At 36.7% G+C, this 57,249-nt stretch carries 52 protein-coding genes and 2 pseudogenes; 27 read left to right on the forward strand and 27 right to left on the reverse strand.

From position 1 onward, the window contains the following. Nucleotides 1–511: 511 nt before the first annotated feature. Both CY0110_RS17040 and CY0110_RS17045 read left to right on the forward strand, forming a co-directional pair. Nucleotides 512–1,120: an IS607 family transposase gene (locus CY0110_RS17040; RefSeq protein ID WP_008276745.1), complete on the forward strand. Its 609-nt coding sequence runs from the start codon at nucleotides 512–514 to the stop codon at nucleotides 1,118–1,120. Nucleotides 1,121–1,202: 82 nt separating this feature from the next. Further along, complete coding sequence (locus tag CY0110_RS17045) at nucleotides 1,203–2,012, forward strand: prepilin peptidase (protein ID WP_008276746.1); 810 nt, start codon at nucleotides 1,203–1,205, stop codon at nucleotides 2,010–2,012. Here CY0110_RS17045 and CY0110_RS17050 read toward each other — a convergent pair. Next, nucleotides 2,009–3,787 (reverse strand): M61 family metallopeptidase, encoded by a 1,779-nt coding sequence (locus CY0110_RS17050; protein WP_008276747.1) that lies wholly within the window; start codon nucleotides 3,785–3,787, stop codon nucleotides 2,009–2,011. The genes CY0110_RS17045 and CY0110_RS17050 overlap by 4 nt on opposite strands. Before the next feature lie 2 nt (nucleotides 3,788–3,789). Further along, nucleotides 3,790–4,473, reverse strand: coding sequence for a Crp/Fnr family transcriptional regulator (locus CY0110_RS17055; RefSeq protein WP_008276748.1), 684 nt, complete (start codon nucleotides 4,471–4,473; stop codon nucleotides 3,790–3,792). A 282-nt stretch (nucleotides 4,474–4,755) separates the two neighbouring features. Here CY0110_RS17055 and CY0110_RS17060 point away from each other — a divergent pair, with 282 nt between their 5' ends. Both CY0110_RS17060 and CY0110_RS17065 read left to right on the forward strand, forming a co-directional pair. Beyond that, entirely contained in the window at nucleotides 4,756–6,564 is a 1,809-nt protein-coding gene (locus CY0110_RS17060) for an efflux RND transporter periplasmic adaptor subunit (protein ID WP_008276749.1), read from the forward strand. 130 nt (nucleotides 6,565–6,694) lie between these two features. Beyond that, entirely contained in the window at nucleotides 6,695–7,174 is a 480-nt protein-coding gene (locus tag CY0110_RS17065; RefSeq protein ID WP_008276750.1) for a FixH family protein, read from the forward strand. Between the two features lie 139 nt (nucleotides 7,175–7,313). On the opposite strand, the gene CY0110_RS17070 is transcribed toward CY0110_RS17065, so the two are convergent. Beyond that, the gene (locus CY0110_RS17070) at nucleotides 7,314–7,889 is read right to left on the reverse strand and encodes an REP-associated tyrosine transposase (protein ID WP_008276751.1); all 576 of its coding nucleotides are present in this window, start codon (nucleotides 7,887–7,889) and stop codon (nucleotides 7,314–7,316) included. 307 nt (nucleotides 7,890–8,196) lie between these two features. Between CY0110_RS17070 and CY0110_RS17075 the strand changes: the two genes are divergently transcribed. After that, the gene (locus tag CY0110_RS17075; RefSeq protein WP_008276752.1) at nucleotides 8,197–11,361 is read left to right on the forward strand and encodes an efflux RND transporter permease subunit; all 3,165 of its coding nucleotides are present in this window, start codon (nucleotides 8,197–8,199) and stop codon (nucleotides 11,359–11,361) included. Nucleotides 11,362–11,473: 112 nt separating this feature from the next. After that, a pseudogene (locus CY0110_RS17080) lies at nucleotides 11,474–11,632 on the forward strand (IS630 transposase-related protein); the annotation flags it as partial. Between the two features lie 56 nt (nucleotides 11,633–11,688). On the opposite strand, the gene CY0110_RS17085 reads toward CY0110_RS17080, so the two are convergent. From CY0110_RS17085 to rsmG, 8 genes are all read right to left on the reverse strand, one after another. Continuing rightward, complete coding sequence (locus CY0110_RS17085; protein ID WP_008276754.1) at nucleotides 11,689–12,555, reverse strand: fructosamine kinase family protein; 867 nt, start codon at nucleotides 12,553–12,555, stop codon at nucleotides 11,689–11,691. A gap of 46 nt (nucleotides 12,556–12,601) precedes the next feature. Beyond that, on the reverse strand, nucleotides 12,602–13,891 hold the full coding sequence (locus tag CY0110_RS17090) for a M16 family metallopeptidase (protein WP_008276755.1): 1,290 nt from the start codon (nucleotides 13,889–13,891) through the stop codon (nucleotides 12,602–12,604). Nucleotides 13,892–14,342: 451 nt separating this feature from the next. Continuing rightward, on the reverse strand, nucleotides 14,343–15,617 hold the full coding sequence (gene rodA / locus CY0110_RS17095) for a rod shape-determining protein RodA (RefSeq protein ID WP_008276756.1): 1,275 nt from the start codon (nucleotides 15,615–15,617) through the stop codon (nucleotides 14,343–14,345). 199 nt (nucleotides 15,618–15,816) lie between these two features. After that, nucleotides 15,817–16,878: an Mrp/NBP35 family ATP-binding protein gene (locus tag CY0110_RS17100; RefSeq protein ID WP_008276757.1), complete on the reverse strand. Its 1,062-nt coding sequence runs from the start codon at nucleotides 16,876–16,878 to the stop codon at nucleotides 15,817–15,819. Nucleotides 16,879–17,057: 179 nt separating this feature from the next. Continuing rightward, the gene (locus CY0110_RS17105) at nucleotides 17,058–17,498 is read right to left on the reverse strand and encodes a response regulator (RefSeq protein ID WP_008276758.1); all 441 of its coding nucleotides are present in this window, start codon (nucleotides 17,496–17,498) and stop codon (nucleotides 17,058–17,060) included. 219 nt (nucleotides 17,499–17,717) lie between these two features. Beyond that, entirely contained in the window at nucleotides 17,718–20,297 is a 2,580-nt protein-coding gene (locus CY0110_RS17110; RefSeq protein WP_071943860.1) for a PAS domain S-box protein, read from the reverse strand. A gap of 41 nt (nucleotides 20,298–20,338) precedes the next feature. Beyond that, nucleotides 20,339–22,288 carry a hybrid sensor histidine kinase/response regulator gene (locus CY0110_RS17115; RefSeq protein ID WP_008276760.1) on the reverse strand — a complete coding sequence of 650 codons (1,950 nt, stop codon included), beginning with the start codon at nucleotides 22,286–22,288 and terminating at the stop codon, nucleotides 20,339–20,341. Nucleotides 22,289–22,519: 231 nt separating this feature from the next. Beyond that, entirely contained in the window at nucleotides 22,520–23,245 is a 726-nt protein-coding gene (rsmG, locus tag CY0110_RS17120) for a 16S rRNA (guanine(527)-N(7))-methyltransferase RsmG (RefSeq protein WP_008276761.1), read from the reverse strand. A gap of 776 nt (nucleotides 23,246–24,021) precedes the next feature. On the opposite strand from rsmG, the gene CY0110_RS17125 reads away from it, so the two are divergent. Next, the gene (locus CY0110_RS17125) at nucleotides 24,022–25,032 is read left to right on the forward strand and encodes a 30S ribosomal protein S1 (protein WP_035799785.1); all 1,011 of its coding nucleotides are present in this window, start codon (nucleotides 24,022–24,024) and stop codon (nucleotides 25,030–25,032) included. Between the two features lie 445 nt (nucleotides 25,033–25,477). Beyond that, the gene (locus CY0110_RS17130; protein ID WP_008276763.1) at nucleotides 25,478–27,985 is read left to right on the forward strand and encodes an ATP-binding response regulator; all 2,508 of its coding nucleotides are present in this window, start codon (nucleotides 25,478–25,480) and stop codon (nucleotides 27,983–27,985) included. A 46-nt stretch (nucleotides 27,986–28,031) separates the two neighbouring features. Here CY0110_RS17130 and CY0110_RS17135 read toward each other — a convergent pair whose 3' ends face one another. Then, entirely contained in the window at nucleotides 28,032–29,099 is a 1,068-nt protein-coding gene (locus CY0110_RS17135) for a potassium channel family protein (protein WP_008276764.1), read from the reverse strand. A 415-nt stretch (nucleotides 29,100–29,514) separates the two neighbouring features. On the opposite strand from CY0110_RS17135, the gene CY0110_RS17140 reads away from it, so the two are divergent. Further along, entirely contained in the window at nucleotides 29,515–29,952 is a 438-nt protein-coding gene (locus CY0110_RS17140) for a hypothetical protein (protein ID WP_008276765.1), read from the forward strand. 70 nt (nucleotides 29,953–30,022) lie between these two features. Here the strand turns inward: CY0110_RS17140 and CY0110_RS17145 are convergent, their stop codons facing one another. Then, nucleotides 30,023–30,184, reverse strand: a complete 162-nt coding sequence (locus CY0110_RS17145) for a hypothetical protein (RefSeq protein WP_008276766.1) — start codon at nucleotides 30,182–30,184, stop codon at nucleotides 30,023–30,025. Nucleotides 30,185–30,272: 88 nt separating this feature from the next. Further along, nucleotides 30,273–32,207 (reverse strand): DNA primase, encoded by a 1,935-nt coding sequence (dnaG, locus tag CY0110_RS17150; RefSeq protein ID WP_008276767.1) that lies wholly within the window; start codon nucleotides 32,205–32,207, stop codon nucleotides 30,273–30,275. A gap of 178 nt (nucleotides 32,208–32,385) precedes the next feature. On the opposite strand from dnaG, the gene CY0110_RS17155 reads away from it, so the two are divergent. Genes CY0110_RS17155 through CY0110_RS17175 form a run of 5 tightly spaced genes read left to right on the forward strand, consistent with a single transcriptional unit; the run spans nucleotide 32,386 to nucleotide 36,565 of the window. After that, nucleotides 32,386–33,789 carry a serine/threonine protein kinase gene (locus CY0110_RS17155; RefSeq protein WP_008276768.1) on the forward strand — a complete coding sequence of 468 codons (1,404 nt, stop codon included), beginning with the start codon at nucleotides 32,386–32,388 and terminating at the stop codon, nucleotides 33,787–33,789. A 19-nt stretch (nucleotides 33,790–33,808) separates the two neighbouring features. After that, nucleotides 33,809–34,072, forward strand: a complete 264-nt coding sequence (locus CY0110_RS17160; protein ID WP_008276769.1) for a hypothetical protein — start codon at nucleotides 33,809–33,811, stop codon at nucleotides 34,070–34,072. Between the two features lie 32 nt (nucleotides 34,073–34,104). Then, nucleotides 34,105–35,223: a class I SAM-dependent methyltransferase gene (locus CY0110_RS17165; protein ID WP_008276770.1), complete on the forward strand. Its 1,119-nt coding sequence runs from the start codon at nucleotides 34,105–34,107 to the stop codon at nucleotides 35,221–35,223. 28 nt (nucleotides 35,224–35,251) lie between these two features. Further along, entirely contained in the window at nucleotides 35,252–35,605 is a 354-nt protein-coding gene (locus CY0110_RS17170; protein WP_008276771.1) for a nucleotidyltransferase family protein, read from the forward strand. Nucleotides 35,606–35,653: 48 nt separating this feature from the next. Then, a complete protein-coding gene (locus CY0110_RS17175) occupies nucleotides 35,654–36,565 on the forward strand; it encodes a PhzF family phenazine biosynthesis protein (protein ID WP_008276772.1) in 912 nt (303 codons plus the stop codon). Here CY0110_RS17175 and CY0110_RS17180 read toward each other — a convergent pair. After that, nucleotides 36,562–37,113 (reverse strand): pentapeptide repeat-containing protein, encoded by a 552-nt coding sequence (locus tag CY0110_RS17180; protein WP_008276773.1) that lies wholly within the window; start codon nucleotides 37,111–37,113, stop codon nucleotides 36,562–36,564. The two genes, CY0110_RS17175 and CY0110_RS17180, sit on opposite strands and share 4 nt — an antisense overlap. A gap of 57 nt (nucleotides 37,114–37,170) precedes the next feature. Then, complete coding sequence (locus CY0110_RS17185; RefSeq protein ID WP_008276774.1) at nucleotides 37,171–38,553, reverse strand: HD domain-containing phosphohydrolase; 1,383 nt, start codon at nucleotides 38,551–38,553, stop codon at nucleotides 37,171–37,173. A gap of 202 nt (nucleotides 38,554–38,755) precedes the next feature. On the opposite strand from CY0110_RS17185, the gene CY0110_RS17190 reads away from it, so the two are divergent. Further along, the gene (locus CY0110_RS17190) at nucleotides 38,756–39,472 is read left to right on the forward strand and encodes a GAF domain-containing protein (RefSeq protein WP_008276775.1); all 717 of its coding nucleotides are present in this window, start codon (nucleotides 38,756–38,758) and stop codon (nucleotides 39,470–39,472) included. 1 nt (nucleotide 39,473) lies between these two features. On the opposite strand, the gene CY0110_RS17195 is transcribed toward CY0110_RS17190, so the two are convergent. From CY0110_RS17195 to CY0110_RS17220, 6 genes and pseudogenes are all read right to left on the reverse strand, one after another. Next, nucleotides 39,474–39,731, reverse strand: coding sequence for a HepT-like ribonuclease domain-containing protein (locus tag CY0110_RS17195; protein WP_008276776.1), 258 nt, complete (start codon nucleotides 39,729–39,731; stop codon nucleotides 39,474–39,476). A gap of 65 nt (nucleotides 39,732–39,796) precedes the next feature. Further along, nucleotides 39,797–40,087 (reverse strand): nucleotidyltransferase family protein, encoded by a 291-nt coding sequence (locus CY0110_RS17200; protein ID WP_008276777.1) that lies wholly within the window; start codon nucleotides 40,085–40,087, stop codon nucleotides 39,797–39,799. A 150-nt stretch (nucleotides 40,088–40,237) separates the two neighbouring features. Next, nucleotides 40,238–40,543, reverse strand: a complete 306-nt coding sequence (locus CY0110_RS17205; protein WP_008276778.1) for a hypothetical protein — start codon at nucleotides 40,541–40,543, stop codon at nucleotides 40,238–40,240. Between the two features lie 4 nt (nucleotides 40,544–40,547). Continuing rightward, nucleotides 40,548–40,886 (reverse strand): type II toxin-antitoxin system RelE/ParE family toxin, encoded by a 339-nt coding sequence (locus CY0110_RS17210; protein WP_008276779.1) that lies wholly within the window; start codon nucleotides 40,884–40,886, stop codon nucleotides 40,548–40,550. A 2-nt stretch (nucleotides 40,887–40,888) separates the two neighbouring features. Next, nucleotides 40,889–41,170: pseudogene (locus CY0110_RS17215) on the reverse strand (type ISP restriction/modification enzyme); the annotation flags it as partial. A gap of 368 nt (nucleotides 41,171–41,538) precedes the next feature. Further along, a complete protein-coding gene (locus tag CY0110_RS17220; RefSeq protein ID WP_008276783.1) occupies nucleotides 41,539–42,762 on the reverse strand; it encodes a PQQ-dependent sugar dehydrogenase in 1,224 nt (407 codons plus the stop codon). Between the two features lie 393 nt (nucleotides 42,763–43,155). Here CY0110_RS17220 and CY0110_RS29375 point away from each other — a divergent pair, with 393 nt between their 5' ends. Beyond that, nucleotides 43,156–43,845, forward strand: coding sequence for a PEP-CTERM sorting domain-containing protein (locus CY0110_RS29375; RefSeq protein ID WP_008276784.1), 690 nt, complete (start codon nucleotides 43,156–43,158; stop codon nucleotides 43,843–43,845). 346 nt (nucleotides 43,846–44,191) lie between these two features. Here CY0110_RS29375 and CY0110_RS17230 read toward each other — a convergent pair whose 3' ends face one another. Continuing rightward, a complete protein-coding gene (locus tag CY0110_RS17230) occupies nucleotides 44,192–44,401 on the reverse strand; it encodes a type II toxin-antitoxin system VapC family toxin (protein ID WP_157464597.1) in 210 nt (69 codons plus the stop codon). 66 nt (nucleotides 44,402–44,467) lie between these two features. Here CY0110_RS17230 and CY0110_RS30985 point away from each other — a divergent pair, with 66 nt between their 5' ends. Together CY0110_RS30985 and CY0110_RS30990 are read left to right on the forward strand one after the other, a co-directional pair. Next, nucleotides 44,468–44,935: a helix-turn-helix domain-containing protein gene (locus CY0110_RS30985; protein WP_008276786.1), complete on the forward strand. Its 468-nt coding sequence runs from the start codon at nucleotides 44,468–44,470 to the stop codon at nucleotides 44,933–44,935. 51 nt (nucleotides 44,936–44,986) lie between these two features. Further along, complete coding sequence (locus tag CY0110_RS30990; protein WP_071943863.1) at nucleotides 44,987–45,460, forward strand: transposase family protein; 474 nt, start codon at nucleotides 44,987–44,989, stop codon at nucleotides 45,458–45,460. 58 nt (nucleotides 45,461–45,518) lie between these two features. On the opposite strand, the gene CY0110_RS17240 is transcribed toward CY0110_RS30990, so the two are convergent. Together CY0110_RS17240 and CY0110_RS17245 are read right to left on the reverse strand one after the other, a co-directional pair. After that, nucleotides 45,519–45,722 (reverse strand): type II toxin-antitoxin system VapC family toxin, encoded by a 204-nt coding sequence (locus CY0110_RS17240; RefSeq protein WP_008276788.1) that lies wholly within the window; start codon nucleotides 45,720–45,722, stop codon nucleotides 45,519–45,521. After that, complete coding sequence (locus tag CY0110_RS17245; RefSeq protein ID WP_008276789.1) at nucleotides 45,719–45,970, reverse strand: hypothetical protein; 252 nt, start codon at nucleotides 45,968–45,970, stop codon at nucleotides 45,719–45,721. The genes CY0110_RS17240 and CY0110_RS17245 overlap by 4 nt, the downstream gene beginning before the upstream one ends. A 502-nt stretch (nucleotides 45,971–46,472) precedes the next feature. Between CY0110_RS17245 and CY0110_RS17250 the strand changes: the two genes are divergently transcribed. The 3 genes from CY0110_RS17250 (at nucleotide 46,473) to CY0110_RS17260 (ending at nucleotide 49,649) form a co-directional block, all read left to right on the forward strand. Beyond that, the gene (locus CY0110_RS17250; RefSeq protein ID WP_008276790.1) at nucleotides 46,473–47,792 is read left to right on the forward strand and encodes a cytosine deaminase; all 1,320 of its coding nucleotides are present in this window, start codon (nucleotides 46,473–46,475) and stop codon (nucleotides 47,790–47,792) included. A 387-nt stretch (nucleotides 47,793–48,179) separates the two neighbouring features. Continuing rightward, nucleotides 48,180–49,136, forward strand: coding sequence for an RNA polymerase sigma factor, RpoD/SigA family (locus tag CY0110_RS17255; RefSeq protein ID WP_008276791.1), 957 nt, complete (start codon nucleotides 48,180–48,182; stop codon nucleotides 49,134–49,136). Nucleotides 49,137–49,304: 168 nt separating this feature from the next. Beyond that, entirely contained in the window at nucleotides 49,305–49,649 is a 345-nt protein-coding gene (locus CY0110_RS17260; protein ID WP_008276792.1) for a DUF760 domain-containing protein, read from the forward strand. Between the two features lie 107 nt (nucleotides 49,650–49,756). On the opposite strand, the gene CY0110_RS17265 is transcribed toward CY0110_RS17260, so the two are convergent. Then, entirely contained in the window at nucleotides 49,757–50,992 is a 1,236-nt protein-coding gene (locus CY0110_RS17265; protein ID WP_008276793.1) for a cation:proton antiporter, read from the reverse strand. Nucleotides 50,993–51,184: 192 nt separating this feature from the next. Here CY0110_RS17265 and mutY point away from each other — a divergent pair, with 192 nt between their 5' ends. Beyond that, a complete protein-coding gene (gene mutY / locus CY0110_RS17270) occupies nucleotides 51,185–52,369 on the forward strand; it encodes an A/G-specific adenine glycosylase (protein WP_408605579.1) in 1,185 nt (394 codons plus the stop codon). Here mutY and CY0110_RS17275 read toward each other — a convergent pair. Then, entirely contained in the window at nucleotides 52,351–53,589 is a 1,239-nt protein-coding gene (locus CY0110_RS17275) for a cation:proton antiporter domain-containing protein (RefSeq protein WP_008276795.1), read from the reverse strand. The genes mutY and CY0110_RS17275 overlap by 19 nt on opposite strands. A 141-nt stretch (nucleotides 53,590–53,730) precedes the next feature. Between CY0110_RS17275 and CY0110_RS17280 the strand changes: the two genes are divergently transcribed. From CY0110_RS17280 to CY0110_RS17300, 5 genes are all read left to right on the forward strand, one after another. Then, entirely contained in the window at nucleotides 53,731–54,759 is a 1,029-nt protein-coding gene (locus CY0110_RS17280) for a potassium channel family protein (protein ID WP_008276796.1), read from the forward strand. 51 nt (nucleotides 54,760–54,810) lie between these two features. After that, nucleotides 54,811–55,335: a DUF421 domain-containing protein gene (locus tag CY0110_RS17285; RefSeq protein ID WP_008276797.1), complete on the forward strand. Its 525-nt coding sequence runs from the start codon at nucleotides 54,811–54,813 to the stop codon at nucleotides 55,333–55,335. Nucleotides 55,336–55,450: 115 nt separating this feature from the next. Continuing rightward, a complete protein-coding gene (locus CY0110_RS17290) occupies nucleotides 55,451–55,642 on the forward strand; it encodes a hypothetical protein (protein WP_008276798.1) in 192 nt (63 codons plus the stop codon). A 35-nt stretch (nucleotides 55,643–55,677) separates the two neighbouring features. After that, entirely contained in the window at nucleotides 55,678–56,538 is an 861-nt protein-coding gene (locus tag CY0110_RS17295; RefSeq protein WP_008276799.1) for an SDR family oxidoreductase, read from the forward strand. A gap of 150 nt (nucleotides 56,539–56,688) precedes the next feature. Next, nucleotides 56,689–57,249 (forward strand): S66 peptidase family protein (locus CY0110_RS17300; protein ID WP_008276800.1); only part of this gene is annotated, 561 nt, incomplete at its 3' end.

Consider the following 57,249-nt stretch of genomic DNA (forward strand, 5'->3'; position numbering starts at 1 on the left):
TTGATTCATTCTTGCACTCCTAAAGAGAATTTTATTGTGCCGTTTCCCCATCACATTCAATGGGTTTTCACTGGGAAATATAGCTAAAGAATTTTGTAAAGTCAAGTATTTTTATTGAGATTTTTTTAAATTGAATTAAAATCTTAATATTTCTTAAATTAGTATATTTTTCTAACAAAATGTAACATATGATAAAGAAATATTATTGAGTCAAACTATCATTAAAAACTTAAACAATCTTGGACAAAATTAGACAAAAAAGCCATTAAGACTCAAATAGCAACGATAGTTGTTAAGAAAACATTGGATTTAATCTATAGCGTTTTTTAAAACTAAGAAAACAAACTAAAAAAAATTAAAAATAAGTCATTAATGTTATAGTTTTGAAAACTAGGTGAGTTAGTAAGAACTAGGCATTTTATAATAGAGTTATAACATCCCTAACCTGTTCATATCAATTATTTTATTTTCATAGCTTAACGTAATATAAATTTATTTCGAGAAAAGAGTCATGACATATCTTTTAACCATTAAAGAAGCTGCTAAATTTTTAGGAGTCAGTCCTAAAACTCTTCGTCGTTGGGAAAATGCAGGGAAAATTAAAGCCTATCGAACTCAAGGGGGACATCGAAGGTTCAAAGTTGAGGAATTATACCAAACAGTGAACACAAATTTATTAACAGTTTGCTATTGTCGAATTAGTAATGACCAATCGCTGGATGATTTAGAAAAACAAGTCAATTGTTTAGAGAGTTATTGTCAGTATCATGGGTGGAGTTACGAAATAATTAAAGATATTGGTAGTGGGGTTAATTATAAAAATCAAGGGTTAATACGGCTACTTAAATTGATTTGCAATCAAGAAGTAGAAAGATTGATCTTAACCCAAAAAGATAAATTGCTTAGGTTAGGGGATGATTTATTTTTTACAGTTTGTGAATTTTTTGAAATAGAAGTTATTATTATTAACTGTTCAAAAACTGAAAGCATGGAAGATGATTTAACCGAAGATTTCCAAGAAATTGTCAACCAACTTAAAGATCGTTTGTATGGTCTTAATAATCCAACTAATGCTAAGCTTTTAGAAGAGGTAGAAAAAATCACGCTAAAGTATAAATAAAACAGTAAACAGTGAGTGAGTCACTGATACTTCGACATAGTTCAGTACAAGTAACGGATAACTAATAACTGGCAACTGAATAATGGATTTATTAACTGCACTTATTACCCTTCCTTTCGTATTTGCATTCGGCGCTTGTATTGGTAGCTTCCTCAATGTTGTTATTTATCGCTTACCCGAAGGACTCTCTTTAATTCATCCTCCTTCCCGTTGTCCTCATTGTGAACACCGATTAGGAAAAACCGAGAATGTGCCAGTATTAGGATGGTTATGGTTAAGAGGCCGGTGTCGTTGGTGCCGTGCGCCGATTTCTGTACGTTATCCTTTAATAGAAGCGGTTACAGGGTTATTATTTTGTTTTGTTTTTTGGCAATATCAATTTACCCTTGTAACCCTTGGTTATTGGGTGCTAATTAGTTGGTTAGTCACCCTTTCGATGATTGATTTTGATACTATGACCTTACCAGGAGTCCTAACTAAGTCAGGATTAGTATTAGGATTAATTTTTCAAGGGATAATAGGTTGGCAAGTGTCTGAACTTCCTGAATACTTAATGACAAGCGTGGTTAGTGCTGTTTCAGGAATATGGTTATTTGATCTTATTGGCTTGGGAGGTACATTTGTATTGGGGCAACAAGCGTTAGGGGGAGGAGACTCTAAGTTAGCTGCTATGTTGGGAGCATGGTTAGGATGGAAATACCTCTTAGTGACCAGTTTTTTAGCTTGTTTAGTGGGTTCTGTCTTTGGTATGGGAGGAATGATACTCGGATTTATTGATCGTCGTCATCCCTTTCCCTTCGGTCCGTTTTTAGCTTTGGGTGCAATGTTAAGTTTATTTTGGGGAGAAACTATTGTCTCGACTTACATTCGCCTATTTTTTCCCTTGAGTTAAATGTTTCCTAACCAACCGCTTAAATTTTCTTGTTGCAGGGGTGAGGGATTTTCAAGTTTAACTACTTCATACCGACTCGGTTGGGGTTTCCCTAGAGTAACAGAGAAGGTTCTTAATTCATCTTGATGAAAGACGGTTATAGAGACAATTTCATTGGGTTGATGGTCTTTTAAACGTTGATTTAATTCATCAGTTGTGACACGAATGCCATTAATTGCTAATAATTCGTCTTCGGGATCAATTCCTTCTAAAGAAGCAGGTGACCCTTTTTCGACGAATTTAATGATTTCTTTGTTATTTTCCGATTGAACTTTAATCCCTAAGTAGGGAACACCATCATCCTCCATGATGGGTTTAACTTGTAAACCGAAGGGGTTTAAATACTTGTTAAAGGGTAATTCTTCGATACTATCGACATACAAGTTGAAAAAGCTTTGTAAATCCATATCGGCTACGGATTCGATCACTCTTTGAAGCTGATGAGGAGTAAACCCAGTTTCGGATTTTCCGAATTGTTCCCACATCTGAACCATAACGTTATCTAAAGATCGTTGATTTTGATGTTTAGCGCGAATCAGTAAATCTAAAAGAAGAGAAACTAATTCACCTTTTAAATAATAGGAAATTTGACAATTATCACTGTTATTATCTCGTCGATAGAGTTTAATCCAAGCGTCAAAACTTGATTCACTGAGAGGTTGAACTTTGCGACCTGGGGTACTTAGAAAACGAGTGATTTCTTTACCTAAAATTTCTAAGAACTTATGAGCATCATATATTCCTGCTCTTAGAGGAATTACCATATCATAATAACTGGTTGTTCCTTCAGAAAACCATAAGGAAGGGGTATAATTTTCTTGATCGTAATCAAAAGTTTCTAATGCTTGTGGACGAATACGTTTGATATTCCATAAATGGAAAAATTCATGAGCAACTAATTGGAGAAACCGATTATATTTATCTGTATCTTTAAAATGAAAGCGAGAATAGATTAAAGAACAAGAATTTTTATGTTCTAAACCACCGAAACTATTTTGGGTAAGATGGAGGATGAATAAATAATTATCATAGGGCAACCCATTAAATAATTTTGCTTCTGTTTCAATAATTTTTTTAGTATCTTCTATGACTTGATTGGGTTGAATATTACCCGTTCCCCAAATAGCATATTGATGGGGTTTTCCTAAAACTTCAAAGGAATAAATAGCATGGCTACCAATTTCAAAAGGACTGTCTATCAATGTGTCGAAATCTTTCGCATAAAATTGATTGACTTTTTCAGGAATTGCTGGCAACCCTGTGCTAACTTTCCAAGTAGAATTAGGGGGTACAATTTCAAGGGTAATGGGAGTCGCTTCTAATCCTGGAATAAAATAAAATAAAGCTGCGCCATTGAAATAACCATGAGTATTATCTAGATGGTTGGTTCTTACGGTTAATTCATTAGCATAAACTCGATAAGTAATCAGAATATTTTCAACTTCTTTTGTTTCTACTTGCCAATGATTTTTACTAATTTTTTGGCTAAGGAGCTTTTTTTGTTTATCTTTAGAGACTGCTTTAAAATCTTGAATATGTCTAGCATATTCTCTCACTAAATAAGAACCCGGTGTCCAGACTGGCATTTTTAAATTAAGCAGAGAATTTGACCAGTGTTCAATTTGTAAACCCACCTCAAATAAATGGGAAGTAGGATGGGGCATTTTAACAAAATAAGTTAAACTGGGTAGAGGATAATTGAGTGTTTTAGTCTCAGTAATAGTTGATTTGATCATTATTAAATTTGTTTAGCAAAATGGTTTAACTGTTTAAGATTTGTTAATAACAAGACTTCACGAGAAGGATCACTTTCTATACAACCTTGATGTTGTAACTGAGTAATAATCTGTTGACAGTCATCAACAGAAATATCAGCAATATCGGCCAAATCTTGAGCAGAAAGTTGTAAAATTTCCGCCCCTTCTTCCATCAATTTACCATAAGCTTCTGCTAACTTAATTAAAGTTTTAATCAGCTTGATTTTCGGGGTTTGTTGATGTAATTGAAAACGACGATATAAGTGACGAAATCGCCTGACACTGAGTTGCAACATTTTATGATGAACTTGAGGGTCTTTAAACAGCATCTGTAAAAAACGTTGGGCTGAAATACTGAGTAATTGGACATCGGAAAGGGCAATTACGTCTATATACTTGAGAGATTCGTCTAACACCTCCATTTCTCCAAATAAATCCCCTTTACCCATAATTTCTAATACTGTTTCTTTATTGTTATAGCGGGAACGGACTTTGACCCAACCCGACATGATAAAGTAAACCGCCTTTCCCCAATCATTTTCCTTTATGATTTCTTCATGTTGACCATAATTTTCTTCATCGACCACAGACAGTATCCATTCTAAGGTTTCGGGATTAGCTGCACTAAACAGGGGAAATAGCTCGACAATTGCTTGAGTTTCCATTAAAGGGGTTTTCGGACGGCACTGAATAAGAGGGTAAGGAATATCAATTGATTGACTTTTCCTTATGGTTCAACCATTTCTTTTAATGATAAACCCCACAGACACAATAAGTCTAGGTTTGTAGATAGTTAACAATTAGAAGTTTCGCATTGACAAAAAAGACAAAATCGCTCACCTTTGCTTATTTTATGGGATATAAAATTGATATTTCATCCTAATTTCATATTTCTATGTCATGGTGGGAAAAAGAAATATCTAATTTCCAAAGTCTTTTATTTAAGCATGAAAGAAGCGAACAAGCCGGAAAATATGGTTTCTGAAGGGGTCGAGCATATTCGGGGGTTCTCCGAAAATCTATCGTCGTTAAATCCTTTATCATCAAGTGGAATGCTAACCATAGGAACGGCTGTTTTTGTCGGGGTTCTGGTTATCCGTAATACCCCGTTAAAGCGTTTATTTTCAGGAAAGATATTAGGGAGTCTGGTGAGTAAGAAAACCCTGGGATTAGGGGTTTTTATGGCGTTGACAGGGGGTATTCTTGTCGTCACCAATCAATTAAAACCAGCATCGTCTACCATGGATCATAGTGGTCATGGTGAAATGTCCCACGATGAAATGATGGCCGTGGATGGTTCGTTTAACCCCACCCCCGTCACCGTAGAAGTGGTTAAACCTCAATTATTAGAAGCTAAAGTACAGTACACAGGAACTATTGAACCCTATCAAGTGGTCACAGTTTATCCGAGAGTGGCCGGACAATTAACGAATTATTCGGTTTATCCTGGCGATCGCATTACCACGGGTCAAACCTTAGCCCAAATTAGTGCAAGTGAACTGTTTACAGAAGTAGCAGAAGCACAAGCCGAAACGGATACGATGAGAACAGCTTTAGAAGTGAGTAAAATTGAAATATTAGAGCAAAAAAATAACATTAAACAAATAGAAGCCGATCTAGGTTACTTAAACAAGAAATTAGAACGATTTTCTATGTTAGTGTCTCAAGGAGCGATCGCTCAAGATGATTATGACGTGGTAGAAAGTGAAGTGCAAGCTAAACAGGCGATGTTATCGGAAGCTAGGGTTAAAATAGCCCGTTTAGAAGCAAAAGTTATCAATGATCAGGCTAAAGTCCAACAAGCTAAAGCTAAAGTGGCGACAGCTTCGGTTATATCCAGTTATACCCAAATAGAAGCCCCAGTTACTGGTATTGTTCAAGAAAGAATAGTCGATCCAGGGATGGTGGTACAACCAGGAATGGGGATCTTGAAAATAGGAGATTATAGCCAAATTCGTTTACAAGCCAATGTAGCACAACACGATGCCACTAAAATCCGTATAGGAACTCCCATTGTTGCCAAAATTCCTGGGACAAGCCTTACTATTAATGGTCAAGTGAGTAGTATTTTCCCTCAAAGCAACAGTCAAACCCGTACCGTTACCGTCGAAGCAGTGGTTAACAACCCTGGAGGTGAGTTGCGATCGGGCCAATTTGTGGAAATGGAGTTAATTACTCAACGTCAAACCAATGCGTTAACCGTCCCCTCCTCTGCTGTTGTCACCTTTGAGGATAACCCTGCTGTTTGGGTGGTTAATGGAGAGACAGCGACTCGCAAATTAGTTACATTAGGTATGATTAGTGGTGATAATATTCAGATTCTACGAGGACTACAACCAGGGGATGCCGTTATTACCACAGGACATTATAAACTAATCGAAAATGCTGCGGTAACAGTGATCAATCAAAATCAGAATAGCCTGATTTCAAGTAATATTAGAAATGATCAAAATAACGTTAGTATTAATTTAGTCAGTTTTCCAGAAGTGAAGATCGGGGATGCTGAATTTATTTTTGAGATTATTGATAGTACAACAAAGAAACCTTTACAAGTCAAAGAGTTAGATATTAAAGCGACAATGCCGATGAAAAATATGCCTCCCATGACAGCAAAAGTTGAGGTTAAACTTGAGTCACAAACAGGAAAATTTAAAGCAGAAACTTTTTTAGGAATGAAAGGAGAATGGAAAATTTCTGTTGATGTTAAAGATGAAAATTATCAAGGTAAAAAAGAATTTAATATCTTAGTTAAATAAGTTTATCTTAATTGTCATCAACAATTAATTCTTAAGAAAAAATAAAAGTATTGAATTATTATTTTATTTGTGCTAAAAATATGGACGACATAAATTAATTGTCTTTTGTACCCAATAAAAAGAAAAAAACATGAAAAAAATCATTACTTTGATTTTACCGATTAGCATATTAATGATTGCTTGTAGTTCCCCTTCTACGGATACTCAAACTCAGGTAGAAACTACCCCTGAAACTGAAACAACTGCAACAGAAGAAAGCACAGAAACTGCCACTGAAACTGAGACAACGGCAACAGAAGAAAATACTGTTATGGTTGCTTTAGCTAGTCCAGAAGAAGAGATTCCGATGGGAGATGCAGAACTAATTTTAGAAGTTAAAGATAACACGTCTGGGGAAAGTGTACCGGTTGAAAACATCGAAGTCAGTTCAACAATGCCAATGGAAGGGGAAGATCCGATGATTTCCAAAGTAGAAATTGAACCAACAGAAACCCCTGGACAATTTAAAGTTAAAACTAACTTTGGTATGGCTGGAACTTGGAACTTAGCAGCGACAGTTAAAGACGCAAAATATCAAGGAGAAAATGAGATTGTTATAGAAGTTAAATAAAAGTAGGGTGGGCAAAGCCAGAGTTTAGATGAATTAATTTAGAATATTGATATCTTGCCCACCTAATAATACTTATAAGAATGGTGGGCAATGATGGTAAGTTAATATTAAATCACATAAGTTTTCCTATTTGCCCACCCTACTCGCCGACTTGATTGATAATATTAGAAAAATCTGGTGTTTTAGTCGACTTACCGTGACAACAACATCCCCATTCTAAAGGATAAAAACCTCTTTTTACCCATTGATGAAAACTGGAATATTCCCAATGATGGGGACAAGAAACTAATCTATGTTTAACAGGATTATAATGAATGTAATCTAAATGAGTTTTTAAATCTTGTTCATTTCTAATTGTATGTTCCCAAAACCGTCTTTGCCATACATTACTTTCTCTATGTTTGCGTCGTGACTCAGGAATATTATTGACTGATCTTAGCTGTCTGCCAATAGAACGAGTAAATAAGACTTTCATTCGTGAAATTAGTTGAGAATAGTTACTATCATGTTTGGGTAATGACCAAATAAAATGTAAATGATCGGGTAAAATGACTGCACCTAAAATATCAAACGGCTTTTCTTTTTTGACTTGAGAAACAGCAATCCGTAATTTAGTAATATAGTCAGAATTCTTAAATAAAGGAACTCGTTGATAAGTAACAATTGTTAAAAATATAGTGCTTCCTTTAAAATATAAACGACGGTAATTTGACATCTTAAATCCATTGAATTCAATGGAAAATGATTTTAGAGTCACTAAACTTCTTCAGTCAAGGTCATTGATAAAATGATCTTACCCGTAGGGTGGGCAAAGTTAACTGATAAATGAATCAATATAAAATATTGATATCATTGCCTACCAAACATAAGCGATCGCATTTTTTCAACCTGCCATTTCATCTCTATTTCATAATTATCTGTCACCTTATTAATAATGGTTTATTGATGGGCAAGCATCTTAACTTACTCATTAATATAAACAGTTACAGTATTTGCCCACCCTACGTTTTGTAATGGTATTGATGAAAACCTTTCTCACTCGGTGGTCCATTCGTAACCCTGTTATTACGCTTGCGCTATATATTGGGGTGATCATTTTATCTATTCTTACCCTTATTATTATCCCTGTGCGGATGATGCCTTATGTACAAAGTCCTTTGGTGGCCATCATCACCATGGCCGAGGGACAAACCCCTACAGAAGTCGAAACCTACATCAGTAAACCCATTGAACAGCGTCTGACGGTATTGGATGGGGTGAGGTTTGTGCGATCAAGTTCTCAACAGGATATGTCTTTAGTGACCATTCAGTTTGCTTGGGGTGGAGATATTGATACAGCAGTACAAGAAGTACAAAGCGTGATGAAGGCAGCCGAAGGGGATTTACCTTTAGATGGTATAAATACCCGTTCTTATTGGGTTTTACCTATCGATCCCCTAAATCGTCCTGTTTTGACCTTGGCACTGAAAGGGGAAGGATGGGACTCCGTACAGTTACGGGAGTTTGCGGATAATACTTTAGTTGATCGCCTGACGCAAGTGATGGATGTGCAAGCAGTTTCTATTTTTGGGGGATATCGACGACAGTTGCAAGTGATCGTTGATCGCCAAAAGTTAGCAGCTTATGGGTTATCTATACTCGATGTTCGGGATGCCATCGATAAAAACAACGTTAGCGAGGGTGCAGGGGTCTTAACGAGAGGGGATACAGAAATCTTAGTTAGGGCAGATGATCGGGCGTTAAATGCTCAAATGGTGAGAGATTATCCCCTCTATGAGATGGGGGGAAGAATTGTTTATATTCGGGATGTGGCAGAGGTCAAAGATACTTATGAAGAGAAACGCAGTGGTTATCGTTACAATGGTCAGTCAGCATTAGCGGTGAATGTGATTCAAAAGCCAGACTCTAGTTCCCCAAAGGTGATAGAAAGAGTACGGAAAGAATTAGAAAAAATCGAAGCACAATATCCAGGGATTGAATTTCAAGAGGCGTATGATAATTCGTTTTTAGTGGAGTTAATTAAAGATAGCACTACAGGGGAACTGTTAATTAGTGTTTTGTTGGCAGGGATTGTTATTTTAGTCTTTTTAGAAGATTTTCGGGCGACGGCTATTGTTATGATTTCTATCCCGATGTCTTTGGCTTTATCCATGCTTCCTTTTATCCCGATTTCTATGTCTTTAAATTCTTCTACTTTGGTAGGGATGATGATGGCGATAGGAAAATTAGTGGATGATTCTATTATTGTAATTGATTCTATTGATCGTCATCTAAAGTTAGGAAAAAGCCCCAGAAAAGCAGCTATTGAAGGGACAGGAGAGGTATTTTTAGCAAGTGCAGCAGCTAGTTGTACTATGATTGCTGCTTTGTTACCGACAGTGTTAGCCGGTGGTTTGACGGGGTTAATGTTTGTGGGTTTAGTGTATCCGATGGTGTTTGCTTTTATTTCCTCTTTGTTAGTTTCTATCACATTAATTCCCCTCTTGGCTGCATTCTTCTTAAAACCTCTGGGCAAAACTAAAAATCAAAAAAGAACCTGGTTACAATGGTTAGTGAGTCCCTTTCATTATGGCTTTATTGCTTTAGAAAAGAGTTACGGCTGGTTATTAAATCTTAGTTTAAAAAATCGAGAAATCACTTTAGCTATAGCAGGAGCATTTATTGTTTTAGCCTTTGCTTTATATCCCTTTATCCCTCAAGAAATGATGCCATTAGGGGACTCAGGACAGTTTATGGCAACCATAGAATTAGAACCTGGGGTGTCTTTTCAAAAAACCGATCAAACAGCAAAACAATTTGAAACTATTATCTTAGAACAGCCAGAAATTGAAAAAGTTTCCTCAGAAATAGGCTTTGAATTTACCCGCAATAGTACCTATTTTAGTGCTTATAGTATGGGTGGGGTTAACGCTGCATCGATGATAGTCACCCTCAAACCCTTGGGGGAAAGACAACGAGATATTTGGCAAGTCATGGATGCAATAGAAACAGAAGCTAATGCAACCATACCAGGAATACGACGCATTGCTATGAAAGAGATGGGTGTGGATGTGATGGCCACCTCTGCTGCACCCATACAAATCGCTGTTTATGGAGAAGATTTGAATATTTTACACAGTTTAGCCCAAGAAGTCTTAAATATCGCTGAAAATAATCCCGATATCGTCATGACGCACACCAGTTCTAGTCTAAACCAACCGGAATATCAACTAAAAATTGATCGCCGTCGGGCCCAAGAGTTGGGGTTAAGTTTAGCAATGGTCACAGAACAAGCAAAATACGCTTTAAATGGAGGATATACCCGTAGTTTTTATAATCGTCCTAATTTACGGCAAAATACCATCTTAGTGCGCTACAATCAGCAAGATAGGGGCAATTTTCAAGATTTAGCTTCCACTTACATCACTACTCCCAACGGGGAACAAATACCCTTATCAATGGTAGCAAGGTTAGAACCTTCTCAAGGGCCGACATTAGTGGAAAGGGTTAATGGCCGTCGGGTTGTCTATGTCAATGGCTTCTATCGTAAGCGTAATCCTGCCTCGATGAATTTGTCAATGGCGGTTGCAATGCAAGCAGCAGAAGAGATTACGTTTCCCCCTGGTTATGGGTTAGACTCGATGGGGGATATGACGGATATGATGATTGAATTTGATCGTTTATTAAAAGGTTTAGTGGTTTCTTTAGTATTAATTTACCTTATTTTAGTAATTCAATTTGGTTCATTTATTCAACCTTTGGTAATGATGTTGTCTATTCCTTTAGAATTAGTTGGAGTATTTGGGGCGTTATTATTAGCCAAACAAACCTTATCTACGGTATCAATTTTAGGCATTATTATTTTATCAGGAATTGCCGTATCTTCTGCTATTTTATTATTAGAATTAATTTTAACCAAGCGACAGGAAGGGGTTCCCAGAATGCAGGCCATTCGAGAGTCGGGACCCGTGAGATTAAAAGCCATTTTTATGACCACATTAACCACAATGATTGTAGTCGTAAGATTAGCCTTTTATCCTGAGACAGGAATGGATGCTTATTCCCCCATTGCTACAGTTATTTTAGGGGGGTTAACGGTGTCCACTTTATTAACTTTAATTGTCATTCCTGTGGTTTATACCTTCGTTGATGACTTTATTATGGGAGTGAAAAAATTAACGAGAAAAATGAAGAAAATTAGAGCCTAATCTGTAGAGTGGGCAAATTTTAACAAAAAAGACCTATAGCACTACGCATTTTGGTTAGGATATTTTTATAATAGAAAAGAAGTTATCAACTAATCAAGTGATCTCCAAGACTATACCAGCACCTTATAGCTATGATGTACGCAAAAAAGCCATTGAAGCAGTCAAAAGAGGACATAAAAAAGTCAATGTCTACCGTTTATTCAAAGTTAGTCGTAACACTTTGGATTTATGGTTAAAAAGAGAAAAAGAAACAGGAGATTTTCAGGCGATCGCCTTAACCTTCTTGTGTCCTAATTTTTGCCGTTTGCCTATTCCCTTCAAAAATATCTAACTTTTTAATACTTCTTGAATCATATAATTAGCCTGAGAACCATAACCACCCCCAAACAAATTATAATGATTTAAAATATGATAAAGATTATACAAAGTCTTGCGTTTTTTATACCCTTCATCTAACGGAAATACCTCATTATATCCCCGATAAAATGGAGCCGGGAAACCCCCAAAAAGTTCAGTCATGGCGATATCAACCTCGCGATCGCCATAATAGGTAGCAGGATCTAATATAACCGGTTCTTCTGCTTCTGTCACGGCTGCATTCCCTGACCACAAATCTCCGTGAACTAAAGAAGGTTGAGGATTAATTGTTGATAAAATATCTCTCACTTTTTCTACAATTTGACTATAATTGCCGAAATTCCCTCCCTTTCTTGAGGCTGATTTTAATTGATAACCAATGCGATAATCTGCAAAAAAGTCAGACCACTTTTCTGTCCAATTATTAACTTGTGGAGTTGAACCAATAGTGTTATTTTGACTCCAACCAAATTTAGTTTCCCCTTGATATTGGTGCATTTTTGCCAAATTCTTGCCCATTAACTCCCACGACTCTTTAGACGAATGACCAAATTCTAACCATTCTAAAATAATATAACTCGAACGTTCTGCCATTCCCCAACATATCGGTTTAGGAACTCTAATAGTTTCGGTTTTTGCCATTTCTTTGAGTCCTAATGCTTCTGCTGTAAACATTTCCACTTGAGAAGCATGGTTGATCTTTACGAAGTATTTAATGTCTTTCCCAATGAGACAGTAACCTTGGTTAATACAGCCACCACTGACTGATTTTCGGTTTTCTATTGCAAAAGATTTGCCTGTTGTTTGACTAATATGTTCAGCGATTTGTGTCCACATTATTTTTAACCTTCATTATTAATATATTTACAGTTTACAATCACTTTTAATTTTTCACTATTGTTACCCCGTAAGCATTTAAGTTAAGATACTTTTGCGCTGCTTTTTGAATATCATCTAAAGTTAAAGATTGGATAATCTGAGGATAAGATAAAGCAGGGTTTAAATCGTGCATTTGAGAATAATAATAGCCATACAGATTCGTGCGATCGCTTGGTCTTTCATTACTAAAAATAAAACGATTAATCGCTTGTCTTTTAATACGTTTTAACTCTTCTTCTTTAACAGATTCTTGTTGAATTTTACGTAAATGCTGAATAATTATTTTTTCGACTTCTGTGATTTTATCCGTTGACAACTTAGCAGCCAGATAAAACATTCCTTGAACTTTTTGAGTCATATTACTTACACTAATTTGAGACACTAAACCTTTTTCTTCTCGTAAATCTCGAAATAAACGAGAGGTTTTACCCTTCCCTAAAATAGAAGCTAAAACATCTAACGCATAAGTCTCATTCAACTCAAGAAAACCGGGGACTTTCCACATCATAATTAACCGCGCTTGTTGCAGTTTATCATCTTCGTATTCTTGACGTACAATATCTTTAAATGGTGACTCAGGCGCATCAGGAAACCTTAAAGACTGATAACTATCAGAAATTGTTTTTTGAGTATAATAAGTTTCTTCAAAACCATTAGCAACAGTATCTATTAATTCTTCAACAGGAAGATTCCCCACCGCTACGGCTGTGACTGAGGTAGGATGATAACAACTACCATGAAACTCACGCATTTGTTGAGAGGTTAACCCTTCAATAACTGATGCTGGACCTAACACCGGACGACGATAAGGTAAACTTTCAAAACAAGTTTCCATTGCTCGATAAAAGGTGCGACGATTAGGATTATCATGAGAGCGTCTAATTTCTTCAAGAACCACTAATCTTTCTCGTTCAAATGCTTCATTTTCGATCATTGGATTGAAAACAACATCTAACTGCAAAGGAACCAAATCTGCAAAATCTTTTGGTGCGCTGGTAATATAAAAATGGGTATATTCTTGGGATGTGGCCGCATTGGTAACTGCGCCTCTTTGTTCAATTAGCTGTTCAAACTCACCACTTTTCAACTTAGGTGTGCCTTTAAAAACCATATGTTCGAGAAAATGAGCCATTCCGTTGATCTCATTTGACTCCAAGGCTGAACCCACCCTAAGCCATACATTAAGGTTAACCGCTTCTACAGGCATTTGTTCGGCAATGATTGTTAACCCATTGTTTAAATTAACAATAGTAGGTACATGAGTCTTTGATGAGTCAAGGACGGAAGTGAGCATAAAATAGTATTGATTAAGTCTGCTAATTCTATCTTAATTGTATTCGGAGCCATCGCTTCTTAAAAACAAGGAAAAAATGATTGTTAATGTTCAAAAAGCTTTTGCCAATCTTGACTTGACATGATGTTATGTCTACTCATATCTTGCACCTTCGATTACATGAGCTAGTTTAGGGAGCCAAAAGGCAATCCGCAATAGTATTTCATTTTGACGCTAAATTATTCATAATTGATTACTTTCTGATAATTATTAAGTTTTCTTGTACTGATGCAAGATGTCAGTCTATTTCTTTTTATGATGCTTCTCTGTTTCAAGATCAAATTAAAGAGATTTTGCAAAAGAAAATTCAAGGCAAAATTAAATAATCTAACATGGAACAGCTTATGAGGTTGAATTTAGCGAGCGCGCAATGGACGGACTTACGAATCTCTTGAACTCACTGCTGACCAATTTAAAACCGCTTTTTCGGTCGATAATTAGCCACTGATTCCACTAACCCTAAGGCAATAAAATTCGTTAATAAAGCCGATCGCCCGTAACTTAACCAAGGTAAAGGAATCCCTGTAATGGGTGCTAATCCTACAGTCATACAGATATTAACAATCACCTGAAACGAAATCATCGATAACATTCCGATCGCGAGTAATGAGCCAAAATTATCATTTGCTTGACAAGCAATAACCACTAAGCGAAAACAAATTAACCAAAACGCCACCAAAACAGCGATCGCACCGATAAAACCAAACTCTTCACCAACCGCCGAAAAAATAAAATCCGTATGTTGTTCAGGGATAAAATTTAACTGAGTTTGTGTCCCTTCAAATAGTCCCCGTCCCCATAATTCACCCGAACCAATAGCAATACGAGATTGAATTAATTGATAACCCCCACCCAAGGGATTTTTTTCAGGTTCTAAAAATAGGGTTAAACGGTCTTTTTGATAATCTTTGAGGAGTCCCCAAAAAATGCCACTCAGTTTCCCTGAGCCAAAATTCATACCCATAACAAAGATAGTGGACACAAACCTTAAGGGCAGTGTAAACCAAGCCACTAATCCCATTAAAATAGCCCAAATAATCCATCCAGGAAACAAGACATTGAATAAAATGGCTGAAATAATGGGAGAGATCATTAAAATTAACCATCCAGGGGACATATTCGCCCAATAGAGCATCCCCAACGTAATCGCCCCAAACACTAACCCAGTTCCTAAATCGGGTTGTAACATAATTAACACCCAAGGAACTGCCGTTACTCCTAAAATACGTAAAACTGATGGGATTGTCTTAGCATCTTTTTGATGAAGTAAAGCAGCTAAAGTGATAATTAACCCTACTTTGGCAAACTCCGACGGTTGGATATTAAATCCAGCAATTTCGATCCAACTTTGCGCCCCATTGGCTGCTACCCCGATCGCAATAACTGCAATCAGAGAAATATTGGTGATAGCATAAGTGAGCCAGTGCCACTGCATTAAATGTTCGTAACGACAACGAGCTATAAATAAAGCGATCGCCACGCCTAAACCCCCAAAGAGCCAATGTTGCCACCAAGTGACAGAAGTTTCATGGAGTTCCGTGCTGCGAATCATTAGCCCTCCAATACTGGTTAAACCCACCACCAAGATCAGTAACAACCAATCAACTTGGGGCAAAGACGATAACCATAAAGGGACTGTTCGTTTGCGACTGCCTCGATAAGCGTATTTTGTAGTTCGTAACATCATAATAGAGAGAACTCCTCACAGAACTATCTAAACACAATAAACTCTATGGGTTGAATAGAGCAGGGGAGCAGCCAAACTGGATCAGGAACAAAAGTGACTCATTGACTCCTTTCTATTGAGCTAATTTCCTCTACTAGACATCTTAAAAGTTAAGTCAAGCAAAAGACAAGAATCTTAATGTTTAGATCACTTATTCCCCTTAAGCTAAAGCAGCCACAGACACTTTGGCAGCAATATTTTGAGCGATCGCCGTTAATGCCTGAGCGGAGGCCGACTCAGGAGCCGACATAACAATAGGAATCCCTTTGTCACCTCCTTCTCTAAGGGCAATTTCTAGGGGGATACAGCCCAGTAGAGGCACTTGTAACTCTTTTGAGGCTTTTTCCCCACCACCGGAGCCAAATAGGTCATATTGACGTTCTGGTGCATCTGGGGGGATAAAATAACTCATATTTTCCACCAAACCCAATACTTTAACTCCCAACTGTTCAAACATTTTTAAGCCCCGACGAGCATCTAAAAGAGAGACAGTTTGAGGAGTAGTAACAATCACAGCGCCGGCCATAGGAACTGCTTGGGCCATGGTTAACTGAGCATCTCCGGTACCTGGAGGCATATCCACCACTAAATAGTCTAAGGCTCCCCAGTTGACTTGATAAAGGAATTGACGAATAATGCCATTAAGCATGGGACCCCGCCAAATCACCGGTTGATCAGGATCGATTAAAAAGCCCATCGATACCATTTTCACCCCATAGTTAAAGGCGGGTTGAAGAATATCTCCTGCTTCATTTTTTTCGACTTGCACCTCCGTATTTTCCAGTCCTAACATGGTAGGGGCGTTGGGTCCGTAAATATCAGCATCAAGTAAACCGACTTTTGCTCCAGTTTGAGCCAAAGCAACGGCAATATTCACCGCTACGGTACTTTTTCCTACTCCCCCTTTACCACTAGAAACCGCAATGATGTTTTTTGTTCCTGCCACAGACTGCTGGTGAGGGAGGGATTTTTGTTGAGGGGTTTCTGCGGTGACTTCTACGTTTACGGTTTCTACTCCTGGCAAGGTTTGAACCGCTTTTTTACAGTCGTCTACGATAAATTCGCGTAACGGACAAGCAGGAGTGGTTAAAACCAGGGTAAAGCTAACGTTACCGTCATCTACAGCAACGTTACGAATCATATTGAGGTCGACTAAACTTTTTTGTAGTTCTGGATCTTGAACCGGTCTTAATACGTTTAAAATTGATTGAGTATCGAGCATTTTAATTGATGGTTCTCCTATCAAGCAGCCCTATGGCTTGCTCAAATTGCTTATATCATCAATCTTAACGGTTTTTGGCTCACTTCCTTTAATTAAAAAAGCTAAAATCTTTACCTGTTGCCTATTATAGAGTTCCCTGTTCCCTTTCTTCACAGGTGACTTGAAACTTGTTTAACTCCTTAATTGTTGCAGCTAATTTTAGGAGGCTCATTCCGTTGTAGCCAATAAGCTTCAACTAATTGGATCAATTTGACAAAATCTTGAAAGTTAACGGGTTTAACTAGATAGGAATTGATTCCAAGATCATAAGCATGATTAAGGTCAGAATTTTCTTTAGAAGAACTCAGAACCACGACTAATAAGCGTTTTAATCTAGGGTGCTGACGTATCCAAGCTAATACTTCTAACCCTGAACGTCGGGGTAATTTTAAGTCTAGTAATACTAATAGAGGCGTAGGATAAATATTTTTATCAGCGTATTTTCCTTCTCGACTCAAATAGGCGATCGCTTCTTCTCCGTCTGACACTTGCATCATAGGCTGTCTAATCTCAGCTTTACGAAAAGCTCTCTGAATCAACAGGATATCATTGTAATCATCTTCGACTAATAAGATACACATTTCTAAGAAGCCGTTGCTCCAATTTAAACTAAAGTGTGATTATACTTCGCAAGCAACAACAAATTTTTGACCAATTCATTTTAAACCTTGAAAATTTTAAAGGAAAGAGGTGATTTTTTGTTATTACTTAAACGAACTCAAGCAGAATAGATAATAAGTTCCTATAAAAGTGATTAATAAACAAAGGAAATATGATTATTACCTCCGTCTAGTTACATTCTACCCTTCAACCCCAGGCAATTCAACCCAAAAACGACTACCACGGTTAACTTCTGATTTAACACCCAGTCTCCCCCCTAATCTTTCAACACCTTTTTTGACAATAGCTAAACCAATACCTGTCCCAGGATATGCTTCATTGCCATGCAATCGTTCAAACACTTCAAAAATACGTTCTTGATGTTGCGCTTCGATGCCGATACCCTTATCTTCTATCCACAAACGGACAAAATTTTCAGGATATTCTTCAGTCCAGATATGTATTTGGGGTTTGACCTTAGCAGAGGTAAATTTGAGAGCATTAGACAGCAAATTGTTAACGATTTGCTGCAAAATTGTGCGATTACCTAAAACGTTTAATAATGGCTTTTCTATAGTTATTTCTGGCTGAACGTCTGTCATTGCTATCTCCAAATCTTCTAAAGCTTTATTCACCACTGAGGTTAAATTTACCGGCTTTTTATGAATTTCAGTCCGTGACAAGCGACTATAAGCCAGTAAATCTTGAATTAATTTTTCCATTTGCTCTGCTGAAGCAACCAACCTTGAAGCATATTCTTGTCCCAAGTCGTCTAAATTTTCGGCATAATCTTCTTGTAGAGCGACCGCAAAACCTTGAATGGCTCGTAAGGGAGCTTTGAGATCATGGGAAATGCTGTAACTGAAGGCTTTGAGTTCTTTGTTGATTTCTTCGATTTGAGCAGTCCGTTCTTGCACTTTCTTTTCTAGATTTAGTGCATAATTTTGATCCGCTTGAATTAGATTAGCTTGTTGAATAGCGATCGCCACTTGAACGCTGATTTCTTCGATTATGGCCAACTGTTCTGGCGTAACCACTTCGACATCTTCTACCCATAACTTAAAAATACCGAGTAATTTATTTTGTGCTTTTAAAGAAAAACAAATGAAACAGTCTAACCCTGAAGTCGCTAGACTAGGAATAGCTGCTGATAGCTTAGGTAATTGACTTAAATAAGCAACTACATAATTTTGTTCTGATTCTTGTAACCTGTTAATTAAATCCTGCCAAATGTCGAGAGTGGTTTCTAATTTTTTTGGTGTTTTTTGTTCTGCTCTACCCTGAGTTCCTAAAATTGTGGCAGCACGGTGTTCTGAATTAAAAGTAACAATCGAAGCACGCTGACAAGCCGGCAAAAAATATTGAATGTTATTAATAGCTATCTTAGCGATCGCTTGGGGTTTTTGTGCTTCAATAATTGCTTTATCGATTTGATGTAGATTGGCTAGGCGTTTTAAAGCTTGTTGTTGAGATAATTCTATATTTTTGCGCTCATTAATATCTTCTATGACACAAATAAAATATTCTGGTTCTCCTGTTTTGCTTTTGAACAAAGAAACTGTCAGAGTAACCCAAACTGGGGACTTATCTTTGCGGATATAGCGTTTCTCCATTGAATAACTGGTGATTTCCCCTGCTAAGATTTGACGGACGTATTCTAAATCCGGTTCTACATCATCAGGATGAGTCATTTCTTGAAAGGTTTTTTCTCGTAACTCTTCTTGGCTATAACCGACAATTTGACAAAGTTTTTGATTCACCAATAACCATTTACCATTGGGAGCAACATGAGCCATTCCTACAGCAGCCTGTTCAAAGGTTTTGCGAAAATGGATTTCACTTTCTTGTAAGGCCATTTTCGCTTGTTTAATTTCTGTAACATCTTTAGCGCAGGAAATGACTAAACGTCTACCATCTAATAATTTACCCAAAGGGGCAGAACTAAAATTCCAGATACGAACTTGTCCATCGGCGGTTCTAATTTTAAATTCTCCTTCATCCACTCGCTGATTTAATTCGTAAAGGCGATCTATCCAAGATTTAACCGTTCCTTGTTTATTTCCATAAGCTTTTTGTGTCCACTCAGCAGTGGTGGGAATGTCCTCAATTGTGTAGCCAGATAACTCTGTCCAAGTTTGATTAACGTGCAGAATTTCTCCATCTTCAGCGTGAACTAAGACAGGGATGGGGGCATTAAATACAGCACAATGTAGCTTTTCCTCATTGTTACGAAGTAAACAGTCAGCATTTTCACCGCAATTCATCTGATCTTTTAGCAATCGATTCACTTCTAAAAGTTGCTCATTTTGACATTGAATTGTTTGGGTAAACTTCTGTTTTTCTTCTTGACGGATTAACTCTTTATAGACCGAAAAGTTTAATCGATCCGAGGTAATTTGATCCTTAATTAAATAATCAGCAGCACCCAGTTTAATAAACTGTTCGGCTATATTGTCGTTTCCTTGTCCCGTTAGGATAATCACAGGGCAAGGATTTTTATTATATTTTTGTTGCCATCGCTCTATCCATTCTAAGCCGTTGATATCCGGTAAGAAATAATCCAATAAGACAAGATCGGGTAAAACGTTAGGGTATATTTCTAAGGCTGCTTTTCCTGTTTCGGCTTCGATGAAATGGTAATCATATTCCCTACTTTTTTTTAGATAGCGTTGATATATCACTCTATCGACTTCTGAATCATCCACTAACAGAATAGTCCGTTGCTTTGTAGGGAGGAGATGGGGGGGTTTCCTGATCTTGTTTGAGCGATCGCTAGTCATTGCCTTAGATTCCTCCCGTTTTTGCTCTGAAATTCTTGTTCTTATTGTCTATTTTGTATTAATTCTGATATAGATTGAACCAATCGCAAAGGCTCAATGGGTTTGGGTAGATGGAGATCAAAACCAGCCAGGAGTGCTTTTTGTTTATCTTCTTCTCTAGCATGGGCAGTTAGAGCGATCGCAGGTAGACGAGTTTGTTCATTCTCTTGACTACGAATTTGTTGAATTAGTTCATAACCATCTTCTAAGGGCATGGAAATATCGCTAATAATGACATCTATCGGATGTTGCTGGTATTGACTTAACGCTTGTCTGACCGAGCTAGCAGCAACAATTTTAGCACCACACTGTTCTAAAATTAAGGTGATCATTTCGCGGGCATCGGCTTCGTCTTCTACCACTAATAGATTTAGATTTAATAGAGAAGGAAGAGAATTCAACTGAGATGCTGAGGTAGATTTTGTTTCCTGGTTACGTACTGACTGAATTACGGGTAACTCAACGGTAAAGGTACTGCCTTTGTCAATTCCCTCGCTCTCAGCCATGACGCTACCGCCGTGCATCTCCACAATATGACGAACGATGGCTAAACCTAAACCAAGTCCTCCTTGTGTTCGCGTCGAAGACTTATGTTCTGCTTGACGAAAGCGATCAAAAATATGGGGTAAGACATCACCAGAAATTCCTTTACCTGTATCTGTGATACGAATAAATGCCATCTGGTTATTTTCTTCTCCTCCCTCGATGGTAATGGAACCGTCGATAGGGGTAAATTTAACAGCATTGATTAACAAGTTCCAAAACACCTGTTGCAGTCTTTCTTTATCTCCATTAATCTCTATTGTTTGACTGCTAAGTTGAAGATTGATGTTAATATTTTTTGCTTTAGCCGTTGGACTTACCGTATCAATAGACGACAAGATAACAGAAATTACATTAATGGGCTGAGCTTCTAGCTTTAATGTACCGCAAATAATGCGCGAAACATCCAAAAGGTCTTCAATTAGCTGAGTTTGTACGTTAGCATTACGTTCTATGACTTCTAAACCGGTGTTAAATTGGTCTTCGTTTAAAGTTCCGCTTCGTAATAGTTGCATCCAACCAATAATGGCATTAAGAGGGGTTCGTAATTCGTGGGAAAGGGTAGCTAAAAACTCATCTTTGACATGATTTAATCTTTCAGCTTCTTCTTGTGCCTGACGTGCCTCATGTAAGAGTTGAATGCGTTCTAATTCTGCTTGTTTGCTGGCGGTAATATCTGCTATTGCCCCTTCATAACCAATGATCTCACCTTTTTTATCTTTAACGGCGATCGCTTTATGACTCACCCAAATGATTTCTTGTTGGTGATTACGAATTCGTCCTTCAAAGTCTTCTTTTGCCTCAACTTGTCCTAATTGTTGTTGCCACTGACGATAAACGTCTGGTTCAAGGTGATAATTAGCTAAATTTTGATTAAATAGTTCTTCCCTTTTTTCGTAACCGAACATTTTCATTAAGGTGGGGTTGGCTTCTAAAATTTCTCCTGCACGATTGAGACGATATAATCCTAATGGTATACGTTTAAAAAAGCGATCATAGGTTTGTTGAATTTGGTCTAACGCTTGTCTTTGTTGCCATCGCTGCCAGGCGGATCTGATCGCTGCTGCGAGACGGATATAGTGTTTAGGAGACTTAATCACATAATCATCTAATCCGGCTTTCATTGCTTCAACTGCAATTTCTTCGCTACCTGTACCGGTAAACATGATGACGGGACAATCGGGTATCTGTTGTTTAATGCGATGTAAAATATCTAAGCCTGTAGTCCAACGTAAGCGATAGTCAGTCACAACTAAGTTAAATTTTTGCTTTTGTAATGCTTCGCTGAAGTCAGCTTCGTCGATAATTTCCCAATATTTAAACTCAGGAAACAATTTTTTGATTTGACGTAAAGCTAATTTGCGATCGCTTGGGTTATCATCGATGATCAAGGCTTTCGGATAATTCATTATCAATGAATAGTAAGGGAGAGACGATGAGTTAAGTACAGTTAGATTTTAATTGTATAAGAAATGATAAGGCTCAAATCATCTTTTGGTTAGTTTTGTTTCTATTCATTTAACTGTGAATGATTCACAATGTTATTACAATTGATATACAATTTAATACTTTATTTTAACGTATTATCTTTGGCCTTGAAGAGAGACTTAAAATATCTGACAGTTAACAAATGTTCGATATTATAGAGGTTTCTGTTTCGGAATACCGACATCACGGGGAAATTGTTCAGGAGTCAAAACAACTTTTTTGATATAAATAAAATGACGCACACTTTTAGTTAAAGGAGTGCGAAGTTGTTTAACTAAAATAATTTTGCCTCCTAATTTTTTTAAAGCAGCTTTTAAGTTAATTTCTTCTTGTGTTTCCCAGTTTCCTCGATACAATACACCAATTCCTCCAATTTTGAGAAAAGGTAAAACATATTCAGCACAGACAGACGGTTCTCCCACTGCACGAATTAAGCCTAAGTCATATTTTTCTCTATGTTGTGGTAAATGTCCTATCGCTTCCGCTCGTCCAACCACTGTTTGAGAATTAGACAATTTTAATGCTTCTAAAAAGAGGTTAATGACCTTAATTTTTTTTTGAGTTGAATCTAATAAAGTCAGTTGCCAATGGGGAAAAATAATACTTATTGGAAGACCAGGAAAACCAGCTCCTGTACCAATATCAATCACTTTTAATGAATCTTTGTAATTCAAAAAATCTAAGCCAATAACACCAGCTAAAGAATCCCATAAATGTTTTTCCCAGAATTCTTGGGGTTCTGTTATTCGAGTTAAATTAATTTGACGATTAATTAATAGTATTTCTTGATATAATATCTCCCATTTTTCTAATTGTTCTTGTGTCGGTTGCCATTGTAAACTATTTTGCCAAATATCTTCAAATGTTGGTATTTTCATTAAATGAAACCTTTAACATACAGAAAATTTATTTATTTTCCATTGTTCTAGAAAATTATGAGCTAGGACAATTTTATCTTGATCGTTGCAGAAGTCGATTATAAAGGATAAATTGATCTGCTACCTCTTCAGAATATCATTGTAAGTGCGATCGTTTATTTTATTAAGGTTTTGTGGAGGAAGTAAAGCAACATAACTACAAAACTGTGCCGAAATAGGAACTTAATCAGTTAATAAATTATATAAAGTTACAACTCAAGAATGAACATCTCTTTTTTCCTATTTTTTTATTTTTCGATAAGTGCATAACCATCTGTTTTCACCTGTGGTAAACTTTCTAGCTATGCTAGGACTAATCGATTTTGCATTATTCACCCATAATCAAGACAAATAAGGTACGTTAACCCCTCCACTTTTACTATCGTAACCAGGAATGATTAATAAAAAAACATTGTATTCCGACGTTCCCTATGCCCTATTTCCTATTATTTATTCCCTACTCGCAAAATTAATGTTAATAATATCTCACAATTAGCAATGATCGACTATAATTTAATAGTGATATGATAAAGAATCTGTATCCTGACACTGATTGAACAAATTACACTCAATCTTCTAAGACTGTCCTTGTCGCCTTGGGTGAGAAGGATCTTCTTCATGGCAGTTCATTCGCTTAGGGAAAGGCCCTTATGTCTGACCCCCTAAAATTGGAAACTGTACATCAACAGGAGGCACCGCCAACGATTGGAGATTCAGATATAGGAAAACAAAAGTACATGGTAACTCAGAAAACAACAACAAAAGACATAGGTTTCACGCACGAAGATTTCGCAGCCCTGCTCGATAAATACGACTATCACTTTAGTCCTGGGGATATTGTTCCTGGGACGGTTTTCAGTATGGAACCGAGAGGAGCATTAATTGACATTGGCGCAAAAACTGCTGCTTATATTCCCATCCAAGAAATGTCAATTAACCGAGTGGATGATCCGGATGAGGTTCTCCAGTCCAACGAAACAAGAGAATTTTTCATCCTCACCGATGAAAACGAAGATGGACAATTAACCCTATCCATTCGTCGTATCGAGTATATGCGAGCTTGGGAGAGGGTACGCCAATTACAGGCAGAAGATGCCACCGTGCGTTCTAACGTCTTTGCCACCAACCGAGGCGGTGCCTTGGTGAGAATTGAAGGGTTACGGGGCTTTATTCCTGGATCTCATATTAGTACCCGTGAAGCTAAAGAAGATTTAGTCGGGGAAGAGTTGCCCTTAAAATTTTTAGAAGTGGATGAAGAGCGTAACCGTCTTGTTCTCAGCCACCGTCGTGCGCTAGTAGAACGGAAGATGAACGGCTTAGAAGTGGGTCAAGTGGTCATTGGTTCTGTCCGTGGTATCAAACCTTACGGGGCGTTTATCGATATTGGTGGTGTGAGTGGACTGCTCCACATCTCCGAAATTTCCCACGATCATATTGATACTCCTCACAGTGTTTTTGGAGTCAATGATGAATTAAAAGTGATGATCATTGATCTTGATGCTGAAAGGGGACGTATTTCTCTGTCTACCAAACAACTAGAACCCGAAGCCGGTGATATGTTGAAGAATCGGGATTTAGTCTTTGAAAAAGCAGAAGAAATGGCTGAAAAGTATCGTCAGAAACTTTTGGCTGAAGCCCAAGGGGAAGAAATGCCCACAGAAGAAAATGTCGAAGAGGTTCCTAGTGCCTCTGAGAGCGAAGAGCCTCAAGAGGAATTAGCGGCCAGTGCTAGTGCAACCGAAGAATAAATAATTTGAGCTATGGACCGCAAGGAGACTGCCACTTAAACCCAATTAAGTCGTAGAGCAATTGCGGTCAAAGCTTTCTAGAAGTAACATCTAAATAGACCAAACTGAGCAAGAGGACGAAAATGCCTCTTTTTTTATCTTTACTTAATTATTGTTAGCTCCCATCAGTATCAAAATTGCCTCGGAAATTAAAAATATATTAATTCATTGTGAAAATTGTAATTAATTGTATAGGGATCAAGCCCTTTGGCGTAAAAGTAAGAACATATTGATTAAGATAAGGAAAGGCATATTTGCGATTTCTCAACTATGAACGGAATCAAAAATAAGGATTAAACTTAAATCCTAATAAATCTATGTCATACCTATTTGAAAAACGATATTTTTAATTGAATTTAACCACAGTCTCCATATTCTTTGCTAAACTACCTCTCCCATAGCTTCAATGCTTACCCTCAAACAATTTCTATATTCTGTCCCTATCTGCACCCCTCCCATTACCTATGAAGAACTACAGGCTCTGTTTCAAGAGAATCAACAGAGTCCTAATAAGGTAGTCATAGTCAATGCACAGGGAATTCCTTTGGGCATCATTTCTAGCCATGATATTCTCTTAGCCCTATTAAATAAACCATTGGTTGCTTCGGGGCAAACTAAGGGAAAAAGTTCAAGATGGCAACATTCCCTGGGGTCAACGCTTCCGTGGGATTGGGAAACTTGTATCAGTCCGTTAACCCTAATTCCCTCTCATCTTCGGATTCGTGATTTTGCTCATTGGCTCAACAATAACCCGTACTCAGACAAACAACCAAGCTACGGACTGGTTAATGAACATGGGGAATTTCTAGGATTACTCGATAGTTGGCAAATTCTGAGGGAAGTTTTGGCAGAACAGTCTAATCCTCAACAAGAACTAGCCTCAGCCAAAAACCTCATTAAACAACTCTTAGAAGAACTACCCTTACCAGTGATGTTACAAACTCACCAGGGAGACATTATTCAACAAAATCGGACATGGCGCGAACAAATTGGAGAATTAATTCCACCGGATAACGCAACAGCTTGTCCTTTGCCCCATGAAACGATGAATCAGCCCAAAACCCAAAAGATTAGTGTAGAAAGTAACGATGGTCTAAAGCAAAACCTAGCTTTGATCACCGATATGGCTTACGATCAATGGCTGAACCCACAAACTGATAGTTGGGGTGTTCCTATCTCGTCCCTTGCCAACGATAGTCTTGAGCCTTTGGTTGATAATCACTTAGACATGGGATCGTCATCTATCCCTGATCAAAACAAAGTTTGGCAATTTATCAAATGTTCTTTAACAACAGATAAACTACCTATTCCCATTTCTATTTTTGTCGCTACGGATGTCACCCAACAACAGCAATTATGCCAAGAATTAGCGGCCAAAAATGCCGATTTAGTCCAACTCAACCGACTTAAAGACGAATTTTTAGCCTGTATTAGCCACGAACTCAAATCACCCTTAACCGCAGTCGTGGGATTATCGAGCCTTCTCCAAGAAGATAAAATCGGTCAACTTAACCCTCGTCAAATTCATTATGCTCAGTTAATTTACCGCAGTGGCCGTCAGTTAATGACCTTAGTGAATGATTTATTAGACTTAACACGGCTAGAAACAGGACAATTAAAATTATCCTTTAGTCCTGTCAATATTAAGGAAATTTGTGAGCGTGCTTATCATTCCATCACAGAAAAATACAAAAGCAAATCCGATCAGCCACTGGATTTTAGTTTAGAGATAGAACCAGGATTAAAACAATTATTAGCCGATGAATTACGACTTCATCAAATGTTGACCCATTTGTTGGATAATGCCATAAAATTTACCCAAACAGAAGGAAAATTTGGGTTAAAAGTCAATCGTTGGGAAGATTGGCTCGCCTTTACCATTTGGGATACAGGAATTGGTATTCCTGAAGAGTCTCAACATTTAATTTTTCAAAAGTTTCAACAATTAGAAAATCCCTTAACTCGGCAATTTGAAGGAACCGGGTTAGGATTAGTATTGACCCAACGCTTAGCTAGGGCCCACGGGGGAGACATTTCTTTTGTCTCGAAAGCCGGCCAGGGTAGTCAATTTACGTTACTTTTACCCCCGTCCCCCGACCAAGAACAGCGATCACTTCATGCTCACTCCTCCAATCCTGTGATCCTCATTGTTGATGCCATTCCTCAATCTATTGAGGCACTGATGGACAAGTTGACACAACTGGGATATCGCGTCGTGATTGCGCGAACCGGAACCGAAGCCGTCGAAAAAGCTCGCCAACTTCGACCTTATGCTATTTTCCTAAATCCTTTGTTACCTCTGTTATCAGGATGGGACGTTTTAACCTTATTAAAATCTGATCTACAAACCCGAAATATTCGGGTTTTTGTAACACAAACCCAAGGAAATCAATTATTAGGCGAACACCATCACGCGGATGGTTTTATTAAAGTGCCTACTAATTTAGGAACTCTCGAACAGTGTTTAAAACCCCGACAACCAATCGTTAATGCTCAAACTGGTTCTTTAACGATTCTTAGTTTAATTCCTAATGCGTCTCAAGAGGATACAGAAACGATGCCTTTGACATCAAGGGTAGAACAGACGTTAATTGCTCAATTGTCTCAATCTAATCACCGCATATTAGAGGCTGATGATCTTGAACAAGGGTGTTTATTAGCTAGTGTCTGGGACATTGATGTGGTCGTTTTAGACGGACAGTTTTTAGATGATCCTCAAGCTTATCTGCGATCGCTGGCTCAAGAACCTGAACTCTTAGCACTACCTTTAGTGGTTTTAGATGTCAAAAGTGCAGAAGCAGCTAACACCATAGAAGGGTTATCAGTATTTCCTTGTTTCATTTCTGACAGAAATCAGCAAATATCCCAACTATCGCAAGTCATTTCTATTGCTGCTGACCACCACAAAGCTTAAGAAGGTTGTGGGGTGTGGGGTGTAGGGTGTTTTCTTAAATTAATTATTAATGTCTCGGTGGCCGTAGTGCAGGGGAAGGGGTAATCGGCCCTAAAATTTGATTGAGTTGTCGTAGTTGTTCAGGGGTTCCCATACAAATCAATAAGTCTCCGGCCATTAATTGGGTTTCTCCCGTTGGTCCACCCAATAAAGTGCCATCTGAGCGACGAATGGCCAACACCAACGCCCCGGACTGTAATCTTAACCTGGCCTCGCTGAGGGTTTGGCCTACGCAAGGACAAAACTTGGGGTCAAGCAAAAATTCTTCCATATAAAAAGTGCGATCGCTTCCCGTTAAGATCCCATCTACAAAGTCCATCACTTGGGGTCTCAGAGCAGCAGCAGCCAGTCGCTTACCCCCTGTAATGTAGGGGGATACCACCGCATCAGCCCCAGCCCGTTGTAGCTTTAAAACCGCTTCTTCTGTACTGGCTCGGGCGATCGCTCGAATTTTGGGGTTTAGGGTTTTAGCAGAAAGAACCGTGTAGAGGTTTTCTGCATCGGAGGTTAAAGCAGACACTAAACAGACGGCTTTATCGATTTTTGCGTTGATCAAGCATTCATCTAGGGTTGCGTCCCCTTGAATAACAATATACCCTAATTGTTTCGCTTCTTCGACTTGTTCGGGTCGAGAGTCAATAATGACAAAAGGAACGTCTTCGGCCTGAAATTCTAGGGCGACTTGTCGCGCTGTACGACCATAACCACAGACAATACAATGATGTTCTAAGGTGTCTATCAAGCGTTTCTCCTGTCGTTGTCGAATACCTTCTTGAAAATAACCTTGAATTAAAGCTTCGGTTAAACGATTTACAATATAACCGATGGTGATGACTCCCATCAAAATTAAAAAAATCGTAAATAGTCGGGAGTTATCATCAAGGGGACGGACTTCTGAAAACCCTACAGTGGAGAGGGTGATCATGGTCATATAGGCCGCTTCGGTAAGAGTCCATTTTTCGATGAGATAGAACCAAAGGGTTCCTATGAAAAAAACTCCCCCTAATGCGATCGCCCCACCGAGTAATTCTTGTCGTAAACGTCGATACTTTTCTTCAAATGAATAGACGGCCATAAGTGGGTGAGTTTTATTAATAAAATAGTGATCTGTGACTAATTATCAGTTATTAGTTTGTGGTTAGGGTTTATTATTAATTATCGACGGTTCACTCTATTTATTAAAGTAATGGACGTTACTAATTTTCATTAATTAGAATCATTTATTTATTATATAGATGAAAGCTATCTTTAACTAACAAAATCATTATCATCAGCTTATATTATCAAGTTTTTTCTAAATGACTAGGCTAAAAGGGAATAGAGGTTTATTATGAACTAAGATTGAATAGGTTTTTGCCTATTCATGGTATATATTGAAGATCACTCTTTTGGGGCAAGTTTATAACCTGTTCTCAATCTTACCCTTGAATTGTCTTCGGTATGCTTGATCCCCTAAGCTTAGAATAATAATATTCAGGAGATAAATAATTATGACTGCCCAAAAAACTGACGCTAACGGCACTCAAACCTCAGAAACTCAAAAAACCACAACCGCTAACAAGACAACTACCCGCAGTAGTCGTTCTACTGCCACTGAAGAAAAGAAAACCAGTGCCTTATCTGTCAAAGATAAGGCCAGTACAAGCACTCAAGGTATTCAGTTAATTACTGAACCTGGTTTGCTTCCTGGAAACCGTCCAGTAGAAGCAAGTCACCTTAAGGTAGTTAGTACATATAAATCGGTGGGAGGGTCTCGTCCCGTGGTTGCTAGTGGGATGGACATCTCAAGCACTTTAACCATATCAGGACACAGACCCATTATGGTGAGTCACTTACAGGTGAGCGAAACTTATACCGTCATGGGAAATCGTCCTGTTGCCCCTAATGATATTGATGATCCCGCTTTATTGATGGGATATCTTGATTAATTAGAGTTCTTATGTCATTTTATCTATTAATCTAACGAACATCCCCAGGTATAATCAAGATACTTGGGGTTTATTTTTGTTTTTTTTCACAATTTTGCCAAATATGGCGATCGCAATAAATCTCTCTACACTCAAATTCACAAAGTGACAAGTTATTAGGAACTTCTTGAACAAGATAATTATGAAACCATTGTTTGATGAGGGTTGATAAGTTTGGGGCTGTTAATTTCATGTTCGTCTTATTCTCTAAAATATTCTAATCATAAATCTAAAAATCATACTAAAACTTCCTACTTTAGCCTCATCCTTTTGGGTGATTTTTAACCATAAATATCTAACTGAGTAAAACTTCTTAATGGTTGTAATTTTAGTATTTTCTGCCGACTGGAAATATATTCGTTTAAATAATATTGATAATTGACAGGATCTTCTTGAGGATTAATTTTCTTATATTTTTGTTCACAATAACGACAATATTTTTCTAAGTTTGCTTTTTCTAAGGATATTAAAGCAGCATCAATAATTAAGTTGAGTCTATTCCTGTCTTCATATTGTTCAATTTCTCGAAAATTCAGAAGTTCATTTATTTTATTAATAACTTGAGATGATTCTATTATTTTTATTTCTAATTTAGAGATAAATTGTTCATTATTATCGTTGTCTTTGTTTAAAGTGTCTTTTTCTATTTCTAGTAGATTATGCCAAATTATTCGATGATCTGATAAGCTAAAACAAAGATTATTTTCTTCTAGTTTATCAAAAATTTCTTGACGACATTCAGGATAATGAATATAAATTTTTAATAAAATTGTTTCTGCTTCTTTTAATAAATTATTTTCGGTACTTATTGTGGGTTTGATAAAAGTTTTATCTATTTTTTTATTAGCAGATTGTTTAAGAGGTTTATTTAATTGAGTTTGTAAATTTTTTATATAAAGTGGTAAAATCCTAGCATCACCCTGTGCCAGCAGTTCAGCACAATAACTAATATAATAACTTCGTTGATTACTATCTGATAATTTATTTAATAGTTTAACCATTCCTTGGGCGACTTGTTCAAAGTGATCAGCTTGTTTGAGGTTTTTATCGATTAATAATTGTTTAATTTCCCAGTTTAACCAAAGAGGTGCTTTATCAATTAGTTCTTGATATTTCTCAAAACCATTTTCATGAGACTTAATAAACTCATCAGCATCTTTTCCATCGGGAATATTTAAAATTTTAAGGTTAACTTGTCCTGAATAAATGAGAGATTCTATTTCAGTAATTGCTCTCTCTGTCGCTTTAATACCAGCATTATCAGCATCAAAATTGAAAATAACTTGTTTGGAATCAGTATATCTTAATAACTGTTTCAATTGACTTTCGCTGAATGCAGTTCCTAAAGAAGCAACCGTATTAGTAATTCCTGCTTCGTGGAGAGCGATCGCATCAAAATAACCTTCTACAACAATGACTTGATCTAAAGAACGAATACTATTTTTAGCTATATCTAAAGCAAACAAAGTCTTACCTTTATTAAATAAGGGTGTGTCAGGAGAATTAAGATATTTTGGTTCTTCATCGGTCAAACTTCTCCCACCAAAAGCAATAACACGACCTTGAATATCTTTAATCGGAATCATTAAGCGATCGCGAAAGGTATCATAATAACCATTCCCTTTTTTTCTAGGTTTTATCAGTCCCGCTTGTTCCACTAACGCAATAGGATAACGTTTTTGCTCCACTAAATAACGATAGAGTGTTTCCCATCCACCCGGCGCATAACCTAAGTTAAATTGTTGTATGGTTTGGTGTTTAAATTGTCTTTTTTGTGTTAAATAATTGAGAACATTTTCTCCTACTGCTTCTTGTAATGCGTGTTCATAAAAATTGCTAGTTAAAGCAACAATTTCATAAAGTTGATCTCGGAGAGAAAGTTCTTTTTCTATTTCTTGTCGTTTTTCAGGTTCTAAGGTTTTGAGAGGAACTTGATAACGGTTTGCTAATTCTAAGACAACCTGACTAAAAGATTGTTGTCCAATTTCCATTAAAAATTTAATACCATTTCCCCCTTCTCCGCAACCAAAACAGTAATAAAGTTGTTTACTTTGATTAACAGTGAAACTCGGCGTTTTTTCTTGGTGAAAGGGACATAAACCGACATAGTTTTGTCCTCTTTTTTTGAGAACAACATAATCAGAAACAACCTCATAAATATCAATTTTCTCTTTGACTTCTTCCAGGGTATCAGGATGTAGACGGGGAAAGTTCATAATAAATATTAATGAGAGTCTAGAAAATAGTAGGGTGGGCAAATAAGAAACTTATCTGGACTAATCATAATGTAGAAAACATTGCCCACCTTACAAAAGCTTAAAATTAACATTGATAACAGTCGAAAAGACTGTGTTATGCTAGAAAAATGCTTGATAATTATTTTAACTTAAAAATATGGAGCAATTAATTGGACAAGTTTTAAATAATCAATACTGTATTAAATCTTTATTAGGTCGTCAAAAAGGCCGCAGAACATTTTTAGCTGAAAATTTACAGACAGGATCAACAGTTGTTATCAAAATATTATTATTATCTCCCGAATTTACATGGGATGATTTTAAACTATTTGAACGGGAAGCAGCAACTCTAAAATCTCTTAATCACTCCGCTATTCCTCAATATCTTGACTATTTTGAACTAGAAGTAGAACTAGGAAAAGGTTTTGCATTGGTGCAGAATTATATTGAAGCAAAATCATTACAAAATTGGATTGAGTCTGGAAGAAGCTTTAGTGAAGAGGAAATAAAAAAGATTGCAATTCAACTATTAAATATTTTAAATTATTTGCATCAACGTCAACCTTCTGTAATCCATCGAGATATTAAACCCAGTAATATTTTATTAGGTAATCGCAGTGGTCATAATGTAGGACAGGTGTATTTAGTCGATTTTGGAGCGGTTCAAACTGTACTACATGGTGGCACAAGAACCATTGTAGGAACCTATGGTTATATGCCGCCCGAACAATTTGGCGATCGCTGTGTTCCTGCATCGGATCTCTATGCTTTGGGTGCAACTTTGATTTATTTGGCGACAGGATATCCACCTGATCAATTACCACAAAAAGAAATGCGACTGTTGTTTGAGGATAAAGTCAATTTATCGTCTATTCTGGTTGATTGGTTGCAATGGCTGATAGAACCCAGTTTAGATTTACGTCTAGACTCTGCTCAAAATGCCCTAGAAGCACTAAAAAAACCTCGTTTGTTCAAAAATAACCTAACTAGAGTCAATAAACCCTTAGAAAGCAAAATCCAATTAACACAGACATCAGAAATGCTCGATATTTTCATTCCTCCTAAAAAGTTGGATAGTTTTCTATTTATATTGATTATTCTTTTGTATATTGGAATCTATATTTATGTTTTGATAGCAATATGGAATCTTTTGTTATCGAGTGGGATGTTTGTTTTTCGTCTCAGCGTTTTGAGTATATATTCAATGTTAATGATTTATATGTTTCGGATAGGTTTATTTACTGTATGTGGTAACACACGATTAACAATAACCTCTTCAGAAATAATTATTGTCCGTAAAATTTTAGGCTTTGTCTATTCACCCTTACCTGGACAATCTTCACAAATCAAAGCCTCTCGACAAAGCATTACTCACCTAGAGCAAACTTCTGTATCATACAAGAAAGATTCTGAGGGTAATGAAGTTAAATGTTCTTATCAAATAAACATTTGGTTAGGAACTAAGAAAATTTCTATAGTAAGCCAGTTGAGTGATCTAGAATTAGATTGGTTAGCCTATCATTTAAGTGATTTTCTAAAGTTACCTATTACAAAAAATTAATACTCAAAAACTAGCAAACATGAATTATCCTAAACTTAGATATTATGAATTAGAAAAAATTATTTTAGCTTTAAACTTTAGAGCATTATCTACAGAAGGTAATCAAAAAGTATTTGAACATCCTGATGGAGCTTTAATCATTTTACCTCATTATTTAAACAATCAGCTAGGAAATAAAACTCACTTAGTTGCAATATCTCGTATTCTTGATGAATTCAATATTATAAATAAGTTAGATTTTAAAACTTATTTAGAGGAGGGTTTAAGTTCTAGCTTAATATAGTTATATTAAGGAATAGATGATGAGATTATTTGATGAACCATGAATCTTTAATTTGTGAAGAAAAAGCCTATTTTATTGTCGGTAATACTTTCTATCGTTCCCAGAGTAAAATAACCAGAGATTTAGGCGTATTAGCAGCCAAAGCTTATAAAAATGAACAAGGAAAATTAAAGGTTTTAGATGTAATGACGGGTTGCGGTGTTCGTTCATTGCGCTACTATCTAGAAAGTGATGCAGATTATATTTTGGCAAATGATAGTAACCCCGAAAATAAAGCAGTCATTGAACATAATCTATCGCAAATTTTACAAGAAAAAAAAGGAAAAGTAACTTATCAAAATGCTAATAATATTTTTTTTGAGTGTTATAGCAATAAAGATTATTATGACTTTGTTGATGTAGATGCTTTTGGTTCACCTAATCCTTATTTAAGTACCGCATTATGGGCAACAAAAATAGGGGGTTTAATCTATTTAACTTGTACCGATGGACGAACAGCAACAGGACATTTACCCGAAAACTGTTTACAAGTTTATGGATCGTATGGGCGATCGCATCCAGCAGCACAAGAACAAGTATTACGGTTAATTATAGGTAGTACCTTACAACAAGCAGCAACGATAGGATTAGGCATTGAACCAATTTTTTCTTATTTTTCAGGGCAAACATATCGAGTAATGTTACGTTTATTACCTAAAATAAATCTCAGTTTAGATAATTATGGTTTTTTAGGCTATTGTCATCACTGTGGAGAATATGTAACTATTTCTTATAAACAGTTGGGTAAAATGAGATGTTATCATCAGCAAGAAAACAAAAAATATAATTATACAATTTCTGGTGCAATGTGGTTAGGTGATTTGCATAATAAAGCCTATTTAAAAACAATGAAAAGCTTAGTAATTGATTTAAAATGGACAGAGGTAAGTGATTTATTATCAACCATGATCAACGAGTCAGAATTTCCCCCTTATTTCTATACATTAGGAGAAATTGGAAGACGAGGAAAATTAGATATTCCCAAGCGATCGCAACTAATTAAAGCTTTACACAATCAGGGTTTTTCTGCTACAAATACTCATATTAACTCCCAAGCGATTAAAACTAATGCTACTTTAAAACAATGTATTGAAATAGCAAAAGGTTTATAATACTATTTTCATCAACTTTAAATTAAGGATGAATCAAAAAATATTGAATAGACTTAATGTTTCACTCAGTGAACTGATTAACTTCTGTCAACAAAACCATATCCTTGAATTATCGGTGTTTGGATCTGTTCTCAGGGAAGATTTTAAGAAAACAAGCGACATCGATTTCCTTGTAGTCTTCGAGCCTCAAATTCAACTAAGCTTAATGGATTTAGTCGGTATCCAATACCAACTTGAGGATCTCATCGGACGAAAAGTAGACCTCATTGAAAAACGGTCTATTGAAAACAGTCATAACTGGATTCGCCGTAAGAACATTTTAGAAACTGCTGAAATGATCTATGAATCAGGACAAATCCTATTAAATTTAATTTCAACTTGAGATGGAAAGACTCAGCAAATTTTGCCCACCCTACAGAATTGAATTATTATGACTTATTTATTTTACACGGTTGATGTTTTTACTGATACTATTTTCGGAGGTAATCAATTAGCAGTATTTCCGAATGCTGAGAGATTATCTACAGAAATAATGCAAAAAATAGCAGCAGAATTCAACTTTTCAGAAACGGTTTTTATTTTACCTTCTACGGGTAAAAATGCTACTAAAAAGTTGCGTATTTTTACCCCAACTCAAGAATTACCTTTTGCTGGACATCCCACATTAGGCGCAGCTTATATTTTAGGAATTACTGATAACTCTATCAATCAAGATGATGATTATCATATTATTTTTGAGGAAGGAGTTGGCTTAGTTCCAGTCACAATCAAATTTAAAAATCAGCAACCTATCTATACAGAATTAACCTCACCTCAATTACCAGAATTTTCTGATACCTGTCCATCGATAGAAGAATTGGCATCAATTTTAAGTTTAAAAATAGAAGATTTTAGACAGGATAACTATTCTCCTCAAGCAGTTTCTTGTGGACTACCTTTTTTATTTGTTCCTTTGCATAATAGGGAAGCATTAAAGAGGATAAAATTAAATAGCGATCGCTGGCAACAACTATTAGGAAATGCCTGGGCTTCTTCTTTGTATGTTTTCTGTTTCGATCCCGAATATGAAGGATCAAATATTCGAGCAAGAATGTTTGCCCCAGGGTTAGGAGTTGCAGAAGATCCAGCTACAGGTTCTGCTGCTACTGCCTTTGGGGGATATTTAGGTATTCGTGAAACCGAAAAAAATAGACAATTTCACTGGCGAATAGAACAAGGGTTTGAAATGGGAAGGCCAAGTTTCCTAGAGGTAACAATAGAAAAAACAGAGGCAAAAATCAACAAGATTTCTGTGGGCGGATCTTCTGTTTTAGTCACAAAAGGAACTATCAATATTGCCTAATCTAATGAAGTGCCTTCAACACAAGTATTAGTTAATAATGTTCCTTCTATGATAGCTTGTTCTATTTGGGCGCATAATAGATTTGCAGAAGTTAAATTAGTCCCTCTTAAAATGGCCCCATTGAGAATAGCCTCTTCTAAATCAGCTTGAGATAAATCAGCCCCCGATAGGTTTGTATTACTTAAATCAGCTTGTAATAAAATAGTCCCGACTAAAGTAGCCCCTCGTAGATCACAACCACGAAGATCAACCCCTGTTAAATCTAAATGGCTTAACACAGAACCAGCTAAAAAAGCCCCTGCTAAACTAATATTTTTACCTTGAATATCGGCTAAAATAGCCCCTCTTAAATCAGCATTACGACAGTCAGCATTAGTTAAGTTTGCCCCAGTTAAATCAGCCCCTCGTAAATTGGTTCGTAGGTTCGATCCCGATAAATCAGCCCCGGTTAAATCAGCCCCAGATAAATCCATTCCTGATAAATCTTGTTTGGCTAAATCTTTAATTTTTCCGTTACGAATATCCAATAAATTGATAGTTGTACTCATGATAATCTTCTCTTGTTTATGGTAAATAGTGAATAACTATTCACTATAAACTATTCACTACTTTGTAGCTTCTTCTAACCAAATCGCCGGTAGTTGACTGGGCTGATCAGGTAATGCCATTAAGCCCATTTCTACTAATCTAATAATGTTAGCTAGGGTATCAACCAATGTCGGATCAAACCAAGTTTCTTTATAAGATTCGCATTTTTCTAAAGCTTCCCCTAAACTTAAAGAATCGCGATCGCCCCTAGGTTGGGTTAATTCTTGGAAGTAGGCAACTAACCCCAAGATTCTCGCTTCAATGCCGTTGTCTTCCCCTTTTAAGCCATCGGGTTTACCGCTTCCGTCCCAATGTTCTAACTGGTGTCCTACGATGTCTTTAATCGCTTTTAATTCGGGCATAGTCGATAACAATTGAGATCCCAACATTGCCCTGTCTCTCCAAAAATCGTAACTCGAATCATTTAATTGTTCAGGGGTGTGAGTAAACACTTCTTTGGGGGCTTCTGCTAGTCCGATACGATATAATAACCCTGCTAATCTTAACCGTCTCAGTTGTAGAGTGGGTAAGTCCAATAACTGTCCGATGGTTTCTGCGAGGGCTGATACTTGTAAGGAAGCGAGGGGGTTATCTTTGTCTTTCTCATCCACTCGTTGCGCCATACGGAGAAAGGCTTGTAACTTACTAGCAGCCAGATTTCGGTTTAATTTTCGGGCTTGTCCTTCTAAGTCTACCAGTTCTCTCGTTTGACGGTTAATGGTTACTAACTGTTGCTGAGAGGTTTGTAAGTAGGTCACGATACGAGAGACAACCCCAGTGAGATCGATAGAGACATCTTGGGGAGTTTCTGCGATCGCTTGTTGCATTTTGCTTAATTTATCGGCTAATTCTGGGTTATAGGATCGCATTCCCTCGATTAAAATCTTAGCTGACTCTTCAACTGGAAGGCGATCAAAAGTCCAAAGTCCGTAAAATTTTCGTTCTGCGTCTGTTTGGGGTTGGGTATCGGCGCGGTAGTCTTCAGAGGATAGTTCCCGACATAAGACCATTGCTGCGTATCCTGGGGCTAAAATGATTAAATTCCACTCTTCAATGAGGGGATCTTCTTGTTTAAGATGAACCAAAGAAACATTGTCTAATTTTCCTGTTTTATGGCTGTCAAACCCGCTTTCTGCTACAGCAGCGATCGCAATATGGCGAGAACGTTGGGCAATATCATAATAGCGATCGGCCTCTTGTAAGTACCATTTTCCCTGTTGAAACGTCACCAACACTAACGGATGTTGTTGGGGATCATCAGGGGTACTTTTAAGAATATGGTCTTCTAAGGCGTGACAAAGGGCAACCAGGGTATTTTTGAAGTAAACCCCGTAACTAGGGGGTAATTGACCGTCTGGAAGTGCGCTTTTGAGTTGTTTTAAGGTTGACTCAGGTAACATTCAGAACTGCTAAAATTGGGACTTTATTATTAGTTTATTTTAAACTACGGATAACTATAGCTTATTGGATTAGTCAATTGACGACTACGGGTTATCCTCTTAATTATTGTTAAGCACTACTGACTGTAACAGATTTTCTTAATCAGATGTTTCTAAAATATTTATAGACAGCATTAGGAAAATAAGACCTCTTTACCAGGCTATGAAAATCAAAACTCCTGCTCAAGAATCGGAGCGATTAGAAGCCCTCAAACAATATAACATTTTAGATACACCGTCTGAGCAAGCTTACGACGATATCACCAGTTTAGCAGCATTTATCTGCGATGTTCCCATTGCTTTAATTACGTTTGTGGATGCAGAACGTCAATGGTTTAAGTCCAAAGTTGGCTTAAATGTGGCTCAAACTTCCCGTGATGTTTCCTTCTGTTCTCAGTGTATTTTGAGTCCAGACATGATGGTTGTCAAGGATACTTTTTTAGATGAACGTTTTAAAGATAATCCATTAGTAATAGTTGACCCTTATATTCGGTTTTATGCAGGGGTTCCTTTATTAACTCCTGATGAGCAACCTTTAGGAACGCTTTGTGTTATTGATCGTCAACCGAGGGAGTTATCGGAGTCTCAAACCAATGCTTTAAATGCTCTCGCGCGTCAAGTTATGATGCAGTTAGAGTTAAGACGGGTATCTTCTCAATTAGCCACTGCTTTAGATAAAATTAAAGTTATCGAGGGTTTAGTCCCTATTTGTTCTTATTGTAAGGGTATTCGTAACGATCAAGGTTATTGGTCTACCGTTGAAACGTTTATTGAACAACATTCCGATGTTGAGTTTACTCATGGTATTTGTAATGAGTGTATGAAGGTTCATTTTCCTGATGTTGCAGAAGTTTTATTAAAGGAGGAGGATGATAGTTAAATTATTCAAACTCCTGATTAATGATGATTTCAACTTCAGACTTAAGAGGAATAATTTTTGTTTGTATAATGTCCCAAATGATTTCATTTTCTAAACTAAAATAAGCATGGACTAAAATATCCCTTAAACCAGCAATTTCAAGCCATTCAACCCTTGGATATTTATTTCTCATTTCTCTTGGGATTTGTTTAACTGCTTCTCCAATAATTTGTAAGTTCCTTAAAGTCGCATCAACTCTTAATTCATCTTTTATAATCAAGTCCTTGACTATATCGTAAAATCTTATCACAACTGACTAATATATCATCAAAATAAAGCCTTAAGTTACGAGACATAAATGGCTTCTTTTTCCACTGACTTCAGAAGTTGAGGTTTCAACATTTTTCGACTGACTAAATCAACGGATAACCCTAAACTATCTTCTAAAAAAAACTTTAATTCCATATAGTTGTCAAAGGTAACGACTCCTTCAAACTCCACCAACAAATCAAGATCACTACTACTTTTTGCCTCATCTCTAGCAAAAGAACCAAATAAAGCTAATGAAGTTACACCATAACTTTTAATTACTGTTAAATTTTGTTTTAAAAACTTCATTAAATCTTCTTTATTCATTTTCTTAAATACTCCAAATAATTATGTTTTTCCTATCCTTATTTGTCATGGTGAGGGGAAATATAAACAATAAGCTTCAATTTTTACTGAAAATACCCCGAAGCAATCTCTATAGCTATTTCTGAGAACTGATATTATTCAAAACTTATTTTAGTCCATAATTGGTTTAAAGTCTATACTTATACCCACTGAGTGTAAAATAAATAGTAAATTTTCTACAGTTAACTGTTCTTTGTTCCATAAAAGTTTATCAATTTCTCCTTGTGAGTTTTCTGTAATTTTAGATAAAGTTTTAACCATTTTTTTGGCCTCCATAATATTTTCTAAAGCGAGAATAAAAGCTTCTTTATTTCCATCTTTTAAGGTTTCATCTAATGCTACTTTTAAATATTGAGAAGCATAGTGAGGATCAGATAGTCTTTTAAAAAAATCATCTTGATAGTTTTTAATTGGCATTTTATTATTTACCTCCTTGTTCTTTTTGATAAGCATTCCAGAATTTTTTTGCTTTTTTGATGTCTTTATTTTGGGTCTTTTTTCCTCCTCCCGTTAGAAGAAGTATAATCTTTTTTCCTATTATACCGTAGTAAATTCGATATCCTGAACCAAAAAATAATCTTAACTCATAAACTCCTTCTCCTACACTTTTAGCGTCTCCAAAGTTTCCTAACCTAACTCTATCAAGACGGACATCTATTCTAACTTGAGTTTGCATATCTAGTTGTTCAAACCAGTTATCAAAAGGACATAGATTGGTTTCAGTAACATATTTTTTTATTTCCCATTTTTCCTGACTCATATTTATTGATTATTCTCCATTTCTTCAATAATCTTCATGGTTTCTACGCTAACAGCACACACTTTTGTTAATAAGTCAATCACTTGTTCTTTGTAGTCTGCGAAACGATAATTATTGAATTTTTCAGCAATGGTTTTATCTCTGGGTTTCTTTTCTTTATATTGATCTAAAATCCATTCTAATGCACATCGGTTTCCTAGTTTATATTCCCATGCAATGGATGGTATTCCCTCTAAGGATTTACTAGAGCTTATTCCTGAAATTGATATCATTGTATTTGCTTTTTGAAGACTATCACCAAGCATTGAAAAATGATTATTTGTCAGTCTGTGATTGAGTAATTTATCTGTATAATGGTAAAGTTGTAAAAAAGGTCTCTATAAAGAAAGAATAATTAAATTAAGCTGTTTCAGTTAATTCTTGTAGTTCGGTGTCTTCTTCATAGATTTCTGCATATAGATATAGGTCTGCTGACGCTTCTAATTCTTTAATATCTAATTCTGATTGCAACTTTTCTAATCTAATGCAAAACGAATCATCTCTTCTTCATTTTTAAACCTATATTTTTCATAATTAAGAAGAAAATCAAGTTGAGTTTCTTCAATATTTAAGATAACTTTTTGCTTCATGGTTTTTCAATTCTCAACACGACTTAATTATTAACAGCTTCTAACCGAATTAATTTACCATTTCTATCATCCGTTAAAACATAAATCAACCCATCCGGTCCTTGGCTAACATCCCTAACCCGTTGCTCAAATTTTATTGGATATTGTCCCACAATTTCATTAGCATCATTTAAGTCAATACGAATGACTTCCCTTGCAACTAAACCCCCGGCTAATAAGTCCCCTTTCCAGTCAGAAAATTTATCACCATCATATAAAGTCAGTCCCGATGGTGCGATCGCAGGAGTCCAAACTTCCAAGGGATCAACCATACCCGGCAGCGATCGCTTATCAGATATCTCACCCCCACTATATTCTTGACTATGAGTCACTTCAGGCCATCCGTAGTTTCCCCCTGCTTTGATATTATTCAGTTCATCGCCACCCTTTGAACCGTGTTCCGTTGACCAAATTTCACCGCTTTCCTTATTCACCGTCAACCCTTGAATATTACGGTGTCCATAACTCCAAATAGCAGAGTTAGCATTGTCTTGATCCACAAACGGATTATTATCGGGGATGCTACCATCATCATTGAGGCGTATAATTTTCCCTAAATAACTGTCCAACTGTTGCGCTTGTTTGCGACTCAACTCACCATCTATAGTTAAGGGTGGGTTTCCTCCGTCTCCAATGGACGCTAAGAAAGTTCCGTCTTCTAACCACACCAAACGTGATCCGAAATGTTGTCCTCCAGTCTTACTAGGAGACACCTCAAAAATCACTTCTAGGTCTTGTAATTGATTGTTCTCTAAGATAGCACGGGCAATTCTCGTCTGGTTATTGTTACGATTCCCCGACGCATAGGTGAGATAAATGTAACGATTTTCCTCAAAATTGGGGTGTACTGATACATCTAACAACCCTCCTTGTCCCACTGCAAACACTTCTGGCACTCCTTGAATGGGTTCTGGATTTAATTTGCCATTTTCAATAATACGGAGTCTTCCAGGTCGTTCTGTGATGAGTATATCCCCATTAGGAAGCCAATCTATAGCCCAGGGATGTTCTAATCCCTCTAGCATAGTAACTTGTTTAATCTCTTCTGGTTGTGTTTCTGATGCTTGACTGGTTTGATTTGCAGTTGGTTGAATTGTAGATTGATTAGAAGACTCAGACAGAGACAAACAGCTACCTAACCCAAAAATAATAAGCAGGTTGAATATAGCTAGATAAAACGGGTTAAAGTTAATTAGTTTCATGAGCATATTGATTATTTTCTATGGGAACTAAAACCATAAAAGTGACTCTTTCTCAAACTATTGATTAATTATTAATGTATCAAATTTTGCTAAAACCAGGATGAAGCAGGAAGCAGAAGGCAGGAGATAATGACCACATCTCATTTGTAAACGCTATTGATCGAGGTTTTGTATGGTCGAATTATAGACATTGTATTCACGAATTTTGCTATGTGTTACACTGATTAAACAAAGCTTACAACTATTCGATAAAGATTGCATAGTGATGTAAATGTTTGAAAGTTAACACGAAGTTATACATTGCGTTTACATGAAAAATAACATGGGTATGCCAGAATAAATACTGAAGGAAAACAAAATCTTCAATTTGATTCTTGTATATTTGAGGAGATAACACTCATGTTCGGTTTAAAACCTGTTGCTTTAGGTGTAGCATTTGCAGGTACTGCAGCTACTATGACTTTAACTGCGGCTTCTGCTCAAGCATTTAGCATCGGAGATACTCTAAATGTCGGTGGAGTTGCTACTTTTGGTAATGATCTCAATCCCCCAACGGACGAGATTGACTTTGAAAATCCTGGCACAGTCCTAGGTAGTTCCGATGGTGCTTTTGGTGGTTACATTGGCACCAATGCTATTGTTAAAGACCTTCTGTTAACCCAAGATGCTGGTATAACCTATTTCGGTGCAGTAGAAAATGGTAATCCCTTTGTTACTCTTACTGGAAATACTGCCGCCGCGGGTGACGATATATTCTTTGATGTTGACGAACCTTTAACTATTTTACGTCAAGTAGTGCAAAATCCTTTAACTGGTAGTGGCGGTATTGCTTACAGTTTTCCTCAATTTACAGGTGTTTTTCGTAATGCTTCTGGTAGTGCATTAGGAACAGGTTTCGTTACCGTTAACCAATTTAATTCAGACGGTAGTTACTCTATGAGTATTGAAGTTATTCCTACAGACACTGGTAACCCCACTGCTGTTCCTGAACCCCTCACTATCTTAGGTGCAGGTACAGCAGTTGCTTTCGGTGGTGCGTTTAAGCGTAAGCTTGGCAAAAAAGACAAAAAAGGATCTACCAAAGCATAAAACACAGAAAAACACAATAAAGTAAACAACCATTGTTTTTCCTAGCTGATTTAGTTTAAGGTTATGCTTTAGTAGCCCTAAAGTTCATCAATATTGTCTGTTCTGTTTCATTGTAATACTTTCTTGTTTCATACAAAAACCCCATTTCCTCTGAAACTATTTAGGGGGAATTTTTTTTGAGAAAATAAACTTAGAGGAAAATACTTATGACGTTAACGAGATTCCTCGTTTCTCATTCCTTGGAAGGACAAATAAAGATATCAAAAATGTCAAAAACGAATTTTTGTATTTCTATAGGAGTAGCTTTTTAACGTGGAGAAACGCTATATCTGTTAAAATCTTGGAATTAAGCAAGAATGATTTTAACTTTATATTCAGAAATTTTAAAATCTCTTGTAATAATAGTTATATTGTTATTTATTGCTTGTGCGATTAACATTCTATCAAAAGGGTCATTATGGTGTTTAGGAAGATTTCCTGCTAAGATTCCATCCTTTATAGTAACTTCCAATGGTATAAAATTATTGTGAGTAATAGCTTCTTCTAAATTAGACATCTCCATAATTTAATAAAATCAAAAAAATAGTATAATTAAATACATAATAAATTTCTAAAAGAGGACATGAAAAGTTATACTTGGGCTTATATTCAAAAATATTCTAAACAAACAAAAAGATTATTAGGAATCGACTATCAACAACTCAAACAACTAATCGCTCTAGGAAAGCTTCTCAATCAGAACAATAAAGAAAAAATTGAAAAAACAAAAACCCGAATTAATCAATCAGGAAGTGGAAATCATCCTAAATTATCAGAAGAAGAACAAATAATTCTCATGTTAATTTATCTTCGTCATAATGTAAGCTTTCAATTCTTAGGACTTGTCTTCCAAGTGAGTGAATCAACGGCTCATAATATTTTTACATATTGGCAAAAACTTTTTGAGGGAGAGTTACCTCCAAGTTTGTTAGAACAAGTAAAAAAGTCCCAAGACGAAGAAAAACTTGTGATTGAACAATTAAAAGATTATGAATTGATTGTAGATAGTGCAGAACAGCCTATTGAAAGACCTTTAGACTACCAAGAGTAAAAAAGATACTTTTCAGGAAAGCAAAAAAGACATACTCTTAAAAGTCAGTTTATTGTATTACCAAAAGCTGAGGATATTGTTGATGTAGTTATTGGAAAACCTGGACCAATAAGTGACATAAAAATATGTAGGCAAACTTTAAATAAATTTAAGATAAATCAAACTTTTAGTGGGGACAAAGCCTACATTGGAGAAACTCAAATTACGACTCCGCATAAAAGAACGAAAAATGGAGAATTAACAGAAAATCAAATAGAAGAAAATAAAGCTTTATCATCTAATCGAATTTTTGTAGAGCATTTAATTAGAATAGTCAAAGTATTTAAAGTAGTTCAAGAGAGATTTCGCTTACACAAAAATAGATATAAATCGGTTTTATTAACAGTTTGCGGATTAGTCCGCTTGAGAATTAGTTCCCTAATTTTAGAAGTAACAAAATCCTGTACATCTGGAGAAATAATTGACGTTAGAATGAACCATAGTTTTATGTCTAAATTAGATTTAGTCTCTTCAAATCCTTATTAATTCGTTTTCAGGACAATTTTTTACTTCGAGTCCAATACACCTGTTTCTATTGCTGTAACTAGGTTATAGATTTTTGGAGATGTCTATTATCTGGTGCCTCAAGTTTACCTAGTGATTTTTTAATAGAAATTTCCCAGGCACTTATGGCACTAACAAAAATAATATTTTGAGTATTTGAAATAATAGCGGTTGCTTGTATTGAAAGCATAGAACTTTCATCTAACCACCACAACAATGTATGAGTATCAAGAAGATAATTCATTCACTTAAACCCATAAAACTATTTTGTATGTTATCGGGCAAAATATCAAAATCATCAGCTATTTTAACTTTTCCTTTCCAATAACCAGGTTTTCTAGATTCTAAATTAGATTGTAATTTATAATTTGTTGATTGTTTTTTTATTTTCAATATAATCGTTTCTTCTTGTTGAATAATTTCAACTTCTTGACTATCTCCTAATAATGCTTTAGGAATTAAGACACCTTCTTCATTTACTTTGAGTTTCATAATAAATTTATAATGAAATTAAGTTTTTAACTTTATTATACATTTAATAATAACACAATTAATTAAATCAATTAAAATCTTAATAATAATCCTCATTCTTTGGAAGGATAAATAAGGATATCAAAAATGTTAAACACGAATCTTTGTATTTCTATTCCCTATATAGAATTTTAAGAGAGCTTCTAGAGACATATCCTGATTATGAGCAATTGTTTTTAAAGATGCTAGAGTATCTTTAGGAATAGAAATTGATACCTTTTATGAAAGACGAGGGTTAATAGTAAAGGTCATTTATTCGTTAGGTTTGTTCATATTGTTTTTTCTTTGTGCGAGTAGCTGGACGTGCGGAAATAATTCGAGTAAGTTTCTTACCTAATATATACTTAAAAATAAGACGAATGATGATGAAATTATTTGGGATATCATCATTAATAAAACTGACCCTTTACTTGAATCTATTAAAGCAATTAGACACACCAACATCTAATAATTGATAAAACTGATGACTGATAACTATTCACTGATAACTGATACTCATCACTTTTGGATAAAAAATGCTCATATTCCTCTGTGTTTATTAGAAAATGTTTCTATTAATCCCCAGACAAGAGAACAATTATGTCATGTAGATTTAGAAATTGATCAAAACAAAATTATTAATATTATCCCTCATACTTCTCAACTTCCTGAATATCCCTATATTGATGTTAAAAAAGGAATTATTTTTCCTTGTTTTATCGATAGTCATACTCACTTAGACAAAGGACATATTTACGAGCGATCGCCTAACCTTTCTGGAACCTTTGAAGAAGCGTTAAATACCGTCAAAAAAGACGCTGAAAACCACTGGAAACCAGAAGACATTTATCGACGCATGGAATTTGGATTACAATGCAGTTATGCTCAAGGAACTATTGCTATTAGAACCCATTTAGATGCGTTTGGGGAACAAGCAAAGATCAGTTTTGATATCTTCCAGCAATTAAAAGAGCAATGGCAAAATAAAGTTATTTTACAAGGGGTTTCTTTAGTTTCCTTAGATTATTTTCTAAATAAAGAAGGAGAACAATTAGCTGATTTAGTCGCCAACTATGGACAAATTTTAGGAGGAGTTGCCTATATGAACCCTCAAATTGACGAACAATTAGATCGAGTGTTTACCTTAGCTAAGGAAAGAAATGTAGACCTAGATTTTCATGCCGACGAAACCAAAGATCCTAACTCAATTTGTTTAAAAAAAATTGCCCAAGCAGCCATTAAACATCAATTTGAAAATAAAATTGCCTGTGGTCATTGTTGTAGTTTAGCTCAACAATCTGAAGAATTAGTCAAAGAAACGATAAAATTAGTCAAAGAAGCTAATATAAATGTTATTAGTTTACCCTTATGCAATTTATATCTACAAGATAGAACCCCAGAAACTACCCCAAAATGGCGAGGAGTTACCGATGTTCACGCCTTGAAAAAACAAGGAATTCCTGTGAGTTTTGCCAGTGATAACTGTCGAGATCCCTTTTATGGGTTTGGTAATCATGACGGGTTAGAAGTTTTGAGAGAATCTGTCAGAATTTGCCATCTAGATACTAATTATGATGATTGGGTCACAACAGTTAATAAAATACCTGCACAGTTAATGAATTTATCAAATTTAGGTACAATAAGAATAGGAGCAAATGCAGATTTAGTTATTTTTAAAGCCCGTTATTTTAGTGAATTATTTGCTCGTCCTCAAAGCGATCGCCAGGTAATTAGACAAGGTCAATGGATCGACACAACCCTACCAGACTACGACCAATTAGATGATCTCATTTTTTGCTTGTGAATAATAATCACTAATTCTCAATTTTTTATTCTGCAATTCAGCAAATTGTTAATTTAGCTGCAATTTTTTTTAAGAATCTCGTTACACTAGAACCGTAAGCATATATTCCTAGTCTATTAGGAGCTTTACAAAACTTAACATAATAATGTACTATTGTTAAGGAACCGATAACAACACTAGGAATTCATACCTAAATAGAGATGTGTTCCCTTATGACACCCTGATCACTCGCTTCCATTATCAAAGTCAAAATCATGACTCATTAACAAAAAACCAATAAAACAGCAATCATAGTCAAAATTTTGTTACCATAATCTTTCCCTTTTATATATCACTATTTCTTACTCTTCATTCTGTGACACTTAACTACTAGATAAAAAATCTCTTATGAAGCTAACTAAAAGTAATCCTGATCCTGTTAGGGCTTATCTCAAAGAAATTGGTCGTGTTCCCTTGTTAACTCATGAAGAAGAGATTCTTTATGCTAAGCGCGTCCAGCGATTAGTTAACTTAGAGAAACTTCGAGACGATATCATTGAAGAAACTGGTCAAGAACCCACAGAAATCCAATGGGCTAAGACTGCTAAGATATCGAGAAAAGAATTACAATCCATAATTGAGATAGGAGAAGCAGCTAAGCGGAAAATGGTAGAAGCCAACCTTCGCTTGGTCGTATCTGTTGCTAAAAAGTACCTCAAACGGAACCTTGATCTATTGGATCTCATCCAAGAAGGAACCATCGGGATGCAGCGAGGGGTAGAAAAATTTGACCCCACCAAAGGCTATCGTTTTTCTACTTATGCTTATTGGTGGATACGTCAGGCCATCACTAGAGCGATCGCAGAAAAAAGCCGAACCATTCGCCTTCCCATTCATATCACCGAAAAACTCAATAAAATCAAAAAAGCACAACGGGAACTATCCCAACAAAAAGGTCGTGCGGCCACTGTAGTCGAATTAGCTGAAGAATTAGACTTAACCCCCAAACAAGTTAGAGAATATCTAGAAAGGGCCCGTCAACCCCTTTCCTTAGATTTACGAGTGGGGGATAATCAAGATACGGAACTAGGGGATCTTCTCGAAGATGACGGCCAGTCTCCAGAAGACTTTGCTACCCATTCCTCTTTACAGTTTGACTTAGAAAGACTGATGGAGGACTTAACCTCTCAACAAAAAGAAGTCATTGCTTTGCGCTTTGGACTCCTTGATGGACAACCCTTAACTCTAGCTAAAATTGGTTCTCGTCTGAATATTAGTCGGGAACGGGTTAGACAAATTGAGAGAGAAGCCTTATCTAAACTGAGAAAACGAAAGGCTAATATTCAAGAATATTTGGCTAGTTAATCACTACAAAAGTACCATGAGGTCGGGGGATCGGAATTTACGGTTCGGTTCTACCGACCTCAATTTTGTTAATAAACTTGTTACAGTAGAAAGGAAAGATAACTGATTAAATAGCATCAATTTCATCAAAAGCTAAATAAACAGCTAAACATCCACAGGAGGCCAACAGTGAATAATGAATTGAACCGTTCCCAGAACTTTTTTAATAGTGAAAATGAAATATCGGAAAGCTTGTGGAAATACGTTCAGTCTCTAAGTCCTGAAACCATTTCTCAACTGTCTAAACCTGACTCTGCTGAAGTTTTTCAAGTGATGGAACGGAATATTATTGGCTTACTGGGGAACCTTCCCTCTGAACATTTTGGCGTAACAGTGAGTACCAGTCGAGATCATTTAGGAAAGCTATTGGCTTCAGCCATGATGAGTGGCTACTTTTTACGCAACGCTGAACAAAGACTGAACTTTGAAAAGTCTCTACAAGCCATTAATAATAGTACCGAAAACGAAGAATAAAGCAAAATATCTTTAGGCTGGAAATTAGACTTAAACACTAGATTAATTCCAGCCATTTGATCATGACCAAGCCTTATACAACAGCTACAAATTTAAAATTCTCCTGACTAATCAGACAAAGACGAGTTCATTTTTTCTTTCTCGTACCAATTCATCAATGGAGAAGCACTAACACCATGAATAATAACTGATAATACGACGACTGAATAAGTAATCCAGGTAATTTGTGTAGCAAATTTTCCTGTTACTCCTTTACTTAAAGCATAAGTTAAATAGTAAATCGAACCCAAGCCTCTAATCCCAAACCACCCCATTAACCTTGAGGTTTTCCACGGGAGATTTGCCCCTAACATAGCTAACCAAACACCCAAGGGACGAATGAGCAAAAATAATGATCCGGCAATTAATAAAGACTGTGTTGCATATTTAAGCATCGGTTCATATAACAATAGCGTCCCTAAAATTATGATCGCAGTGACTTCCAATAACTTTTCAATTTGTCCGATAAATTCTAACTGTGCTAATCTTTTATTGGGTTGGTGAGAGTAACTTCGCTGTACTACCAAACCGGCAACAAATACCGCCAAAAATCCGTAACCATTAACCAATTCAGTCAGAGAATAAGTCAACAAGATAATACTTAACGCGACAAAATCTTCCATCAAATCATCAGCTTGACGGCGTTTTTGTAAAGTGCGATCAATCCAAACTACGGCTTTGGCTACTATAATACCCATAACGATACCTGCTGCGATCGCCCAAATCAAATCGACGGCTACCCATTTTTTAAACCAGTTTTCCCAATTAGGATTACTTTGAGCATAAATGCCAAAATAGACAAAAGGAAAAGCTAGAGAGTCGTTTAAACCCCCTTCACAAGTCAAGGCAAAGCGCAACTCATCTTTATCTTCAATATGATCTAGCTGTACCTCTGAGGCTAATACAGGATCGGTAGGAGAAAGAATTGCTGCGAGTAAACCCCCAGCACCCCAACTCATGCCTAAAATATAATGAGCGATCGCAGCTAAAGCTAAAATAGATAAAGGCATTAATAGCCCAATCAATCTAATGCTAGATTGCCACGCCCAAAGTTTGAGGGGACGATTAATTTTTAGCCCGCAACCAAATACAGACACGATCACGACAAACTCGGTTAATCTCTGCAAAAACTGCGTATCTGGCCTAATTTTGACTAATCCCAACCCATAATTACCTAATAAAATCCCAAATACAAGGTAAATCAAAGCATAAGAGAGAGGAAGACGTTTAATCCATCCTGAACCTAAAGTTACTCCCAGCAACAGCAATCCAATAACTAACAGGCTGAGAATATACGTGTTCATTATCACCTTTTGTAAAAAGCTGCCTCAATTTAGCGTAATTTTTCTAGGGGCTGAATCTATCTTAAGTGGCAAAAGAGGAATCCCGTTGGTTGAGTCGAGTGGGGGTATGTCAATTTTTCGTAGCAATAACAGGGGAGACAGTTACCTTGGCGAAATACCAGAGATCCTTACTTAGTCTCGGTGTCTGAAATTATGTTACAACAAACCCAGGTAAAAACCGTTCTTCCCTATTATCAACGGTGGTTAGAGACGATTTTGAAGGATAAAAGCAACCTCGTGGCTAAAGACATAACGTTACCAGTTTTTAATTTATCTAATCTCAGACAATCTCTGTTAATTTGGTATCAACAACAGGGAAGACACTTACCCTGGCGAAATACCAGAGATCCTTACTTAATCTGGGTCTCTGAAATTATGTTACAACAAACCCAGGTGAAAACCGTTCTTCCCTATTATCAACGGTGGTTAGACACCTTTCCTACCCTCGAAAGTTTAGCTACAGCAGAGTTACAAGAGGTCTTAAAGGCATGGGAAGGATTAGGATATTATACAAGAGCCAGAAATCTCCACAAAGCTGCTCAAATCCTATTAAATGAGTATGATGGGGTCTTTCCGCAACAACTCCCCGATGTCCTGAAATTACCTGGCATTGGACGCACCACCGCCGGGGGTATTCTCAGCGCAGCGTTTAACCAACGGATTTCTATTTTAGACGGGAATGTGAAGCGGGTGTTATCCCGTTTGATGGCGTTACCGGTTTCCCCAAAAAAAGGGATACAATCTTTATGGCAACTATCGGATCTGATTCTCGATCCGGAGAACCCCAGAGACTTCAATCAAGCATTGATGGATTTAGGGGCCGAAATATGTGTTAAAACTAAGCCTAGATGTTTACTGTGTCCCTGGACATCTCACTGTTTAGCTTATCAACAAGGCCAACAAAATCAACTTCCCATGACTGAAAAAACGAAACCCCTTCCCCATAAAAAAATTGGTGTGGCTGTTATTTATAATGACGCTGGTTTAATTTTAATTGATCGCCGTCCTGAAAAGGGTTTATTGGGTGGTTTATGGGAGTTTCCAGGGGGAAAAATAGAACCAGATGAAACCGTAGAAGACTGTATCAAACGAGAGATTAAAGAAGAGATCGATATCGAGATTGAAGTTGGGGAAAATTTAGTTAATTTAGATCATGCTTATACTCATTTTAAAGTAACCTTATATGTTCATCTTTGTCGCTATTTAACCGGAGAACCCAAACCCATCGAATGTGAAGAAATTCGTTGGGTGAGTTTAGAAGAAATTGATCAGTTTCCATTTCCAAAAGCCAATACAAAAATTATTGAACTGTTAAAAACTCATTCTATATTTTCTTGATAAAAAATTGATAAAGGAACGGCACTGATACCGTGAATCAGCACAGATCCTAAAACGACGAGACTAACCACCGACCAAACTTCTGGTAATCCCGTTTTGTGGGCTGCTAAATTAGCATAGAAAATGGCCGCTACACCAATTGGGCCAAACCAACCCATAAACAGAGCATCCAGGTATCCTTTAGTATGAGGAATAAAACGATTTAGCAATAAAAACACAGGCAGACGACGCAATAATAAAATAGCAATGACCAACACTAATCCTTGCCAACCCAGAGATAACCAGTCTTGCCAAGGTAACGCCAAACCAAACAGTGTAAACATGGTCGTAGTCGTCATTAAATCAAGAGCATCTTGCACATTTTCTTCCTTGGAACGCTCTGATCCTTTCACTACTAGATCAAAGCCGACACCTGCCATAAAAACCGCTAAAATACCATCACTTCCGATTAATTTAACCCCCCCTAACACTACAAAAGACACTGCAACCATATACACTAAAAAAGACTGTTTATCCATCATTTTTTTGCGCTGCGACCACTTCAGCAGTTTTCCTGCGAAATAACCCAAAACTAAACCAAAAATAATGGCCGCTCCCACATCCCACAACCAAATCACCGAAAACCAGTGAACAATGGGATCAGAATAAGAGGGCATAAGAATTAACAAAGGTAAAAATACAAAGGGATAAGCTAAGCCATCATTTAACCCTGACTCAGCAGCCAGCAAGTGCCGAACCCTATCGGGTAAATGTTTTTCGGCAAATTTTCCCGTGACAATGGTAGAAGCGAGAACCGGATCTGTAGGAGTCAACACCGCACCAATGAGTACCGCCACCCAAGGATCTACATTTAGAATTACATATACTAATAAACTACTAATTCCCCACATAGCCAACATCAACGGGCCAATAATAATGACTAAACTACGCCAATGCTTAAACGGATAAGCTGACTCTAAATGAAGAGCCGTGGAGATCAATTGTACAGCGATCGCCAGACGAGACAATTCTTCTAGTATTAATTCTTGGGTTCCCCAGGCATGAAGGTCAAAGATATTAAACACCGGCCCACACAATATCCCTAAAACAAGGGCAAACATCGGAGCAGATAAATAAAGCTGTTGTTTGAAAAAGCGAGACAGCAAAGCATAGGAGAAGAGTAAACCCCCTAAACTTAATAGAGCAAAATTAAATTTGGTCGGATCAAGCGACTGAGCCACAATTCAGGATATTTAACAACAAATCAATACGTTTCAATGTTTTAAATACTTAACTGATTTTTTCATCTTTCTGAGGTCTGAAATTTGACGAAACAAAATCAAAACTTTTGCTAGATGTACTCAGGGACAGTCTAGGCCAAGATGAACAGATATGAAACTATTAAAGTGATTGTGAATTTCTTCGTTTTCCTGTTTGGATTATTTCTCGTTGTATTATCCCTGATCGATGCTTTATGGACTGCCTTATGGGTAGATGGTGGCGCAGGACCTGTCACCAACCGAGTAACCAATGTGGTTTGGTGGATTATCAAAAAACTGATTCCTAAAAAGCGCAATTATTGGCTCAGTCTTGCTGGTCCAGTGATTCAAACCCTCATCGCCTTTGCTTGGGTTGGGTTGTTATGGATAGGTTGGGTAATCATGTTTAGTGCAGATAAGACTGCTTTAATCTACACTCGCGGCCCCGAAAAAACTCCCTCCGATCTCATGGACCGTATTTATTTTGTCGCTTACACAATGTCCACGATGGGTAATGGTGACGTATATCCGAGTAGCGATGTTTGGGAGTTGGCCGCCTCTTTTACGACCTTTAGCGGTATGTTTATGATTACCTTAGTAGTCAGTTTTGTCTTATCAGTGATTGGAGGCGTTACCACGAAACGAGCCTTAGCCAGTCAAATTACAGGATTAGCCAATAGTTCCGAGGACTTTCTAATTGCTATTTGGGACGGGAAAAAATTTGCAGGACTGGATTTATTCTTGATGTCCGTATCAACTCAAGTGGGGAAACTGGCTGAGCAACAATTGGCCTATCCTATCTTACACCGGTATCATGGTGCTTCTCTGGCAGAAGATAGCGCACCTGCGATCGCTGTTTTGGATGATGCCCTAACTTTACTCAGATTTGGGGTTCAAAAGCCTTATCGTCCCACGCCGTTAATGTTAAAATCTTCCCGTTCTACGGTGCAAACTTATCTAAAAACGCTGGCTTCTGCCTCTATCTATCCGTCTCCTCATCCTCCTGTTATCCCTGATCTAAGCTTACTACGAAAAGCGGGAATTCCGGTGGTTAGTGATGAGGAGTTTTTACGTTCTGTTGATAATTTAGCCCATCGTCGTAAGTTACTGTTAGGGTTAGTTGAACGCAATCATTTTCGTTGGCCGAAGTAATTCAACTGACTGAATTTTAATACTTTTAAACTTCTAAATAAACTCAATATTATGCAAAAAATTGTCTTTTTTTTTGGGGGCTTTGAACCCATTCTTCGCATTATTATTGTGGGAACATTAGCCTATCTTAGTTTATTAATTTTATTGCGTGTTTCAGGACAAAGAACTTTAACTCGAATGCACGCTTTTGATTTTGTGATTACGATTGCTATTGGTTCTACATTTGGGCGATTAATGACAGCAAAAGGGGTCTCTTTAGCTGAAAGTTTGACGGCTTTTTTGGTTTTAATCGCACTACAATCTATTTTTTCCTGGATAATGGTACGCTCTTCTAAGTTTGCTTATTGGGTCACAGCTACCCCATCGATGCTTTATTTTCGGGGGCAATTTCTCCATAAAGCGATGAAAAAACATCGGGTGACTCAAGATGAATTATTATCAGTGATTCGTCAAAATAAAATTGGTTCTCTCGAAGATGTAGAAGCTATTATTCTCGAATCAGCCGGAACCTTTGCGGTGATAAAAAAAGGGAATACTGATTATTCTGCTTTGAGTAATCTTCCTGGTATCCATTAGTGTTAACTGTTAACTTCTTACTTCTGATTAGTTCAACGTCACTCTTTAGAAGGATAATGCTTAATAATTAGATTCGTTAAGTTGAAACTAATTGTCAAAAAGTAGAGGAAATTCAATGACTGGTCATGCAAGTCATAAAGGCACTTCTCCTAAACCCAATACCAACGCAGAAGGGTCTTTGGATACGGTTACTGATGGTGTTGACCCCCATGAAATCGCACCAGATAATGCGGAAACGATGCGAGTTCAAGAAGCACCAGAAAACGAAGCAGCAACCGAAAGACCTAACAATATTTCCGATAAATAAGAATAGATAAAAAAATAAAAAAGGAACTCAGAATTATGACAGTTACTCCCGATCAAATTCCGGCTCAATCTCAGGATAGAACACCGGCATTAGAATCCCAAATGACTCCGAAGCCAGAGTATGATGATCCCAATTATAAAGGTAGTGATAAACTACGGAATAAAGTTGCTTTAATTACAGGTGGCGATAGTGGAATTGGTCGCTCTGTCGCAGTCTATTTTGCTAAAGAAGGAGCGAATGTTGCCATTTGTTATTTGGATGAGCATGAAGACGCTAAAGAAACTCAAAAAGCAGTAGAACAATATGATCGTGAATGTCTTTTAATTCCTGGAGATATTCGTAACGAAAGTTTCTGCAAAGAGGTGGTTCAACAAACATTAAATAAGTTTGGTAAGTTAGACATTTTAGTGAATAACGCTGCCGTTCAATATTTAGAACCCAGTTTACAAGATATTGATTCGGCACAGTTAGGAGATATTTTCGCTACCAATGTCTTTGCTATGTTTTATTTAACAAAGGCAGCAACTCCTCATCTAAAACCAGGGAGTTCTATTATTAATACCACCTCCATTAATGCTTACAAAGGTAACTCGAAACTGTTGAGTTATTCCACAACAAAAGGGGCAATTTTAGCCTTTACTCGTTCAATTGCAGAACCTTTATTAGAAAAAGGAATTCGGGTTAATGGAGTTGCTCCTGGACCGATTTGGACACCGTTTATTCCTGATGCTTTTGAAGAAGAAGCTGTTAGTAATTTCGGGAAACAAGTTCCCATGCAACGTCCTGGACAACCTAAAGAAGTTGCTCCTAGTTTCGTTTTCTTAGCTTCAGAAGATGCTTCTTATATGTCAGGACAAGTGCTTCATCCTAATGGTGGGGTTGTAATTGGTGCGTAACTAAGTTTATTTTTTGAACAGTTGAAAAACTCTTGCAATTTTTAGCATAAAGAGGAATCTCTTTGTGCTATTTTATGCTAGATAAGCAATTTATGTTATAGTAATTTTCATATTCATCGACTGGGTCTACCAGTCATTATTTTTATTCAAATGTCTTTTAATCGTCGTCAATTTTTAACTGCATCTTTAGGAAGTTTAACTCTTCTAACGTCTATTTATTCTAAAGCATCCGCCCAAAATAATTCTATTATTAAACCCCGAAAACTTAAAGCAGGTTCAGGGGTTGGTTTAGTAAGTCCGGCAGGAGCCACTTTTACCACAGAAGATATTAATATCGTACAAGATGCGGTCAAAGCATTGGGATTAGTTCCTTATTTAGCACCTCATATTTTAGATCAATATGGTTATTTAGCAGGAAAGGATAAAGATAGGGCAAATGATATTAATCGCTTTTTTGCTGACCCTAATATTGATCTATTATTACCCATTCGTGGGGGTTGGGGATGCGCTCGTATTTTACCTTATCTAGATTATAATCTAATTAAAAATAATCCGAAAATTATTATCGGTTTTAGTGATTTAACCACCTTATTAATGGCAATTTATACCCAGTCAGGTTTAGTTACTTTTCATGGTCCTAATGGGTTGACTTCTTGGCGGACAGCACAAGTAAACTCTTTTAAACAAGCTTTATTTACTAATAAAAAAATC

The sequence above is a fragment of the Crocosphaera chwakensis CCY0110 genome (genome assembly GCF_000169335.1).
In the GTDB taxonomy this organism is placed as follows: Bacteria; Cyanobacteriota; Cyanobacteriia; order Cyanobacteriales; family Microcystaceae; genus Crocosphaera; species Crocosphaera chwakensis.

Excerpts from the sequence above, each read along its gene's own strand:
- CY0110_RS17250 (WP_008276790.1), top strand. The coding sequence starts at position 46,473 with ATGACTGATAACTATTCACTGATAACTGATACTCATCACTTTTGGATA.
- CY0110_RS17155 (WP_008276768.1), top strand. The coding sequence starts at position 32,386 with ATGGAGCAATTAATTGGACAAGTTTTAAATAATCAATACTGTATTAAA.
- CY0110_RS17075 (WP_008276752.1), top strand. The coding sequence starts at position 8,197 with ATGAAAACCTTTCTCACTCGGTGGTCCATTCGTAACCCTGTTATTACG.
- CY0110_RS17070 (WP_008276751.1), bottom strand. The coding sequence starts at position 7,889 with ATGTCAAATTACCGTCGTTTATATTTTAAAGGAAGCACTATATTTTTA.
- CY0110_RS17165 (WP_008276770.1), top strand. The coding sequence starts at position 34,105 with ATGAACCATGAATCTTTAATTTGTGAAGAAAAAGCCTATTTTATTGTC.
- CY0110_RS17245 (WP_008276789.1), bottom strand. The coding sequence starts at position 45,970 with ATGAAACTCAAAGTAAATGAAGAAGGTGTCTTAATTCCTAAAGCATTA.
- CY0110_RS17255 (WP_008276791.1), top strand. The coding sequence starts at position 48,180 with ATGAAGCTAACTAAAAGTAATCCTGATCCTGTTAGGGCTTATCTCAAA.
- CY0110_RS17045 (WP_008276746.1), top strand. The coding sequence starts at position 1,203 with ATGGATTTATTAACTGCACTTATTACCCTTCCTTTCGTATTTGCATTC.
- mutY (WP_408605579.1), top strand. The coding sequence starts at position 51,185 with ATGTTACAACAAACCCAGGTAAAAACCGTTCTTCCCTATTATCAACGG.
- CY0110_RS17295 (WP_008276799.1), top strand. The coding sequence starts at position 55,678 with ATGACAGTTACTCCCGATCAAATTCCGGCTCAATCTCAGGATAGAACA.
- CY0110_RS17050 (WP_008276747.1), bottom strand. The coding sequence starts at position 3,787 with ATGATCAAATCAACTATTACTGAGACTAAAACACTCAATTATCCTCTA.
- CY0110_RS17125 (WP_035799785.1), top strand. The coding sequence starts at position 24,022 with ATGGTAACTCAGAAAACAACAACAAAAGACATAGGTTTCACGCACGAA.
- CY0110_RS17085 (WP_008276754.1), bottom strand. The coding sequence starts at position 12,555 with ATGTGGACACAAATCGCTGAACATATTAGTCAAACAACAGGCAAATCT.
- CY0110_RS30985 (WP_008276786.1), top strand. The coding sequence starts at position 44,468 with ATGAAAAGTTATACTTGGGCTTATATTCAAAAATATTCTAAACAAACA.
- CY0110_RS17110 (WP_071943860.1), bottom strand. The coding sequence starts at position 20,297 with ATGACTAGCGATCGCTCAAACAAGATCAGGAAACCCCCCCATCTCCTC.
- CY0110_RS17040 (WP_008276745.1), top strand. The coding sequence starts at position 512 with ATGACATATCTTTTAACCATTAAAGAAGCTGCTAAATTTTTAGGAGTC.
- CY0110_RS17090 (WP_008276755.1), bottom strand. The coding sequence starts at position 13,891 with ATGCTCACTTCCGTCCTTGACTCATCAAAGACTCATGTACCTACTATT.
- CY0110_RS17130 (WP_008276763.1), top strand. The coding sequence starts at position 25,478 with ATGCTTACCCTCAAACAATTTCTATATTCTGTCCCTATCTGCACCCCT.
- CY0110_RS17190 (WP_008276775.1), top strand. The coding sequence starts at position 38,756 with ATGAAAATCAAAACTCCTGCTCAAGAATCGGAGCGATTAGAAGCCCTC.
- CY0110_RS17265 (WP_008276793.1), bottom strand. The coding sequence starts at position 50,992 with ATGAACACGTATATTCTCAGCCTGTTAGTTATTGGATTGCTGTTGCTG.
- CY0110_RS17200 (WP_008276777.1), bottom strand. The coding sequence starts at position 40,087 with ATGAATAAAGAAGATTTAATGAAGTTTTTAAAACAAAATTTAACAGTA.
- CY0110_RS17140 (WP_008276765.1), top strand. The coding sequence starts at position 29,515 with ATGACTGCCCAAAAAACTGACGCTAACGGCACTCAAACCTCAGAAACT.
- CY0110_RS17115 (WP_008276760.1), bottom strand. The coding sequence starts at position 22,288 with ATGAATTATCCGAAAGCCTTGATCATCGATGATAACCCAAGCGATCGC.
- CY0110_RS17055 (WP_008276748.1), bottom strand. The coding sequence starts at position 4,473 with ATGGAAACTCAAGCAATTGTCGAGCTATTTCCCCTGTTTAGTGCAGCT.
- CY0110_RS17160 (WP_008276769.1), top strand. The coding sequence starts at position 33,809 with ATGAATTATCCTAAACTTAGATATTATGAATTAGAAAAAATTATTTTA.
- CY0110_RS17205 (WP_008276778.1), bottom strand. The coding sequence starts at position 40,543 with ATGCCAATTAAAAACTATCAAGATGATTTTTTTAAAAGACTATCTGAT.
- CY0110_RS17285 (WP_008276797.1), top strand. The coding sequence starts at position 54,811 with ATGCAAAAAATTGTCTTTTTTTTTGGGGGCTTTGAACCCATTCTTCGC.
- CY0110_RS17065 (WP_008276750.1), top strand. The coding sequence starts at position 6,695 with ATGAAAAAAATCATTACTTTGATTTTACCGATTAGCATATTAATGATT.
- rsmG (WP_008276761.1), bottom strand. The coding sequence starts at position 23,245 with ATGAAAATACCAACATTTGAAGATATTTGGCAAAATAGTTTACAATGG.
- CY0110_RS29375 (WP_008276784.1), top strand. The coding sequence starts at position 43,156 with ATGTTCGGTTTAAAACCTGTTGCTTTAGGTGTAGCATTTGCAGGTACT.
- dnaG (WP_008276767.1), bottom strand. The coding sequence starts at position 32,207 with ATGAACTTTCCCCGTCTACATCCTGATACCCTGGAAGAAGTCAAAGAG.
- CY0110_RS17220 (WP_008276783.1), bottom strand. The coding sequence starts at position 42,762 with ATGCTCATGAAACTAATTAACTTTAACCCGTTTTATCTAGCTATATTC.
- CY0110_RS17175 (WP_008276772.1), top strand. The coding sequence starts at position 35,654 with ATGACTTATTTATTTTACACGGTTGATGTTTTTACTGATACTATTTTC.
- CY0110_RS17290 (WP_008276798.1), top strand. The coding sequence starts at position 55,451 with ATGACTGGTCATGCAAGTCATAAAGGCACTTCTCCTAAACCCAATACC.
- CY0110_RS17240 (WP_008276788.1), bottom strand. The coding sequence starts at position 45,722 with ATGAATTATCTTCTTGATACTCATACATTGTTGTGGTGGTTAGATGAA.
- CY0110_RS17105 (WP_008276758.1), bottom strand. The coding sequence starts at position 17,498 with ATGTGTATCTTATTAGTCGAAGATGATTACAATGATATCCTGTTGATT.
- CY0110_RS17280 (WP_008276796.1), top strand. The coding sequence starts at position 53,731 with ATGAACAGATATGAAACTATTAAAGTGATTGTGAATTTCTTCGTTTTC.
- CY0110_RS17060 (WP_008276749.1), top strand. The coding sequence starts at position 4,756 with ATGAAAGAAGCGAACAAGCCGGAAAATATGGTTTCTGAAGGGGTCGAG.
- CY0110_RS17135 (WP_008276764.1), bottom strand. The coding sequence starts at position 29,099 with ATGGCCGTCTATTCATTTGAAGAAAAGTATCGACGTTTACGACAAGAA.
- CY0110_RS17170 (WP_008276771.1), top strand. The coding sequence starts at position 35,252 with ATGAATCAAAAAATATTGAATAGACTTAATGTTTCACTCAGTGAACTG.
- CY0110_RS17210 (WP_008276779.1), bottom strand. The coding sequence starts at position 40,886 with ATGAGTCAGGAAAAATGGGAAATAAAAAAATATGTTACTGAAACCAAT.
- CY0110_RS17100 (WP_008276757.1), bottom strand. The coding sequence starts at position 16,878 with ATGCTCGATACTCAATCAATTTTAAACGTATTAAGACCGGTTCAAGAT.
- rodA (WP_008276756.1), bottom strand. The coding sequence starts at position 15,617 with ATGATGTTACGAACTACAAAATACGCTTATCGAGGCAGTCGCAAACGA.
- CY0110_RS17230 (WP_157464597.1), bottom strand. The coding sequence starts at position 44,401 with ATGTCTAATTTAGAAGAAGCTATTACTCACAATAATTTTATACCATTG.
- CY0110_RS17180 (WP_008276773.1), bottom strand. The coding sequence starts at position 37,113 with ATGAGTACAACTATCAATTTATTGGATATTCGTAACGGAAAAATTAAA.
- CY0110_RS17145 (WP_008276766.1), bottom strand. The coding sequence starts at position 30,184 with ATGAAATTAACAGCCCCAAACTTATCAACCCTCATCAAACAATGGTTT.
- CY0110_RS17185 (WP_008276774.1), bottom strand. The coding sequence starts at position 38,553 with ATGTTACCTGAGTCAACCTTAAAACAACTCAAAAGCGCACTTCCAGAC.